This is a genomic window from Pseudomonas sp. HP_01 (assembly GCF_055284355.1).
The window spans coordinates 1-57,671 of the sequence record NZ_JBTOPV010000001.1 but is presented as its reverse complement, the minus strand read 5'-3'; the positions used below and the strand labels follow the sequence as shown (position 1 = coordinate 57,671).

The 57,671-nt window shown below is 61.6% G+C and carries 46 protein-coding genes and 5 pseudogenes (1 of these 51 running past the window's edge); 11 read left to right on the top strand and 40 right to left on the bottom strand.

The annotated features are described in order from the left end of the window. The 5 genes and pseudogenes from ACYAR8_RS00255 to ACYAR8_RS00235 form a co-directional block, all read right to left on the bottom strand. Positions 1–900: the 5' portion of an MFS transporter gene (locus ACYAR8_RS00255; RefSeq protein ID WP_281248149.1), read on the bottom strand. Its footprint begins 210 nt before the window's first position; 900 of the gene's 1,110 nt are visible here — the first part of the coding sequence; it begins with the start codon at positions 898–900; its stop codon lies beyond the left edge, outside the window. Positions 901–1,221: 321 nt separating this feature from the next. Further along, a complete protein-coding gene (locus tag ACYAR8_RS00250) occupies positions 1,222–2,127 on the bottom strand; it encodes a LysR family transcriptional regulator (RefSeq protein WP_074883844.1) in 906 nt (301 codons plus the stop codon). Positions 2,128–2,353: 226 nt separating this feature from the next. Next, positions 2,354–2,446: pseudogene (locus ACYAR8_RS00245) on the bottom strand (carboxymuconolactone decarboxylase family protein); the annotation flags it as partial. Next, a complete protein-coding gene (locus tag ACYAR8_RS00240) occupies positions 2,407–2,574 on the bottom strand; it encodes a hypothetical protein (protein ID WP_463578990.1) in 168 nt (55 codons plus the stop codon). The gene ACYAR8_RS00240 and the pseudogene ACYAR8_RS00245, both read right to left, overlap by 40 nt. A gap of 171 nt (positions 2,575–2,745) precedes the next feature. Further along, positions 2,746–3,273, bottom strand: coding sequence for a P-loop nucleotide/nucleoside kinase family protein (locus ACYAR8_RS00235; protein ID WP_074883841.1), 528 nt, complete (start codon positions 3,271–3,273; stop codon positions 2,746–2,748). Positions 3,274–3,427: 154 nt separating this feature from the next. Here ACYAR8_RS00235 and ACYAR8_RS00230 point away from each other — a divergent pair. Beyond that, a pseudogene (locus ACYAR8_RS00230) lies at positions 3,428–3,574 on the top strand (nucleotidyltransferase family protein); the annotation flags it as partial. A 266-nt stretch (positions 3,575–3,840) separates the two neighbouring features. Further along, positions 3,841–4,083: a hypothetical protein gene (locus tag ACYAR8_RS00225; protein WP_074883412.1), complete on the top strand. Its 243-nt coding sequence runs from the start codon at positions 3,841–3,843 to the stop codon at positions 4,081–4,083. 62 nt (positions 4,084–4,145) lie between these two features. On the opposite strand, the pseudogene ACYAR8_RS00220 reads toward ACYAR8_RS00225, so the two are convergent. Then, positions 4,146–4,301: pseudogene (locus tag ACYAR8_RS00220) on the bottom strand (Rid family hydrolase); the annotation flags it as partial. On the opposite strand from ACYAR8_RS00220, the gene ACYAR8_RS00215 reads away from it, so the two are divergent. After that, positions 4,238–5,041, top strand: coding sequence for a LysR substrate-binding domain-containing protein (locus ACYAR8_RS00215; protein WP_463578700.1), 804 nt, complete (start codon positions 4,238–4,240; stop codon positions 5,039–5,041). The pseudogene ACYAR8_RS00220 and the gene ACYAR8_RS00215 sit on opposite strands and share 64 nt — an antisense overlap. Positions 5,042–5,576: 535 nt before the next feature. Here the strand turns inward: ACYAR8_RS00215 and ACYAR8_RS00210 are convergent. From ACYAR8_RS00210 to gspE, 12 genes are all read right to left on the bottom strand, one after another. Beyond that, positions 5,577–7,949 (bottom strand): membrane-bound PQQ-dependent dehydrogenase, glucose/quinate/shikimate family, encoded by a 2,373-nt coding sequence (locus ACYAR8_RS00210; protein ID WP_463578699.1) that lies wholly within the window; start codon positions 7,947–7,949, stop codon positions 5,577–5,579. Between the two features lie 149 nt (positions 7,950–8,098). Then, positions 8,099–10,453, bottom strand: a complete 2,355-nt coding sequence (gene gspD / locus ACYAR8_RS00205) for a type II secretion system secretin GspD (protein ID WP_463578698.1) — start codon at positions 10,451–10,453, stop codon at positions 8,099–8,101. Further along, positions 10,437–10,973, bottom strand: coding sequence for a hypothetical protein (locus ACYAR8_RS00200; protein ID WP_463578697.1), 537 nt, complete (start codon positions 10,971–10,973; stop codon positions 10,437–10,439). The genes gspD and ACYAR8_RS00200 overlap by 17 nt, the downstream gene beginning before the upstream one ends. Then, positions 10,970–11,623, bottom strand: a complete 654-nt coding sequence (gspM, locus tag ACYAR8_RS00195; protein ID WP_463578971.1) for a type II secretion system protein GspM — start codon at positions 11,621–11,623, stop codon at positions 10,970–10,972. Before gspM ends, ACYAR8_RS00200 begins: the two co-directional genes overlap by 4 nt. Then, a complete protein-coding gene (locus ACYAR8_RS00190; protein ID WP_463578696.1) occupies positions 11,613–12,662 on the bottom strand; it encodes a PilN domain-containing protein in 1,050 nt (349 codons plus the stop codon). Before ACYAR8_RS00190 ends, gspM begins: the two co-directional genes overlap by 11 nt. After that, entirely contained in the window at positions 12,659–13,381 is a 723-nt protein-coding gene (locus ACYAR8_RS00185) for a type II secretion system protein GspK (protein WP_108119291.1), read from the bottom strand. Before ACYAR8_RS00185 ends, ACYAR8_RS00190 begins: the two co-directional genes overlap by 4 nt. Then, positions 13,378–14,022: a prepilin-type N-terminal cleavage/methylation domain-containing protein gene (locus ACYAR8_RS00180; RefSeq protein WP_463578695.1), complete on the bottom strand. Its 645-nt coding sequence runs from the start codon at positions 14,020–14,022 to the stop codon at positions 13,378–13,380. Before ACYAR8_RS00180 ends, ACYAR8_RS00185 begins: the two co-directional genes overlap by 4 nt. Then, the gene (locus ACYAR8_RS00175; protein ID WP_463578694.1) at positions 14,019–14,399 is read right to left on the bottom strand and encodes a PulJ/GspJ family protein; all 381 of its coding nucleotides are present in this window, start codon (positions 14,397–14,399) and stop codon (positions 14,019–14,021) included. The genes ACYAR8_RS00180 and ACYAR8_RS00175 overlap by 4 nt, the downstream gene beginning before the upstream one ends. Further along, entirely contained in the window at positions 14,396–14,845 is a 450-nt protein-coding gene (locus ACYAR8_RS00170) for a prepilin-type N-terminal cleavage/methylation domain-containing protein (protein WP_463578693.1), read from the bottom strand. Before ACYAR8_RS00170 ends, ACYAR8_RS00175 begins: the two co-directional genes overlap by 4 nt. Before the next feature lie 9 nt (positions 14,846–14,854). After that, on the bottom strand, positions 14,855–15,283 hold the full coding sequence (gene gspG / locus ACYAR8_RS00165) for a type II secretion system major pseudopilin GspG (RefSeq protein WP_463578692.1): 429 nt from the start codon (positions 15,281–15,283) through the stop codon (positions 14,855–14,857). A gap of 33 nt (positions 15,284–15,316) precedes the next feature. Then, complete coding sequence (gspF, locus tag ACYAR8_RS00160; protein ID WP_463578691.1) at positions 15,317–16,531, bottom strand: type II secretion system inner membrane protein GspF; 1,215 nt, start codon at positions 16,529–16,531, stop codon at positions 15,317–15,319. Between the two features lies 1 nt (position 16,532). Then, positions 16,533–18,251 (bottom strand): type II secretion system ATPase GspE, encoded by a 1,719-nt coding sequence (gspE, locus tag ACYAR8_RS00155; protein ID WP_463578690.1) that lies wholly within the window; start codon positions 18,249–18,251, stop codon positions 16,533–16,535. A 615-nt stretch (positions 18,252–18,866) separates the two neighbouring features. On the opposite strand from gspE, the gene ACYAR8_RS00150 reads away from it, so the two are divergent. Continuing rightward, complete coding sequence (locus ACYAR8_RS00150) at positions 18,867–19,106, top strand: hypothetical protein (protein WP_074883835.1); 240 nt, start codon at positions 18,867–18,869, stop codon at positions 19,104–19,106. Between the two features lie 71 nt (positions 19,107–19,177). Beyond that, positions 19,178–21,847: a beta-glucosidase gene (locus ACYAR8_RS00145; protein WP_425438835.1), complete on the top strand. Its 2,670-nt coding sequence runs from the start codon at positions 19,178–19,180 to the stop codon at positions 21,845–21,847. A gap of 16 nt (positions 21,848–21,863) precedes the next feature. Here the strand turns inward: ACYAR8_RS00145 and ACYAR8_RS00140 are convergent, their stop codons facing one another. From ACYAR8_RS00140 to ACYAR8_RS00125, 4 genes are all read right to left on the bottom strand, one after another. Continuing rightward, a complete protein-coding gene (locus ACYAR8_RS00140; protein WP_463578689.1) occupies positions 21,864–22,514 on the bottom strand; it encodes a TetR/AcrR family transcriptional regulator in 651 nt (216 codons plus the stop codon). A 55-nt stretch (positions 22,515–22,569) separates the two neighbouring features. After that, complete coding sequence (locus tag ACYAR8_RS00135) at positions 22,570–23,925, bottom strand: MATE family efflux transporter (RefSeq protein WP_463578688.1); 1,356 nt, start codon at positions 23,923–23,925, stop codon at positions 22,570–22,572. A gap of 79 nt (positions 23,926–24,004) precedes the next feature. Next, positions 24,005–26,602 carry a bifunctional diguanylate cyclase/phosphodiesterase gene (locus ACYAR8_RS00130; protein ID WP_463578687.1) on the bottom strand — a complete coding sequence of 866 codons (2,598 nt, stop codon included), beginning with the start codon at positions 26,600–26,602 and terminating at the stop codon, positions 24,005–24,007. Positions 26,603–26,635: 33 nt separating this feature from the next. Further along, positions 26,636–27,643: a DNA-binding protein gene (locus ACYAR8_RS00125; protein ID WP_463578686.1), complete on the bottom strand. Its 1,008-nt coding sequence runs from the start codon at positions 27,641–27,643 to the stop codon at positions 26,636–26,638. Between the two features lie 180 nt (positions 27,644–27,823). Here ACYAR8_RS00125 and ACYAR8_RS00120 point away from each other — a divergent pair, with 180 nt between their 5' ends. The 3 genes from ACYAR8_RS00120 (at position 27,824) to ACYAR8_RS00110 (ending at position 30,489) form a co-directional block, all read left to right on the top strand. Then, positions 27,824–28,789 (top strand): tyrosine-type recombinase/integrase, encoded by a 966-nt coding sequence (locus ACYAR8_RS00120; RefSeq protein WP_074883337.1) that lies wholly within the window; start codon positions 27,824–27,826, stop codon positions 28,787–28,789. A gap of 203 nt (positions 28,790–28,992) precedes the next feature. Next, positions 28,993–29,361, top strand: coding sequence for a histone-like nucleoid-structuring protein, MvaT/MvaU family (locus ACYAR8_RS00115; protein WP_074883334.1), 369 nt, complete (start codon positions 28,993–28,995; stop codon positions 29,359–29,361). Between the two features lie 237 nt (positions 29,362–29,598). Further along, positions 29,599–30,489 (top strand): alpha/beta fold hydrolase, encoded by an 891-nt coding sequence (locus tag ACYAR8_RS00110; RefSeq protein WP_463578685.1) that lies wholly within the window; start codon positions 29,599–29,601, stop codon positions 30,487–30,489. A 26-nt stretch (positions 30,490–30,515) separates the two neighbouring features. Here the strand turns inward: ACYAR8_RS00110 and ACYAR8_RS00105 are convergent, their stop codons facing one another. From ACYAR8_RS00105 to ACYAR8_RS00055, 11 genes and pseudogenes are all read right to left on the bottom strand, one after another. Continuing rightward, the gene (locus ACYAR8_RS00105; protein WP_158273348.1) at positions 30,516–30,689 is read right to left on the bottom strand and encodes a hypothetical protein; all 174 of its coding nucleotides are present in this window, start codon (positions 30,687–30,689) and stop codon (positions 30,516–30,518) included. Between the two features lie 108 nt (positions 30,690–30,797). After that, positions 30,798–31,127, bottom strand: a complete 330-nt coding sequence (locus ACYAR8_RS00100; RefSeq protein WP_139214416.1) for a hypothetical protein — start codon at positions 31,125–31,127, stop codon at positions 30,798–30,800. 87 nt (positions 31,128–31,214) lie between these two features. Beyond that, on the bottom strand, positions 31,215–31,580 hold the full coding sequence (locus ACYAR8_RS00095) for a response regulator transcription factor (RefSeq protein WP_074883829.1): 366 nt from the start codon (positions 31,578–31,580) through the stop codon (positions 31,215–31,217). Between the two features lie 92 nt (positions 31,581–31,672). Beyond that, positions 31,673–33,061 (bottom strand): ATPase domain-containing protein, encoded by a 1,389-nt coding sequence (locus tag ACYAR8_RS00090; protein WP_463578684.1) that lies wholly within the window; start codon positions 33,059–33,061, stop codon positions 31,673–31,675. A gap of 271 nt (positions 33,062–33,332) precedes the next feature. Next, the gene (locus ACYAR8_RS00085) at positions 33,333–33,539 is read right to left on the bottom strand and encodes a hypothetical protein (protein WP_463578683.1); all 207 of its coding nucleotides are present in this window, start codon (positions 33,537–33,539) and stop codon (positions 33,333–33,335) included. Between the two features lie 78 nt (positions 33,540–33,617). Continuing rightward, entirely contained in the window at positions 33,618–34,502 is an 885-nt protein-coding gene (locus ACYAR8_RS00080) for a manganese catalase family protein (protein WP_074883321.1), read from the bottom strand. A 355-nt stretch (positions 34,503–34,857) separates the two neighbouring features. Then, positions 34,858–35,121, bottom strand: a complete 264-nt coding sequence (locus tag ACYAR8_RS00075) for a PAAR domain-containing protein (protein ID WP_463578682.1) — start codon at positions 35,119–35,121, stop codon at positions 34,858–34,860. 211 nt (positions 35,122–35,332) lie between these two features. Then, positions 35,333–35,914, bottom strand: coding sequence for a DUF2931 family protein (locus tag ACYAR8_RS00070; protein WP_463578681.1), 582 nt, complete (start codon positions 35,912–35,914; stop codon positions 35,333–35,335). A 118-nt stretch (positions 35,915–36,032) separates the two neighbouring features. Then, the gene (locus ACYAR8_RS00065) at positions 36,033–36,662 is read right to left on the bottom strand and encodes a DUF2931 family protein (RefSeq protein ID WP_342742079.1); all 630 of its coding nucleotides are present in this window, start codon (positions 36,660–36,662) and stop codon (positions 36,033–36,035) included. Between the two features lie 5 nt (positions 36,663–36,667). Beyond that, positions 36,668–37,501: pseudogene (locus ACYAR8_RS00060) on the bottom strand (phospholipase effector Tle1 domain-containing protein); the annotation flags it as partial. Positions 37,502–38,404: 903 nt separating this feature from the next. Further along, positions 38,405–40,693 (bottom strand): annotated as a pseudogene (locus ACYAR8_RS00055) (type VI secretion system Vgr family protein); the annotation flags it as partial. A 249-nt stretch (positions 40,694–40,942) separates the two neighbouring features. Between ACYAR8_RS00055 and ACYAR8_RS00050 the strand changes: the two are divergent. Then, the gene (locus tag ACYAR8_RS00050) at positions 40,943–42,085 is read left to right on the top strand and encodes a MalY/PatB family protein (protein WP_463578680.1); all 1,143 of its coding nucleotides are present in this window, start codon (positions 40,943–40,945) and stop codon (positions 42,083–42,085) included. A 171-nt stretch (positions 42,086–42,256) separates the two neighbouring features. On the opposite strand, the gene ACYAR8_RS00045 is transcribed toward ACYAR8_RS00050, so the two are convergent. The 6 genes from ACYAR8_RS00045 to ACYAR8_RS00020 all read right to left on the bottom strand — a co-directional run bounded on the left by ACYAR8_RS00045 (position 42,257) and on the right by ACYAR8_RS00020 (position 54,512). Further along, positions 42,257–43,441 carry an acetyltransferase domain-containing protein gene (locus ACYAR8_RS00045; RefSeq protein ID WP_463578679.1) on the bottom strand — a complete coding sequence of 395 codons (1,185 nt, stop codon included), beginning with the start codon at positions 43,439–43,441 and terminating at the stop codon, positions 42,257–42,259. 192 nt (positions 43,442–43,633) lie between these two features. Next, entirely contained in the window at positions 43,634–45,361 is a 1,728-nt protein-coding gene (gene ggt / locus ACYAR8_RS00040) for a gamma-glutamyltransferase (protein ID WP_463578678.1), read from the bottom strand. 459 nt (positions 45,362–45,820) lie between these two features. Beyond that, entirely contained in the window at positions 45,821–46,504 is a 684-nt protein-coding gene (locus ACYAR8_RS00035) for a TIGR04211 family SH3 domain-containing protein (RefSeq protein WP_074883305.1), read from the bottom strand. A gap of 382 nt (positions 46,505–46,886) precedes the next feature. Then, complete coding sequence (gene glgB / locus ACYAR8_RS00030; protein WP_463578677.1) at positions 46,887–49,136, bottom strand: 1,4-alpha-glucan branching protein GlgB; 2,250 nt, start codon at positions 49,134–49,136, stop codon at positions 46,887–46,889. Between the two features lie 2 nt (positions 49,137–49,138). Beyond that, the gene (gene treS, locus ACYAR8_RS00025; RefSeq protein ID WP_463578676.1) at positions 49,139–52,459 is read right to left on the bottom strand and encodes a maltose alpha-D-glucosyltransferase; all 3,321 of its coding nucleotides are present in this window, start codon (positions 52,457–52,459) and stop codon (positions 49,139–49,141) included. A 16-nt stretch (positions 52,460–52,475) separates the two neighbouring features. Next, entirely contained in the window at positions 52,476–54,512 is a 2,037-nt protein-coding gene (locus ACYAR8_RS00020; RefSeq protein ID WP_463578675.1) for an alpha-1,4-glucan--maltose-1-phosphate maltosyltransferase, read from the bottom strand. A 340-nt stretch (positions 54,513–54,852) separates the two neighbouring features. On the opposite strand from ACYAR8_RS00020, the gene ACYAR8_RS00015 reads away from it, so the two are divergent. Further along, entirely contained in the window at positions 54,853–55,029 is a 177-nt protein-coding gene (locus tag ACYAR8_RS00015; RefSeq protein WP_175514129.1) for a hypothetical protein, read from the top strand. A gap of 234 nt (positions 55,030–55,263) precedes the next feature. Here the strand turns inward: ACYAR8_RS00015 and ACYAR8_RS00010 are convergent, their stop codons facing one another. Further along, the gene (locus ACYAR8_RS00010) at positions 55,264–55,809 is read right to left on the bottom strand and encodes an MgtC/SapB family protein (protein ID WP_463578674.1); all 546 of its coding nucleotides are present in this window, start codon (positions 55,807–55,809) and stop codon (positions 55,264–55,266) included. A gap of 234 nt (positions 55,810–56,043) precedes the next feature. On the opposite strand from ACYAR8_RS00010, the gene mapR reads away from it, so the two are divergent. Beyond that, positions 56,044–57,483, top strand: coding sequence for a GntR family transcriptional regulator MpaR (mapR, locus tag ACYAR8_RS00005; RefSeq protein ID WP_074883291.1), 1,440 nt, complete (start codon positions 56,044–56,046; stop codon positions 57,481–57,483). Positions 57,484–57,671 lie beyond the last annotated feature (188 nt).

Here is a 57,671-nt window from a genome sequence, read left to right as displayed (position 1 = left end):
CCACGCCACCGGAATGGCCGCGTTCAGCCCGCCCCAGCAAATCATCGCCACGGCGACGCCTGGCTTGAGGTGGCCGAACAGCAGCATCAACAGCGTCACCGTTGCCAGCAGCAATGGCAGCCAGCGCAACAGCGCATACATTCGGTCACTCACCAGCGCCGTCCCCGCATAGGTGCCGGCAAAACCTGCGACACCGAGCCCCAGCAAGAACAGCGACAGCTGCGGGGTCGTTGCCTGCGTATAGGTTTCAAGGAAGGGTCGAAAGTAGGTGAAGGCCGAAAACGCGCCGGCGAAGGTCAACATCACCGCCATCATGCCGAACGCCACGTGACGACGACGCAGCAGCGCGAACAATTGACGGACCGAGCCCGCCGACTTGGGCGGCATGGACGGAAGGCTGATCCATTGCCACAGCAGGTTGATCAGCACCAGCGGGACCAGTCCCCAGAACACGCCTCTCCAGCCGATGATGCCGCCCAGGTAACTGCCGATAGGTGCAGCAAATGCCGTGGCGATGGCATTGCCGGTGAAAATGATGCCGAGGGCTCTGGGCACGGTATCGGAAGGAACGAGCCGCATGACGGTCGCCGTGGACAGTGCCCAGAACCCGCCGATGGCAATCCCCAGCACGGCGCGCGCAATCATCAGGACCAGAAAGCTAGGCGCCTCGGCAATCAGGATAAGCGAGGCCAGCATCAGACTGGTCAAGCCGATCAACACGTAGCGACGATCAATGCGCCCGGCGATGACCGACATGAACAGGCTGGTGACGACGGCAAACAGTCCCGAAATCGAAATCGCCTGGCCGGCCATCCCCTGGGTCGCTCCGAGGTCGGAGGCAATCGGTGTCAGCAGGCTGACCGGCATGAATTCGGATGAAATGAGCATGGCCACGCACATGGCCATGGCACCCACGGCGCTCCATACACCTCGATCAGGCCTGGCTATTTCAGGCTCGACTCTTTGTAGCTCAGCAGTACGCATTCATGCCCTCGACACGTGTCCGGCCCGTGCAATCGCCTCACGCCAGGGTGATGTGCGACGAGCGCCGGTTTTGATGGATTGAGTGGCGTCACGGTACAGGCGACGTCAGCCCTCGCCTATCGGGGTGCGTGTGATGCGGTGATGAGCATTGCTCATTAATGACGGGAAGCGGGAGCACCCTGTGGGACAGGCTTTAGCCGGGAAAGCGTCAGACCTCCCGGTTTGAGCCGTTGCGGATCACCCCAGCGGGGCAATGTCCCGGATCATGTCGATCAGGAGGCGCAGGCCCAGCGGTTGCTGGCGATAGCTGGAATAGTAAATGTGGAAACCCGGACTCACACTCGCCCAGTCCTCAAGCACCAACTCAAGGGAACCGCTTTTCACGTAAGGCGCGAGGATCGGTTCAGCCGCGTATATCAGTCCACTGCCCGCGCAGGCCAGTGCAATCGCCATCCGCGTCTCATCGAGAATCACGCCACCGAAGACCGGGACCGCGAGCTGCACGCCTTCTTTTTCGAACTCCCAGTCGTATATCTTGCCGGTGCCGACCTTGAACTTCAGGCAGCGGTGTTGCTTCAGGTCCTCAGGGTGAACGGGGGTGCCCCATTTGCGCAGATAGTCGGGCGTGCCGGCGACCAACCAGCGCACGTCCGGGGACAGACGGTGCGCGATCATCCCTTCGGGCACCGTCGCGCCAAAGCGCATGCCGGCATCGAAGCCGCCCTCCACGACATCGACCATGCTGTTGGAGATCGAAATATCCACTTCGATGTCCGGGTAACGCTCTCCGAACAGCGGTAATACCGGCGCCAGCAGCAACAGCGCGGCATCGCTGAACACATTCAGCCTGATCCTCCCCGTGGGCTCGTCCCGGTAACGGTTGAGCACTTCCATGGCCTGGTCGATGCGGTCGATGGGCTCACGAATCGACGCCAGCAACTCCTGACCGGCAGCGGTCAAGGTGACATTGCGGGTGGTCCGGTTCAGCAAGCGCACGCCAAGCCTGGCTTCCAGCGCCTTGATCGCATGGCTGAGAGCCGACGGGCTGATGCCGACTTCCAATCCCGCACGGCTGAAACTCAAATGCCGGGCGACGGCCAGGAAGTACATGAAATCGGCGAGGTTGGCACGGGTGAGCTGCATCATCTACCTACGCAAGGGCGTCTCGAACGGCGAGGGACGGGTTGATCACGAACACGCGAATTGGGCGGAGTATATCCGGGTTCACCACTGGCCTTAGATGAGCGTAGGTCATGAGTGAGCTGAGGGTGGCTCAGCAGTTAGTGCGGTTATGCCACGTGCCTGGCCCCTATCCGGCCCTGCTGGCAAACACCTTCTTTAACACCGGGACCGCTGAAAACACGTTCGGCTATCCGGCATAGAACGCGAATTGGGTGAGCATTTCCGAGGCCTGAGGTTGGGTCAGGCCGTTATCCATCGCGCGATTGAGGTGAAAGCCCACGGGCTCCCGAGATTCGAGGCTTGCGAGCCGTTGGGGACGAGGGTCATGGAGGGTGCGCTATCCTCCGCCTGAGCGTTGGCGACCATCAGCATCATCGCCAGCGTCGAGAGTGCTGCAACTGCGTTCATGGGCGAGCTCCTGAGTGAATGAGGTTTGGCCTTCAACCTCATTCACGCGGTAGCGATGTACTACAGGGCCCTGTGACAAACAGCAGTGAGCGATGCTCATGAATTCAGGCTGATCACCCCTTTCCCCAATTGCTGACCACGGCGAATGTGTTCAACGCCACGACAGCGCCGTTAGCCCTGGTCAGGGGTGAATAAATCAGACCGTTTCAAGTAGTCGGCAATCGCCGCCAATGCCTGCGCCGGGGAATTGAGCGCGGTGTCTACGGTGAAGGGTTCGGTGTCCCAAGGCTCATAGTCATGGTTCATAACGGATTGCCAAGAGGGAGGCGTCAGCCCCGGGATATCGACCTGCCGGCTCTCCACCCTGCGTCGATGCTCCGTCATGTCGGAACAGATGACCTGAATATTCACCAATGGCGCGCCAGAGCGAGAGGATATGGCGCTCCACGCTCTACGGCTTTCCACCACGGGATTCACACAGTCGACAACCACCGTGCCGCCCAAACCAAGGTTGCCGGCCGCCAACCCGTAGGCGATCAGATAACCCGTGCGGCCCACATCCCGCGCAAAATCCGCCGAATCACGAAGGGCTTGTTCAATCGTATCGATGCGCACATAAACGGCACCCAGCTTCGCGGCCAGACCCTTGGCGATGGTCGTCTTCCCGGTACCGGGCAGACCACTGAAGACGATGAGCATCTGAGACTTCCCCATAGGATGTGCTGTTAAAACAGGCTAATTTACTCCTGTAAGGGATGCCAACGCCGCCGGTGGCGTTCAAGATCAAATAAATAGACCCTTTGAATACAACATGCTGAGTTGAGCCATCCATGCAGATCCGAGCCGTTTTGATACTGGCGAGCTCTGCGCGCCTCACGGGCTGAATGAGCTTGAACAGGGGCTTTTGCGCATGAACTCAGACTTCCCGCAACCCGCGCTGTTTCGCAAAAAGGCGCAGAGCTATCAGGCACGCTGGCCCTGGTTGCGCGTTCTTGAGTGAGAGCCCGGTTGCGGTCTCCAGGAAGGTTTCAAGCACCCCGCGCCAGCGCGCTTAAGTGACGCCAGTGATAAGTAAATCGGCCTGTTTTAAAAAACGTGACGTCAATTTACCGACTGCAAATTTACCCTCTAATCCCTAGAAAACCTAAAACCGTCATATTCCCGACGAAACGCACTTTCACCGCATTGCCTTCTGCCATCACCTCCCCTCAGAATCACGTCACACCCGCTGTCCGCGCCGTGATTTGCCAAAAAGGAATGAGAGCAATGAAGAGCATTTTTGTGGTTGTGATGAGTATGTGTTCCGGTGCGGAAGGATGTCTGGACGAGAACCAGCCGACAGCGTATTCGACCCGCGCAGAATGCATGGAAAGCGTTGCCCTGATGCCGACCCGAAAGGGGATCAAGTACCACTGCTCCTCAGTGCCTCAGGTGCTGATCACCCAGCAGCGACGTACCACCAAGAACCACCTCGTGACCAACTCCGTCGAAGCATCTGTCGGCCCTTGAGCGGCAACGCCGGGCTGCGGATAATCCGCGCCCGGCGCACCTCATTCATACAGCCTGCCGATTCAGCCCGCAGCCACCACCGTGATCTCCACCAGCAAATCCGGCGCTGCCAGACGTGATTCCACGGTGGCCCGTGCGGGCGCGTGCCCTTCCGGTGCCCAGGCGTCCCAGACTTCGTTCATACCCGCGAAATTCGCCGCGATGTCCGACAGCCAGACCTGGCGTCAGGCTGATTCCGACCCAGGAGGGTCAGGCGTTCTTCCAAGAGGTCGAGCGTGCCTACGTCGGGCTGGACAGCCTGAAGCTGTCGGCCAAGAACATCCGCAATCTCGGCACGGGGCGCCTGCGGGTGGCGGCCGTGCCTTCCACCGGGCTGAGCATGATTCCCCGGGTGCTGAAGGCGTTCACCGAGACGCGCCCGGAGCTGACCGTTTCCCTGCACGTGAACTCCTCGCCCACCGTCGAGCAGTGGGTGAAGTCGCAGTTCTGTGATGTGGGGCTTGTGGTGCATCCCGGCGATGTCGACAGTCAGCAGATCGAGCTGCTCAGCGAAGTGGCGGCAGTGTGCGTGCTGCCGGCGTCCCATCCCCTGGCAAGCCGAGCGCAGATCACCTTCACCGATCTGGAGGGAGAGACCTTTGTTTCCCTGTGCCACGGCGATGGCACCCGGGCGCTGGTCGACGGCCTGTTCGAGCAGGCCGGCGTTGAGCGGGTCATGACCGTGGAAGCGCAGTACAGCGCGATTAATTGCGAGATGGTCGCGCTGGGCATGGGCATTACCCTCGCCCACCCGCTGGTGGCCCGGGATTATCGCCACCGCGATATTGTCATCCGACCCTTTGTGCCGCAGATCCTCTTCCCCACCTACGTCATGTGGGCACCGGCCCAGGCGCGGACGAAATTGTCCGAAGAGTTCGTTGATACGCTGAAAGCGTTCTACCGGGACATCGTTTTTTAGGGCTGAAGGCGGCTGCATTGGGGGAACGCCGCTGCTCGGTGATGCGACATATGCAGCATGGTCGGACCGCATACCCATAGTAGGACCGGCTTCAGCCGGGAAAAGGCCAGCGTGAGCGACACATATTCAGCGGTGTGACATCCGACGCTTTCCCGGCTAAAGCCAGTCCTACAGGGCGAACGTATATCCCTAGTAGGACCGGCTTCAGCCGGGAACAGGCCAGCGTGAGCGGCACATATTCAGCGGTGTGACATGCGCCGCCTTCCCGGCTAAAGCCAGTCCTACAGGGTGACCGCATCTCCATAGTGGGACCGGCTTCAGCCGGGAACAGGCCAGCGTGAGCGGCACATATTCAGCGGTGTGACATGCGCCGCCTTCCCGGCTAAAGCCAGTCCTACAGGGTGACCGCATCTCCATAGTGGGACCGGCTTCAGCCGGGAAAAGGCCAGCGTGAGCACCCTCGAATGTGCGGGCTGCCATCACAAAAAAGGCCGTCACGCACCACTGCGTCACGGCCTTTTTACACATCAGCCCATCAATCCAGACGAAACGCGATCACGCTGTCGCCCAGCGTGGTGCCGAGCGAGCCGTGCCCGCCGGCCGAGATGACGACGTACTGCTTGCCGTCGCTGCCCAGGTAGGTCGAAGGCGTCGCCTGGCCGCCCGCCGGCAGCTCCTTCTCCCAGAGCACGTCATCGGTGTTGATGTCGTAGGCGCGGATGAAGTTATCCGCCGTGGCGCCATGGAACACCACGCCGCCCGCCGTCACCAGCGGACCGCCGTGGGCGACCATGCCCATCGGGAAGCCGATCGGGAAGCGGCCCGGCAGGAAAGAGGTCTTGAGGTTTTGGGTGGTGCCGGTGCGGCGCATCCACTCGGTTTTGCCGGTGGTCAGGTCAACGCCGACCATGCGGCCCCACGGCGGCGCAATGCACGGCACGCCCAGCGCCGAAGCGAACTGCTTGATCCGTATGGCGTAGTCGCCGTTGAAGTTCTCGTTCCAGTACGGCGTACCGTCCTGGGTGAACAGCCGTTTCTCGGCGGTTTCCGGCGTGCGCTTGATTAGGTGATAGGTGTAAGCCAGACGCACCGGCGCGGCGATGAGAATCTGCCGGTCCGGATCGACCGCCACCGAGCCCCAGTTAAATACCCCGATGTTCCCCGGGAAGATCAGCGAGCCCTGCTCGGTGCTCGGCGTCCAAGGGTTGGCGTCGTAGCGCAACTTGTTGTACGTCGTGCGACAGGACATCTGATCGAAAGGCGTCAGCCCCCACATCGATTTCTCGCTCAGCGGTTCCGGGATGAAGTTGATCTTCGACACCGGCTGCGTCGGCGCGAAGTGTTCGCCCGGCACGCCGCCCTGGGTCGATACATTGACCTGAACGACCGGAATGATCGGCTCGCCAGTCAGCCGGTTCAGCACAAAGATGTTGCCCACTTTGGTTGGCAACAGCAGCGCCGGTTGCTGGCTGCCCTCCTTGCCCACGTCCATCAAGGTCGGCTGCGACGGGTTATCCCGGTCCCAGAGGTCGTTGTTCGAGGACTGGAATTTCCATTTGAACGCGCCAGTGTTCAGGTCCAGCGCCACCAGCGTGTCACGGAATTTTTCCGTGTTGCTGTTCGGGTCGCGGTTGATGCCCAGCTCGTCTGGCGAGGCGTTGCCGAACGGCACAAACACCAGGCCGTTTTTCATGTCGGCGCTCAGGGTGCCCCACGCCACGGGTGTGTCCTGCGGGTAGGTCTGGTCGGCGGCGATGGGCTGGGTCATCTCAGGATTGGCCGGGTCGAAATTCCACACCAGTGCGCCGGTCACGGCGTTGTAGGCGCGGATCACACCCGAGGGGTTGCCGTCGTTGTAGCCGTTGTCCATCACTGAACCGCCAACGATGACCAAGTCACCGGCGATCAGCGGCGCAGCCGTCTGCATCAACGCGTGGGGACGAATCTCGCCCATGTTGGCGCTCAGATCGACCACGCCTTTGTTACCGAAATCGCTGCACAGCGTGCCGGTGTCAGCGTCGAGGGCCACCAGTTTTGCGTCTGCGGTGGCGGTGATAATGCGCTTGGCGCATTGGCTCGGTGAGGCATCGGCCGCAGCCGTTGCGGCCGGCGCGTAATAGCTGACGCCACGACAGGTCTGGTGCTGCTGCAGGTAAGAGCGGTTCTTCTCCGGCACCCACTTCCAGTCCGGCTTGCCGGTTTCAGGGTTCAGGGCGTGCACTTCGTTGTGCGCGGTGCAGACGTAAACCCGATTGTTGACCTTCAGCGGCGTGGCTTCAAAGGTGTACTCGCCGGCGTCTTTCGCGGCGTCGCGCAGATCGCCGGTGTGGTATTCCCATGCCACCGAGAGCTTCTTCACGTTACCGGCAGTGATCTGGTCAAGGCTGGAGAAACGCTGACCGTTGTTCGTGCCGCCGTAGGCCACCCAGTCATTGCCGGCTTCGCCCGTGCTGCGCGTCGCCAGCGGGGTGTCGATCTTGCCCGCCACCGGGTAAGGGTCGTAGAACATCACCGCCAGCACGATCAGCATCATCACGCCGACGGTGCCACCCAGAAACGGATGGAAGCGGCGGGTATCGCCCGGGTTATGCGCCTTGTACAGCGGGCGCACCACCCAAGGCAGCGCCAGCCACAGACCCAGCAGCGCGAACAGGTCACCGCGCGGAATCCACTGCCATTTGTCGAAGCCGACCTCGTAGACGATCCAGATCAGAATCGCCCACATCAGCAGCGCATACACCGTCAGCGCCGACCGCTTTTTCAGGATCAGCAGCACCGCCGAGGCCAATACGGCGAGGGCGATCATCGAGTACGCCGCCGAGCCGCCGGCGGCCACCAATTGCGCACCCATGTACAGCAGGGCAATGGCGAAAATCGCCATCACCGCCCCAGTCAATCTCAAGATCATCGTTGGTCGTCCGTGTTGGGGCCGGTGATGGCGCCCGTGTGAGGAGTGGGCGAAAGCGGACTGTTCGAGCCGTCCGTTCGCACGCGTCCTGTCCATATTAGCGCCCACACCTCCCACCCCGGAAAACATTGTTACTCGCTCGCGAGCCTCTAGCGCAGGGCTTGTGGCGCGCCGGCGCCGTTCAACAACTGCATCTGCTGACGATAATCGTCGGTGACCTGACGCGCCTGGCTGCTGCTGTTGATGACCCGCGGCGTGATCAGCACCAGCAACTCGGTGCGGTCCCTGGATTTGCTGCGATTGCCGAACAGCCAGCCCAGCCCAGGCACCCGGCCGAGATACGGCACGGCGCTGACGCTCTCGCTGTTGTCCTGCTTGATCAGCCCGCCGAGCAACACGGTCTGTCCGCTTTGCGCCGCGACCTGGGTCGACACCGAGCGCGTCGAAATGCGCGGGTTGCCGTTCACCGTCACCGTGCCGTCGGCGTCGCTGACCTGCTGCTGAATGTCCATATACACCAGCCCGCCCGGATTAATGCGCGGCACGACATTGAGGATCACGCCGGTCTGCAGGTACTCGACGCTGCTGAGGGTGGTGTTCGAGACACCGGTGTTGACCGTCGTCTGACTGATGGGGATGTTGTCGCCGACCTGAATCTGCGCGTTTTCGTTGTTCATCACCACCAGCGACGGCGCCGACAGCACCTGGGTGCGGCCGTTGGTTTCCAGGGCATGAATGGCCACTTGCAGGTTGGTGCTGACGAAGGAGTAGAACAGCGAATCTGTCGCGCCCAGACCCGCCCCGCCGCCACCCAGCGCACCTTGACTGCCGGCAGTGTTGGCGACGGTGGTGCTGGTGGAATTGCCGGCCAGGCGTCCGAGGTACCACTGAACCCCCTGATCCAGCTCGCCGGTCAGCTTGACTTCGAGAATCCGCGTTTCGATCTGCACTTGCAGCGGCGCGTTGTCCAGACGTTTGATCGCTGCTTCGATCTCCTTCCACTGCGCCGGGCGCGTGCGCACCAGCAGCTGGTTGCTGCTTTTCTGCGCCGAGATGCGGGTGGTCGAATCAAGGCCTCTCTGCCCATTACCCGAGGCAGAAGTAGCCGATGATGTGCTGTCGTCGGAACCGCCGTCACTGCTGGCGTCCGCGTCTTGTTCCTGCTCGTCGTCCGAAGCTGCCGCGCTTTGAAGCCCGCTTTGGGACATGCCGCCCTGGCCGCTGCTGTTCAAGCCCATGCCGGAACCTGTCCCCGTGCCGGAGCCGAGACCATTGGATATGCCACCGGACGTACCGCCTGTCAGCGACGACATCGAGCGCGTGCGCAATCCTGGCGCAACCTTCGCAGCACTCTCCTCTTGTACCGCGCCCGTGCCGTAGATCTGCTTGAGGTATTTCGCCAGATCCGTGGCCTTCATGTTGCGCACGTCGTACACGTACAGCTGCGGCTCGTTGCCGCCGCCTTCGTCAATGGTGCGAATCCACGTGCCCACCTCGTTCAGGTATTCGGGTTGGGAAGAAAACGCCACCACCGAGTTGGTCCGCTCGATGGGCAGGAACCGCACCATCCCGGCCAACGGCATGCCACTGTCCGGTCCGAACAGCTTCTGCAGCTCCGGCATCAGCTCGCTGACCGAGGCCCGTTGCAAACCGAACACGCCCACCGACATGCCCTTGAGCCAGTCGACGTCAAAGGTGTCGATGGTCTGCTGATAGTTCGCCAGCTCTTCAGTGGTGCCCGCCAGGCTCAGCACATTGCGGGCCGGGTCCACCAGCAGGAACGCGTTCTCCCGGGCAAACGGCTTGAGCAGTTTCTGCATTTCCGTGGCGGAGATGTAGCGCAGCGGGAACAGCCGCGCCGACAACCCGGCAGACGGTTGGGCCACGGCCATCTCCGGCACCAGCTTGCCGGCAATTGCCTGGCTGGCCGGGAGGATGACGTAGCGATTGCCCTGACGAATCATCGCGTTGTCGGTCCATGACAGCAGTGTCTCCAGAATCGACAGTGCCTGCTGCTGGTTGACTGGCCGGGACGTGGAGAAACTCACCTCGCCCTTCACCCCTTGGGCAATGGTGTAGCTCTCGTGAAGCATGTCGCCGAGGATGCTGTTGACCACCGCTTCGATGGGCTGGTTGGCGAAATTGAAGACGATGTCGCCTTCCGGCGCCCGGGGCGTTGCGGCTGTCGGCGCCGGTGTTTTCACGAAGCGCTGGGTGCCCCGGATGATCTGCCGGGTGCCGGTAGTCGCCGTCGAGCTGTCCGCGGCACTGGCTTGTGCCTGGACCGGCAGTTGCTCGCTACGCGGGTCGACCGGCCGCCGCTGGGTGCCGGTTCCATCCAGCGCCTCGCGCAGCATGCCGTTGTCCGGCTCAAGGGTCGTCGGCGCGGTGGTGCAGCCGCTCAAGGCGACGGCGGCGGCCAGGCACAGCAAGGGCGAACGCAGCGTGGCGACGGGTTTCGTGCTAGAGGCACGGCGCAGGTAAGGATTACGGGGCAGGTTCATGGAGGTCTTCACGGGAAAAGGAAAGCGGTGGTGGGGTCGACAGCGCAGGCAATCGCAGACGCCGGACAGTCAGGGTTTCGGTGCGGTCGCCGAGGCCAAACGTGGCACTCGTCGGGCTGATGGCGCGCAGGGTCCAGCCGTTGGGCAACGGCCCGTTGAGGCGGACTTTCAGCGCCGGGCCGGTGGCCGGTTTGATGAATGCCAGCTGCACCGTGCCGTCGAGCAGCACACCGGTCAGGGTCAACCCGCTGAGACTCGACGCTGCCTGCTGAGCTGCTTGTTGCAGGTCCGGACGGCGGTCGACGCTGAACAGCGGGGTCTGCCAGGCGCTGGCCAGGCTGGGCAATTCCACGCGCGGTAATGTCGGCGTTCTTGCCACGACGGCCGGGCGATGATTCGGTTCGGCAGGCAGCCAGTCCGCCGACTGCCAGGTGCCGGTGAGCACCAGGGCGATCAGCGCCAGCAGTACGAGGGCGACGGCCATCAGCACGCGCTCGAGTGTGAGCGGGAAGCGCGTCATGGGGCGGCCTGCGCGGGGTCGGTTTGATCGGTAGATGCCTTGACGGCAACCGGCTGCAGATAGCCGCGAATCAGCAGTTGCACAGTCAGTCGTCCTGCCCCGCCTTTGCCCGGCGCATTGCTCGCGCGACGCACGCTCATGTGATCGATGAACAGCAACGGTCGCTGATATTCCAGCCCGTGCAACACCGCCATCAACGGCTCGATGGCGCACTCCAGGGTGACGCTGACCTTGACCTGGCGGAACGGCTCGCTGCCATCCTGCTCCGGGGTGATCGGCATGCGTTGAGTGAGCGTGCAACCTGGGCCTTTCGCGCCTTGGGCCGTGATGACGTCCGCGACGTGCTGCATGAGATCGGCGGCAACCGCACTCGGGTCTTCGCCGGTCAACAGGCTCGCGCTGCTGGCCGGGTCCTGCTCGGCGCTTGCCAGCGCTGCGCTCAGACTTTCGCGCTGTTGCACAAGGCCAGCGTAGCGCTGTTGTTGAGACCTGAGCTGCTCGACCTCTTCACCCATGTCCCGCAGCGGGCCGGCGAACCAGCTGTCGAAGAGCAGCCAGTAGCCTGCGCTGATCACCAGGGCGAGGACGATCAATGCCGCGCCGCGACGTTCACGGGGTGTCAGGGCTCGTGTTGTCAGCTCACGGGGCATTCGGCGCATCGGCGACCTCCCGATGCAAGCGTGCGTGCAGGGAAAAGCGCTCTTTGCCGCTGTCGGCGTCGGGCTGGATGACGCCCTGAAACTGCGGATTTTCCAGGCTGGGGCAGTCTTTCAAGTGGTTGATCAGGGCACTGGCGCGCACGCTCTGCCCGGAAAACGACACGTCGTCAGCGTCGATTTCCAGTTGCTCCAGCCAGGTGTCGTCGGGCAGGCAGGCGGTCAGTTGACTCATCAGCGCAGCCATGGTCGGGCGCGCTGCCTTGTGACGGGTCAGGTAGTCGGCGGCGCCGAGGGTGTTGGTCAGTTGCTGACGCAGGTGTTGAACCTGCGCCACCTCGCCTCTCTGCGATTGCACCGTGACGCGCATGCCTTCCAGCCGTTGCTGACGATCGTGTAGCCACAGGCCCATCAACGTGACGAGCAACACGGCGCATGACCCGACCAGCACACGACGCCGGTCCACGGCACCACGCGGGCTCACCGGACGCGCGGATTCGGGCAGCAGATCGATCCCCAACGGCGTGCCGTCCGCTGCGCAGACGTCCACCCGTTGCGGCGTCAGGCCCTGGGCGGCGCACTCAGCCAGAATCGCGTGCATGCGCTCGCGGAGGATGGCGATCAGGGTGATCTGCAACCTGCCCGCGCTGCGTCCGCCCTGGCGCACGACATAAAGCAATTGATCGCGGGGATACGGGGTGTACTTGTCCAGTTCATAGCCGACCACAGCGGTCAGATCCCGCGCGGCTGCGGTCGGCAAGTGCAGGCGATGAATCATCACCAGAGTGGTCGGCAGCATCAGCACCTGGCGGGCGCCGGCCTGCACTACGGGGCCGGACATCGTGATCGGCCAGCGGTGGGTCTGCACGGTTATCGGGGTGCTGAAGCGGTGACGCAAACGCGCCGGTACGCAACCGTGCAATTCCGCCAGCCAGAGCTGCCAGAACCGTTGCGCCGCGCTGCCCTGCCAGCGCCGTTCAACGTTAGCCAGGTACGCCTGAAGCGGCGCAGGGACTGATAGGAGTGAATTCATTCTTGCCAACGCAGCACCCGATACGGCTGAGCGTTACCCTCCGATGGGGACAGTAGAACGGTGGTCTGAAGCCGGGCGATGACGCCACCCCGCAGTTGTGCCTGGCTGTCGATGCTCAGCACGCTGCCAGGGTCGGTGCCCGTGGCTGTCTGTTGCGGCAGGTTCAAGGCGCTGCGCAGCAACGGCGAGGCGAATGCAGCGTCCGGCCGCGACAGCCCGCTCCACAGCGTCACTTCCGGCGCCATGCGCTGGTACAGGCGCTGGGTCATGCCTGGCACCTGGCGCAGCTCTTCGATGACCCGCAACGGCGCAGCGCTGCCATTACGACGGGCCTGCAGGGCTTGGCCCAGGCGCGTCGCCTCGTCGCGATCGGCGCCGCAGGCCTGGGCGACGCGGGTGATGTCCTCATTGCTGGCCGCATTCAGATCAAGCTTGCCGCGTTCGCTGGTGACGCTGACCACCATTCGCGCGTCGTCGAATGCCAGCGGGACCGCGCGGCCGTCGGCGATCCAGCGCGGTCTGTGATCAGTGTCCTGCAATGCCTGCAGCGCCAGATTCATGCCGGCCTGGGCCGCCAGCAGCGCCTGGGTATGCTGCCGCTGCCATGACGCCTGGCGAGTTTCCAACTGCACCCAGCCGGCCAGACCGCCAAGCAACAGGCTCAGCGTCGCCACTGCCCACAGCACCAACAACAGCGCCACGCCGCGCTGCCGATTCATTCCGCGCCTCCCGCAGCTGGCGCAGTACCGGAAGCCCCGCCGGACAGATCAAGGCGCAGGGCGATGACTTCGCCGGGCCAGTTCACCGGGCCGTTCATCTGCACCTCGACGCGCACGACGCGGGGCAAACGGTTGGGCCACGGCCACTCAGTCAGCCAGCCGGTCGCCTCACCTTTTGGGGTCACGCCGCGATAGCTCAGCGACAAGCCATCCACGCCGTGAAGCAGCACCTGAGGCTCACCCCACGCGCGCAATACGTTGTCCTGGACTTGGGCGAAAGCGATCTGCAAACGCCGGTCCGTTGTCGGGCCGGAGACTTCCAGAGTGTGCAGCTGAATGCCGCCGCCCAGGTTGCCCGGCAAGGTCGCGGCAAACTGCATGCGTTGCGCCGAACCTACGAAGAGCCCGGCACCGGAGTGGTCGTTTTCCGCCAGATCCAGCGGCAGCGCCTGACTGATGGCCTGGCGCAAAAAGCCTTGGGCGGCCCGTCGTTCATCCAGGCGTGAGGTGTAGTGATCGGCCTTGACCACCGCGCGGTTGGCGCCCACCAGCGCGCCGCCGATCAGGGTCAGCAGCACCGCCAACAGGCTCAGCACGATCATGATTTCCAGCAGGGTGAAGCCGCGTTGTTGATTGTTCACTGGGCGCCCGCCTTCGCTGGATTCACCAGCCGCAGCGTGCTGAAGTGTGCCTCACGCCGCCCTTCGCTGACCGTCAGCTCCACCCGCAACAAGCGTGGCTGGCCAGCGTTGGCAGGCAACGCCGAGACGCCCATGGCCCAACGGATGCCGCCGTCTGTCACGCCGCTGCTCTGCCCCGGCTGCAACACGCCGACGGCCTGATCATCGAGCACCGAACGCGCCGCCTGGCTGAGCCGGTCCGCGCGATCGACCTGCTGCAACGAGCGCGTGCTTTGCCCGAACCCCATCAGCAGCACGCCACTGCACAGGGCCATGACCACCAGCGCGGCGAGCATTTCCAGCAGCGTGAAACCGGACTGACCGATGCGGGCACTCATGGCAAGGCGCGGCTCTTGACGCTGCCGGTCAGCCAGCCAACATCAATGCGCCAACGCCGATCGCCCTGGAACACCAGCAGATTGCCGCCGCTGGAACTGCCATCCGGGTAGAACGCGAACGCTGCGCCCCCGCCCTCCCCTAGATCCGCGGCCGTGTTCAGCTGCACGCCGACCTCGGCGGGCCATTGTTGCGGCCGTTTGCCGGGGGTCTTGAAGGTGCGGCGGTCGAGATCGAATGAGGTCTCGCGAGTCTGGCCGCTGATGATCGCCGCGCTGCGGGTCGTGCGCAGGGCCTGAACCATTTGCCCAAGCAACTGGCGATCCGCGGCCTGCTGCAAACCCTTGTGCAAGCCGAACCCGACCACGCCGATGCCGATGCTCATCAAGACGATGACCACCAGCATCTCCAGCAGGGTAAAACCACGGCTTGGCCCAGGCGCGTTCATGCTCGCCGGTTACTCCCAGTTGCCCAGGTCAGCGTTGTAGCCTTCGCCGCCGGGCTGGCCGTCCTGGCCGTAAAAAATCAGGTCGAACGCGCCGTGCTCACCAGGGGAACGGAAGCCGAAGGCGTGACCGAAGGGGTCCTTGAGGTCCGACGGCTTGGCGTACGGCCCGGCCCAGCCTGAAGCGTTGGCCGGTTTTTCCACCAGTTGCTGCAAGGCTTTCGGCGGCGAACCCAGGTCCAGGCCATAGCTTTCTATCTTCATGCTCAGGCTCGCCAGTTGCGCCTTGCCGGCACCGTATTTGCCCTTGTCGACGTTGCCGCCGACCTGGCGCACGACGATGGTCGCCACGATGCCCAGCAGCACGATGACCGCGAGCATCTCCAGCAGGGTGAAGCCGCGCTGGCGGCGGGTTGCAGCGGTATACGGAGTACGACGCATCGGTCTGGTTCTCTGATTGAAAGGGTTCGGGCTTCAGATATTGCTGGTCAAGCTCATCAGCGGCAGCATGATGGCCAGCATGATCACCGCCACCAGCACCGCCATGACCACGGTCAGGGTCGGCACCAGCGCGGCGAGCATGCGGTCGATGCCGCGTTTGGCCTCGACATCGAACACGTCGGCCACCTTCAGCAACATGGTGTCCAGTTCGCCGGCCTGTTCGCCGACCTCGATCATTTGCAGGGCCAGGTCCGGCAGCAGCGGCTGCTCGCCGAACGCACTGGCGAGTGTGCCGCCGCCTTTGACCGACTCACTGGCCTGCTCGACCTGCTGCTGCAGCGCCCGATTGCTGCAAACCTGTCGGGCAATGACCAGCGCCTGCAACAACGCCACGCCATTGCTCAGCAACGTGCCCAGGGTCCGCGCCAGCCGGGCCGCTTCGATGCGCTGCAGCAACGGGCCAATCACGCGCATGCGCAACAGGCGCCGGTCACGTCGCAAGCGGCGTTGGGGATCGCGGGAGCGCAGCGCGATGATCCAGACCAGCGCAATGCTGCCGGCCAGCAGCATCAGCCCGTAGTCGCTGAGAAACTGCCCAAGCCAGAGAATCGCCTGGGTGATGAAGGGAATCGGCACGCCGAGGTCGCGGAAGATCGGCACGAATTGCGGCACCACATAAGCGAGCAGCAACGCCAGGGAGCCGAGCACGCCGACCACCAGAAACGCCGGGTAGATCAGCGCGTTGATCACCTCGCCGCGCAGCAGCTGGCTGCGCTCCAGGTATTCGCTGAGCTGGCGCAGGGTGTTTTCCAGCGCGCCGCCGGCTTCGCCCGCGCGGACCATGCTGATGAACAGCGGGGAGAACTGCCGGCCCTCTTCTTCGAGCGCCACGGACAGCGGCTTGCCGGCCTTGACCTGTTCGCGGATGCGCTCGATCAGCGCGCGGGTCTGAATCTGATTGCGGGACTGGCCGGGTTGGCGCAGCAGAATGGTCAGCGAGCGTTCCAGGGGCTGGCCGGCGCCGAGCAGGGTCGCCAGCTGCTGGGTGAAGCTCATCAGCGCAGCGCCGCTCAACGTGCCGCGGCCCAAAGCCTGACGCAGGCCCCCCAGGCTCGAAGGCTCGATCTGCAAGACCATCAAACCGCGCTTGTGCAGCAGGGCGATGGCCGCGTCGCGATCGGCGGCGTCCAGCAGGCCGTTTTGTTCAGTGCCCTGTCCATCCAGCGCGCGGTATTTGAACGGGGTCATGTCATTCGCCTCGGGTCACGCGCAGGACTTCTTCGAGAGAGGTAATCCCCGCCACCGCCTGCCGCAAACCCTCTTCATGCAAGGTGCGCAATCCGGCACGGCGCGCTGCGTGCTCCAGCGTCGAGGCATCGGCCCGGCTCATCAGCAGGCTGCGCAGTTCCTCGTTCATCACCAGCAGTTCAGTGATTGCACTGCGGCCCCGATAACCGCCGCCGGGCGCATCGGTGCGCGGGCGGTAGAGAAGAATCGGGCGCTCGTCGGTGAAGCGCTCCAGGTCGTGTTCGTCGATCAGCGCCTGGGGTGCTTCGAAGGCTTCGCGGGTGAGCGGATCCAGACGGCGCACCAGGCGCTGGGCGAGAATGCCGTTGACCGTCGAGGCAATCAGGTAGCTCTCGACGCCCATGTCCAGCAAGCGCGTGATACTCGCCGCCGCGCTGTTGGTGTGCAGCGTCGACAGCACGAGGTGGCCGGTCAGTGACGACTGAATAGCGATGCGGCAGGTTTCCAGATCGCGCATCTCGCCGATCATGATTACGTCCGGATCCTGCCGGACGATGGAGCGCAACGCCCCGGCGAAGTCCAGGCCGATGGCTGGCTTGACCTGAATCTGGTTGATCCCTTCGAGCTGGTATTCCACCGGGTCTTCGACGGTGATGATCTTGCGTTCGGCGGTGTTGAGCCGCGACAGCGCGGTGTACAGCGTGGTGGTCTTGCCCGAACCGGTCGGCCCGGTCACCAGCAGAATGCCGTGGGGCCGTTCGAGCACCGCCAGAAAGGCATCCAGCCGCTCGCCGTCGAACCCGAGGCTGGGGAAATCGAAGTTGATGGTCTGCCGGTCGAGCAGGCGCATCACCACCGACTCGCCAAAGCTGGTAGGCACCGTGCTCACCCGCAGATCCAGCTCCTTGCCCTGAATCCGCAGCATGATCCGGCCATCCTGGGGCAAGCGCCGTTCCGCGATGTCGAGGCGCGCCATGATTTTCAGGCGGGAGATCACGGCAGCCGACGAGCTGGACGGCGGCGCTTCGGCTTCGTGGAGTACGCCGTCGATGCGATAACGCACTTTCAGCTGGCTCTCGAACGGCTCAATGTGGATGTCCGAAGCGCGCTGCTCGACGGCCCGCTGCAGGATCAGGTTGACCAGCCGGATTACCGGCGCTTCCGAGGCCAGGTCTTTCAAGTGTTCGATGTCTTCGGGCGAGCCGTTGTGGTCGTCGAGGGATTCAATCAGCGTACCAATGGCGCTACGGCCCTGGCCGTAATAGCGCTCGATCAGCGTGTCGACGTCATTGCGCGAACCGATCGACAGCCATACGGGCACCTGACAGCAATAGGCGATGGCTTCAAACGCATAGGGCTCGCAGGGGTTGGCCGACACCACGTGCAGACCGTCTTCACGCCACGCCAGGGGCACGACCTGGAAATGCCGCATGAAGCGCTCGGTCAAGGCCGGCAACGGATCGAGCATGTCGGCCGCTGCGTCGAGTGTCAGAAGCGGCGTCTGCAGCAGCGCTGCCCAGGCCCGGGCCATCTCGGTTTCCGAGACCAGCCCCAGGCGGGTCAGCAAGGCCAGCAGCCCGGCGCCTTCGGACTCGGCCATCAAGCGCCGCGCCCGCTCCAGATCGAGCGTCTTCAGCCCGGCGTTCGTCGACAGCCAGGCGCAGACCTGCTCGGCGTCCGGAATCTTCAGTTGTCTGGCGTCGAGCGGGCTGAGCGGCATGGTGGCTACAGGTCTGGATGGATAACGGCGTGTGGAGTTGATTAACTAATAACGGAGCCTGACTGTTTAATAGCGCCCACGCGTTATAAGCCGTGGGCAATTAATCCCACGACTGTCGTGCAGGTGACGTTTAACCTTAGTGCATCTAACGGCTTATTAGCGAACCACGGAATGCTATTAACCGCCAAAGCTGGCGAGTGTGCGTCGACAACTAAGGCGGCTATGCAGTCGTCTGATTGGTCGAGGATTCCTCAGCGCGGAGAGAGCTTACCAGCAAGCTAAACCTAATAGCAATTAGGTTTTCGACATCGCAATTAAAATAGATGAAAACTCATTTTCATGGGCCTAGTCCGCCGTTCATTGCGGTGTTATCGGTGAATTATTGCGTTAAACAGCATCTAGCCGCTCACCCATCAGTACCAACCACCGCTACAAGGCCGCGCTACACGTGCCTTTTCGATCACCGCTCGTCTAATTAAAAAATAATCTTGCAAACGCTGAACTAATCAGTAGATTCCCCGGACTTAACGTTCGTCCTGTTCCCCTCTGGGCGGGTTTGCGCGTTCATTTAATTTCCACACCCCATCAATCGAGAAACAATCGATGAATAGACCCATGCTGTCTGTTTGCAGCGTCGTGCTTTTCGGCGCCTGCAGTTTTGCTGCTGTTGCGGCGGACTCTACGTCCAGTCAAAACGCAACTTCTGCAGAAACCGTTCGCGCCCAGGTTGAAAAACAGCGCGACCAGCTTTCTGGCGTCGACAAGGTAGCCGTGCCGACCACCAAGACCTCCTCTGCGGTGCTTGATGCTCCCGTCGACACCGGTGATGCGCCGGTACTGGTGCAAAAGCCATGACCGACCGCCACGACATCACGAACTGCCACCTGCCCACGAGGACGTTGCCCTTGTCAGCTTTCAAACAGACCATGGCGTTGAGCCTGCTGGCCATCAGCGTCGCCCAGGCCACCCTCGTTCACGCCGCCACGCCGATGACCGGCAACGAGGTTGAAGCCCGCGTTGGCGCGGTGCTCGACAACATGAACATCTCGGAAAAGATCAACTTCACCCGGGTTGACGACGGCCACATGATTCCTCGCCTGCCCAAGTGGGGCATGGAAGGCACCATCGCCTACGACTCGTCGATGGGTGTGCACGTCAACAACGCCACGTTCGGCGCGCAATACCCGGCGCAGTCTGCCCTGGCCGCGACCTGGAGCATCAACCGCGCCAAGGAATTCGGTCTGGCGATCGGTTACGAAACGCGGATCTCCGGCGGTCAGCAAATGCTCTCCCCGGGCGTCAACCTGTACCGCACACCGTTTGGCGGTCGCTCCGCCGAATACGTCAGTGGCGAGGACCCGTTCCTCGGCGCAGTCATGGGCCCGGCCATCGCCAACGGCATCCAGGCCCAGGGCATTCAGGCAGCGGGCAAGCATTTCCTGGCCAACGAGCAGGAAGCCAACCGTCACTACGTCAACATCAAGGCCGACGAGCGCACCTTGCGTGAGCTGTATCTGCCGGGTTTCGAATCGCTGGTGAAGAACGCCAACGTCGCCTCGATCATGTGTGGCTACAACAAGATCAACGGCGATTACGCCTGTGAAAACCATCATTTCCTGACCGAAGTGCTCAAGGGTGAATGGGGCTATCAAGGCAACGTTATGAGCGACTTCAACTCGGTGCAGGATGCGTTCAAAGGCGCCTGGGCCGGTACTGACATCGACATGCCGTCAGGCCTGCAATTCACCGAAGCCAAGCTGCTGCCTTACCTCTGGAGCGGTCAGCTGACCCAGAACGTCATCGACGACAAGGTCAAGCGCAACCTGCGCGCGCTGGTGAGCTACGGCTTCGACAAGCAACTGAACAAGGCGCAAACCCTTGATCACCCTGAATACGGCCAACGCGCAGCGCTGAACATGGCGCGGGAATCCATTGTCCTGCTGCGCAACGAGAAGACCTCGGCGGGCAAGCCCCTGCTGCCGCTGGCACGCGATGCGAAGATTGCTGTGATTGGCGACTTGGCCCTGCAGCCGCCGACTTCGCCATTCGGCACGCCTAACTCGCCGCCGAACACCTACGTCACCGAACTCAGCGGTCTGCAGCAGCTGGCTTCGAACGGCGCGAACGTCGAATACCTGAGAGAGATGAGCCTCAATCCCAAGGCGTCCGTCTGGTATCAGCCGAGCACCGGGCAGAACGGCATCAGCAACACGGGTGTGAAGGCCGAGTACTTCTCCAACACCGAGCTGGCCGGTTCTCCTGCCACGACCCGCGTCGAACCGGGCGTCAATCTGAGCTGGACCACCAACACCAACACCACCGATAGCGGCGTCACTGCGGTGTCTGGCTTCAACACCACGCCAGGCGCGTTCTCCGCACGCTTCACTTCGAAAATCAAGCCAACCATTTCCGGTGAGCAGGTCTTCAAAGTGCGTGCCGACGGTGCGTTCAAGTTGTGGGTCAACGACGAGCTGGTGCTGGAAAACGACGGCACCGAGAAGTCCTTCGACCTGATCAACGCACTGGTCACTTCCGGCAAAACCGCGAAGTTGCAAGCCGGAAAGGAATACACGGTCAAGCTGGAATACCGTCGCCTGCAAGGCAACTTCACTCCAGTACTGGGCGGCATGGCAGGCGTTCAGATGAGCTGGGCGTCCTTGCGTCCGCCGAAGGATCTCTCGAAGTACGATGCCGTGGTCATCGCCGCCGGTACCAATTTCGAGTACGAAGGCGAGTCCAACGACCACGACTACGCACTGCCCGAGTATCAGTCCGACCTGATCACCTACGCCACCAAGGCCAACCCCAACACCGTGGTGGTCTTGCACAGCGGCGGCGCGCTGGACATGCAGCCGTGGGCGAACAAGGTAGGCGCCAGCCTGCACGCCTGGTTCCCGGGTCAGCAAGGCGGTCAAGCCCTGGCCGAGATTCTCTACGGCAAGGTCAACCCGTCGGGCAAATTGCCGATCACCATCGACAAGAAGATCGAGGACAACCCGAGCTACCCGTCGTACTCCGATCCCAAGCAGTACCTGGGTGACAACGCGCTGACCGAAATGAACTACAGCGAAGGCATCTACCTGGGCTATCGCGGTTATGACAAGAAGCACGCCAAGCCGCTGTATCCGTTCGGCTATGGCCTGTCCTACACCACGTTCGACTACAGCGACCTGAAGCTGTCGACCAACGTGATGGCGCCGGGCAGCACGGTTGACGTGAAATTCACCGTCACCAACAGCGGCTCCCAGGCCGGTTTCGAGGTCGCGCAGCTGTACGTTCACCCTGCAAACCCTGCGGTTGACCGTCCTGAGAAGGAGTTGAAGGGCTTCACCAAGGTTTACCTGCAACCGGGCGAAAGCAAGACGGTGAGCATTCCGATCGATTCGCGCTCCCTGGCGTACTACGTCGAGAAGACCGACAGCTGGGATGTGGACGCCGGCAAGTTCAAGATCCTCGTAGGGCCTGATTCCGAAGACCTGCCGCTGGATCGCACCTTGATCACGCTCTTCCCGGAACACCTGACCACGCGCGACAGCAACCCGCTGCCGTCTCCACTGCGCAAAGCAGTACAGGTCAGCGCCGCACAGACCTACTAAGCCGCAGGATTCAAGCTCAGGGACGAGCTTGAATATCCGCCTTCAGCCGCTGTAGATAAACATCGAATACCGCCATCACATCGACTTCATCGGGTGCCCGCAGCCACTGGATCTGCAAGCCATCCATCACCGAAAAGATCTCCTGAGCCAACGCGCTCGTCTGAATGTCCTCACGAATCTCCTTCGCCTCAATCAGCGCTTTCAGGTGGCCCTGGGCGTGATGATGGGTGATGTGAAAGCGCTCCTTGTACCAATTGAACGCCGGATGCAGATTCGAAAGACTCTCGGTGTTCAGCACCATCGCCGCCTGGCACTCCGCAGCACTCTCCACACTGAAGCTCATGCTTTGCTTCAGAAAACGCACGAACCCCTCCAGCGTCATCTCCATGGTCAGTTCGCTGAACCGCGACACCACCCGCTGATCCCGGCGCTCCAGCAGCGCATTGAGCAGCGCTTCCTTGTTCGGAAAGTGATGCAGCAGGCCGACGGTAGTGATGCCGGCGAGCTGCGCGACATCTTTCATCGAGGCACTGGAGTAACCATTGCGGGCGAAGATCACTGTTGCCGCATCAAGCAAGGCGGCACGACGCATTTCACCTTTCGGCGCACGACGCCGTTTTGGCGAGGCCGCCTCGGGCGAGTCATTCCCTGATTCGTCGTCTGTCATAAAACCTTGTCTCGTTGATTCGGATAAAGCCTGACCGAGCGCGGCAATGGCCTGCTCACGCCACTGCCCGGGCGTCGCCCCGGCGCTGAAAAAACCGCCGGGCCGTGAGGGAAGCGATTGTAATCGAAGTCACGGCAATCAATGCGTTACCCGTAAGCATGGCCGGGAACGCACCGGCCGCACCGAACAGGTGAATCCCGCCCAGCACGAACGGCACGGTCCCCAGCGTTGCCCGCAGCCAGGCGAACAGCGCCACCAGCCAGGGTCGGCCCAGGGTCACAAACATCGCGATGGCGACAAAATCCAGCCCGATCAGTGCCCACAGCCCGCCGCCGACGTGGCAGAACGCAAGAAAGATCGCCCGCCCGGTGCCTTCAAGCTCGTAAGTGTCGGCCAGCGACGTGGCCACCAGCAGCAGCACGGCCCACACCAGCAGCCCATAAACGATCACCAGTTTGCGGCTGAACACGATGGCTGAGGCGACGCGGGCGTGGCGATGGGCTCCGATGTTCTGCCCCAGCACCGGCGCGAGGGCGCTGGGCAGGGAAAAGAACACGCAGTAGGCAAACTGCATCACGCGGTCCATCACCGCCATGGCCGCCAGCGCCGACGTGCCATAGGCGCCGATCGACGAGACCAGATAGGTCAGGCCCACCGGCGTCGCCAAGTTGCCGACCATGGCGGGCAAACCGACCTGCATGACCTTGCGTGCGTGCAGGCGCAGCAGTCGCCAACGGATGGAGAAAGGCATCGCCAGCCGCACCCGCAGCCAGTAAATGCCCAGACCCAGGGACACCAGCGCCGACAGCGCATAGGAAATCCCCGCGCCCTCAAGCCCTAGGCCAAAAGCGAAGATGAACAGCGGATCGGCCAGCGCCAGGGTCGCCGCACCTGAAAGTACGACCCACAGGGCGCGGCGGCTGTCGCCGGCGGTTCTCAGGATCTGCGCCGCCATCTGCATGGCCGATTGCAGCACGCTGAACGGCAGGGTGAGCCAGATGAAAATTCGCGCGGCTTCGTAGGTGCTGGCGTCCGCGCCGAGCGAATGGGTGAGCGGTACTAGCAGCGCAAGTTGCAACGCCGCCGCCGCACCCGATGCGACCATCACCATTAACATCAGGTGCGTGACCAGACGGGATGACGCCTTCGAGGCGCGGTGGCCGATCCGCTCGGACAGCACCGTTGCGGCGGCAATGATCAGCCCGCTGGAGACGGCGCTGTTGAGGAAGATCAGCACCTTCGCCACCCCGGTCGCGGCGAGCAGTAACGGATCATGGAGCATCGAGACGTAGATCAGCGTGAAGATGTCCACAAGAAACACCGCGAGCAGGCTCAACGCGCTGGTGCTCGACATCACCAATACGTGCCGGGCCACCGAGCCTTCGGTGAAAACAGCGCGCGGGTGATTCATGAACACTCCAGATATAAACAGTGGCCGGGTGCGGCAGCAGGTGTGATGGAAAAAGCGCTGCCGGGACAGCGCGCGCACTTTATACGTTTGTGCCCACCGCCGCCGTATTTCTCGCCGCCAACAGCGCGTGAAAGTCCGGGGTGGTCAGCGGAAGACTCAAGAAATAGCCCTGACCCTCATCGCACTGCACTGACTTGAGCAATTGCAGATGCTCGGCGGTTTCAATGCCCTCAGCCGTGACCGTGAGTGACAGCGCCCGCCCCAGACCGACGATGGCCTGGACGATGGAGCGGTCGCCTTCGCTTTCGGTGAGGCGGGTCAGGAAGCTGCGGTCGATCTTCAGCCCGTCGAAGGGGAAGGTGCGCAAGTAGCTCAACGACGAATAGCCGGTGCCGAAGTCGTCCATGGCGATGCGCACCCCCAACTGCTTCAGGGTCTGCATGACATCGAGTGCCCCCACGGCGTCTTCAATCATCACGCCTTCGGTGATTTCCAGTTCGACCCGCGACGGCTCGATCCCCGTGGCCGTGAGGGCGAACTGAATGCGCGCCGGCAGGTTGCCGCGCTTGAATTCAGCAGGCGACAGGTTGATGGAAATGAACAGGTGTTTCGGCCAGCGCACGGCTTCACTGCACGCCTGGGCCATAACCCAGTCGCTGAGGGGAATGATCAGCCCGCTTTCTTCGGCGATGGGAATGAAGGTGTCCGGCGGAATCAGCCCACGCTGGGGATGCTGCCAACGCACCAGCGCTTCGGCCCCGACCATTGCGCCGTCGGAAATACGAAAACGCGGCTGGAAATGCAAGCGCAGTTCATCGTGTTTGATGGCGTAGCGCAGGTCACTCTCCAGCCGACGGCGTTCGATGATTTTGGCGTTCATGTCCCCTGCGTAAAACCGCCAGGTGCCGCGACCACTGGCCTTGGCTTCGTACAGCGCGATGTCGGCGTACCGCAGCAGCTCGGCGGCCTCGCGCGCATCGGTAGGCGCCATGGCGATACCGATACTGGCGCTGACGAATATTTCCTGGTCGTCGATCAGCACCGGGCGTTCGATGGACTCGATCAGCCTCCGACACAACGCCTCGACTTCGTCCTGGGTCTGGGTGTCGCTGAGGATCAGCACGAATTCGTCGCCGCCCACCCGCGCAACGAGGTCACCATGGCGCACGCAATCGGACAGCCGACTGGACACGTCATTGAGCACACGGTCGCCGGCAGCGTGGCCGAGCAGGTCATTCACCGGCTTGAAGCGGTCCAGGTCGATGCTCAGCATCACCAGTGGCTGGTCGAGGGTTGGCAGCGCTTTGAGTTTGCCATCCAGAAACTCCTGCAACCGGACCCGATTGGGCAGCCCGGTCAGCGCGTCGTGCTGGGAGAGAAACTCGATGCGCCGACGCGCTTCCACTTCTTCGGTCACATCCGTGGCCGTGCCGCGGAATCCGCCGACCACCATCGACCGCGCTGACAGCCGACTGATGCGCTCGCGACCGCAGGTCTCCAGGTAGCGGCACTGAATAGTGATGTCGGGGCGACGGTTGGGGATCGCCAGCCACTGCGACACTTGGCCGAGCTCGGTCTGCAGCAGGTCGTCCATCAAGGCGCCGATCCACTGCGCGCGGTCCAGGCCGGTCACGATCTCGAAGCGGTCGGAAAGGTACGTGAACCGCCCTGCGCTGTCGATTTCCCAGACCCAGTCCGAGCTGGCTTCCACCACATCGCGAAAGCGCGCCTCACTGGTGGCCAATGCGCTTTCGCTTTTCTGCAGGGACGCGTAGCTGTCATCGAGGGAGCGTGCGGCGGCGGTGGCGCGACGCAGGATGGCCCAGGTCATCAGGCACACCAGCAGGGCGGCGAGCCCGATCAGCGGCAGACCAAGGGTCAGCAAACGCAGGCCTGGCTTGGGGGGCGTCCAGTGCAGGGCGCCGGCAGTACCGCCCTCGCCCAGTCGAAAGATCGAGACCTGGTTGAGCTCGTCGGGCGTTGCAACGTGCAGGCCCTCTACCCCGTATTCCTTGCCCAGAACGGCCAGCTTGGCGTCGTCGAGCACGTCGACGAAGATCAGTACCGAAGGCGCCCGGCCATCGGGAATCACGCTTGGATCGGTGCCGGGGGTGATAGCGGCTGCAGCGACCAGCGCGGGGGTGCCGTTCAAGTCGATGAAAGCGGTGAACGGGGTTTCTGTCTCGGCGCCCTCCCGCGCTTTGGCCAGCAATAGCTCCCTGGCCTGGCCCAGCCACGGGTCGGCATCGATCTTTTCCAGTTGCCCTTCAATGACCGAATACACCGTGCGACCGGCGTCATTGATGACGAACAAACCCTGAAACCCGAAATCGCTGTACAGGGTAGGTCCGATGTTCTGGCGGACGAAGGCCCACTCCGTGTCCACCTGCAAATGCAGGTAGCGGTAGGCATCGCCCCAGAACGCATAGTCCCTGACCGTGACGGACAGCGATTTTTGAAGAGATCGCATCGCCTTCTCGGTGTAGAACGCGCTTTCGATCTCCTCGTTGTGATCGAGGTCATGGGCGAGGAACGCCAACAAGTAAGCGGCCAGCAGAAACACGCCTGCCAGCAGGAACACGAACTTGAACAACGAACCCCGCGCCAGCTCCACGGTCGAGGGGCTCGCGGGGAGGATGGCTGGCGTCGCGGGTGGTGTAGTGGTTTGTTTTGGCATGGCTTTCTGCAGAACTGAAGACCGGTGGGTCGCTTACGTCTGTATCGGCGGCGCCGCGGCAATAATGAGCTGCACCTGAGCGCGCAGGCTGTCGTTGTCCTCGCTCAACACAGTCACACGCTGATTGGCCTGCGCCAATTGCTCGCTGGCCAGTGCCAGCGCTGTCGCCAGGGTTTTACTTTCCGCTTTTATAGCCGTCAGTTGCTCTTGAAGCTGCTCACGGGCGCCGTCGGCTTTGGCGGTGGTCATCTGCGCGTTGCGAAGTTCTGTGGCCAGGCGCTGCGTCTGGTCTTGCTGATCGGCCAATGACCGGGCCTGCTGACGCATCTCGCCGAGCAGGCGCTCGTTGTCGCGGTTCAGGCGCGTGGATTCATCCTGCTTGACGACCAGCGTCTCCTGAAGTTTTCGCTGCTCGACCTGGATCTGCTGAAGCTGGGCGTCGTGGCGCCGCTGATCCTGCTCGCGCTGCTCCTTGATGGCCTCGCGGTAATGCTCCAGCGCGGCGCGGGCGTGCACATGCTTTTCTTCGAGGGACTGAATTTGCACGTCCTTGTCCTGCACGCGCCGCTCAAGGTCCTGGCACTGCTGGCTCAGACCGGCGTTGCGCGTCAGTTCCGACTGCCAGGAGGAGTGCGTGGTGTGCAGCTGGGCGCCCTGCTGAGTCAACGCGGCGTGCTGCGATTCGCACTGCTGGCGGGCTGACTTCAGCTCCGACTCAAGGGTTTCCAGTCGAGCTTCCCAAGACTCCCGCTGGCGCTCGAAGTCTTCCTGTGCCTGGGCAACGACCTCCGCGCCCTCCTCCGTCAAGCGATCAAGCAGACTTTCAACCAACGCCTTGAGCTCGTCGCCCATGCGCTCCCGCGAGGACGCCTGCGCCGGCGCCTGGGCGTCCAGCTCTTTTAGATAGCGGGCAATGGTGGTCTTCGAACCCGTGTTGCCCAGTTCCACACGCACCGCATCGATGCTGGGGTAAGCGCCCTTGCTCAACAGCGCCTGTCGTGCCCTGTCTACCACCGCCTTGTTGATGCCTCCGCGTGCCATGTCGCCTCCTACGATTTCGTACTGTGTTACGTAACACGTTATTACGGGGCACGTTATCATCTAAAACCCTGTATGGAAATGTTTCTTCCAGCAAACGATAATAGTGCTTTATCGCTTTTCAGACGCTCATTTCACGACTTGCGTCAGTAAAGCGCCCGTGTCACGCCCATCGAGGGATGTATGGAAAAGGCAGATCGATACCTGTCAGCAGGCACCCGCGCCAATACGCGCCGGAGCTATCGGGCCGCGATCGAGCATTTCGAAGTGGTCTGGGGCGGCTACCTGCCCACGACGGGCGATGGCATCGTGCGCTACCTCGCCGAGTACGCCGACAAACACGCCATCAGTACGCTGAAGCAGCGCCTGGCGGCGCTCGCCCAGTGGCACGTCACCCAAGGGTTTCCGGACCCGACCAAAACGCCCACCGTGCGGCAACTGCTCAAGGGCATTCGCGTTGTCCATCCGGCACAGGCCAAACAGGCGGCGCCGCTGCTGTTGCGTCATCTTGAGCAAGCGGTGGCGTGGCTGGAGAACGAGGCCGATGGCGCCTGGCAGCGGGGCGACCACAAGACTTTGATGCGGCACCGACGCTCTATCGCGCTGGTGCTGATCGGCTTCTGGCGAGGGTTTCGTGGCGACGAGCTGGCCAGGCTGGACATTGGCAACACCCAGGCGCAGGCGGGCGAAGGCATCAGCTTCTATCTGCCTTACACCAAAGGCGACCGCCAGCATGAGGGCACGACGTTTCGCACCCCGGCACTGAAGACGCTGTGCCCGGTCAACGCCTACATCAACTGGATCACCGTGGCCGGCCTGACCCAGGGGCCGGTATTTCGGCGGATTGACCGCTGGGGCAATCTGTCCCTGGAAGCCATCAATTCCCACAGCCTGGTGCCGATGTTGCGGCGCATCTTTAAAGACGCCGGTTTGCCTGATGACCTCTACAGCAGTCACTCAATGCGCCGGGGATTTGCAACTTGGGCGTCCGGCAACGGCTGGGATATTAAAAGCCTGATGAATTACGTCGGCTGGAAAGACATTAAATCGGCCCTGCGTTATGTAGACCCGACCACCTCGTTTGGCGGGCTGGCATTGAAGCCCGCGTTGAACCCGGCCATGCAGCCTGCAGCGCTCGAGAAAACCTGACCGCCGTGCAAGTTTTAAAGCGGCAGCGGCGGATGAACTGTCTGCCTTGCAGTCAAGGCAGAAAAGTTTGCTGTAAGTACTGGCATCCATGCACCCACTCGCACTACAGTGTCCACGGTTACACCAGTAATCACCGTGCGCTCCAATGTTCGCCAGTGCTAACGCCGCACGTCAGTATCAACAAACCGAAACATGGAGTTCCAATGTCTAAACTTGCTGAATACCGCCAACTCGAACGTCACCTTGCCGACCAGCTCGCTGCCCTCGAGGCCATGAAAGGCGATAAAGGCCTGGAACAGGAAATCGAATTCGAAGGCAAATTGCGTACGCTGCTCGGCGAATACAATAAGAGCCTTAAAGATATTATTTCGATTCTGGATCACCCTACCGGATCCAAACAGGGCAAGAACACCAGCGCCCCCGAGAAGACCACTCGCAAAGCCCGCGCTGTCAAAGTCTACAAAAACCCGCACACCGGTGAAGTCGTAGAAACCAAAGGCGGCAATCACAAAACCTTGAAAGAATGGAAAGCCGAACACGGTTCCGACACCGTCGAATCCTGGGTTTCCTGATCGGCCTGTCAACGGGGACGTCTTATTGATCAGCGCCCCGTTGCCGATCTCCCGATGCACGCGCCCGCGGCGCTGCATCGGTGATTTGACCGCTGCCTGTATCGCGCTCGCGATCGTTGCTCCCTCTCTGGTTTGCAACTGCCCGCCCCATACTTCAATCGTTTAAAAGCACTACCGCCACACTTCAGCCCGGTATTTCTCAGGGCTTCGCTTCTACTTGTCTGTCGGAGTCATCCCGTGAAGAACATAGTTGCCGGCGTGCTGAATGTTTCGTACCGCGACATAGGCCCGGACGGGGGCCCGGTGGTCGTATTGCTGCACGGATTTCCCTATGACATCCACGCCTACGACGAGGTGTCGGCGCGCCTGGTCCAGGCCGGCTGGCGCTGCATCGTGCCTTACCTGAGGGGATACGGCCCTACCCGTTTTCTCGATTCAGCCACGCCTCGCTCCGGCGAACAGGCAGCACTGGGCGCCGACCTGCTGGCACTGCTGGATGCATTGCATATCCCGCAAGCCACTCTCGCCGGTTACGACTGGGGCGGACGCGCCGCCTGTGTGGTGGCTGCGCTGTGGCCGGAACGCGTGGCGGGGCTGGTCAGTTGCGACCCCGGCTACAACATTCAGGACATCGCTGCTGCAGAAACACCGGCGTCACCCGAAACGGAGCGGCGACTGTGGTACCAGTATTACCTTCACGGTGAGCGCGGACGCGCGGGCCTTGCCGCCAATCGAGTTGAGTTTTGCCGTTTGCTGTGGAAGCTCTGGTCGCCGACATGGTCATTCGCAGACGCCACGTTCGCTGATACAGCGCAGGCATTCGAGAACCCGGACTTCGTCGATGTGGTGGTGCACTCTTACCGCCATCGCTTCGGGCTGGTGGCGGGCGACCCCCGCTACGCCTTTATCCAGCAGAAACTCGCGCAGCAGCCAATGATCAGTGTGCCCACGGTGATTCTGGCCGGAGCAGACGACGGCGTGGCTTCAACACGCGACAGCAGCGCGGCGATACGTGGATTTGCAGGGACAGTGCGGCGACAGGTAATCGAGGGAGTGGGCCACAATGTGCCCCAGGAAGCACCGACAGAATTTGTCGATGCGATAACAAGCCTGCTGAAGAACCAGTAAGTACAGGTAAGCCGGCCACTGATTATTCAGGAATGCTCGGCATCGCTCAGTTCAACGGCCGACTTGGCCGCTTCAACTTCATCTTCGAAATACAACACGGCGCCCTCTTCGTTCTTGACACGGAACACGGCGGTGACACCCGACTGCCGATGTTCGAGGGGGATATCTTCACCTTCCAGTCTGACGACGGCCACGGCCATTTGCTTCTCCTTGGGATAACACTGACAGCACTGGGCCCGCTCACGCGGCCACTCACTAGAGTTGCTAATCAGCTTCGAAATTCAAGCACACCGATATGTTCCGGGGCATTAAGCGTACAAACGGGGCTCGGTGCGGATACGTGGAGAGCTGAACATCTGCGAACTTTGTGCACTCACGGGAAGCGGGCGGTATTCAAGATCGATGAGGCGAACCCCATTGATATTGGGCTGCCCACAAGGCATTGCACCGAAGGCGGAGGCCAGGACAATCTGCCTGGGATCGAACAATACGATGGTCTCCGCGCTGACGGCGTCCATATAAAGCGAGTAGGGACAAGGGGCGTCGGGACACATTTGATGACGAAGTTCGTTCAGTGCACGCAGGCGGCTATACACCACGGTGCCTTCACCCAAAGATTTGCTGTACCAGGTATTCATCGCACTGCCCGACTCGTAAGCGTTATCAGTATCGACCCGGGGCTGAATCGATTCGTTCAACGACAATGACGGTCGAACTGGAAAACCTTACAGCCGGGCTTGAAACAGAGCGTGAATTTTGCCGATGACCTGGTCGATATCGAAGGGCTTATCAATCACCTCATCAAAAAGGTCCGGCCGCTCGGCCCCCATGTAGGCCTGGGCGCCACTCATGAGCATGATCGGCGTCGACATGTGCTTCTCGCGGGACTTGATTGTCTCTGCGAGTTCCAGACCGGTCATGCCGGGCATCATGAAATCAGTGATGATCAGGTCGGGGCGCTCGCGATCGAGAATCTCCAGCGCCTTGCGCCCGCTGCCAGCCACCACTGTCTGAAAACCCTCATCCTCCAGCGCGAAACTGAGAATATCGGCAATCAGGTATTCGTCATCGATGATCAGAATCGTCGGCATCAGATGGCCACTTCCCACGATGTCGCGAGGGCCGTGCACCTGATCCAGCAACTCACTCGTTCTGGCCGCCCCCACGTTGCGAATCGCATATATCAGACCTTTTGCATGGTGATTCCAGCGTTGCTCATCACGACTTCAAGTGGCGAGGGATCGTACGCATTGTCTCTGATCTTAAGAATCGAAACCTGACGTTGAAGTTCAGTCCGATGCTGAACGAACTGGACGAGCAGCAGGTTATCAACCACACCGGAGACATCCGGGGCCGGGACGCTCGGTTGATCGTCGAACAACCGATGCGCTTCCCAGGATGCCATCACCGTCACTCCACGGGCGCGAAGCTCGCCGAGCAAGGTGTCGAGGACGTCCGGTACCCGACTCTGATCGGCAGTCGCGCGGCTCAGGGCGTTGAGACTGTCAATGAACACACGTTTGATCTGCAGCCGCTCTACCCGGTCGAGCAAGTCGTAACAGACACGATCAATCAGACCTGCCGAGGCCGGTGTCCAGACGGTGTGCAGCGCGCCCGCCGCTTCGAGCGCTGCGAAATCCTTGCCGAGGGAACGCGCTTTGGCCCTCGCCCGTTGCGGCGACTCATGAAAGCCGAAGTACAGCCCGGGCTCTTGCGCAGAGCAGCCGCTTAAAAACTGGATGCCAAGCGAAGTCTTGCCGGCGCCTGAAGGGCCCATGATCAGGGTCACCGAGGAACGGACCAGACCGCCACCGATGTGGGCGTCCAGCCCGTCGATGCCGCTGCTCAGGATTGTGTAGGGGTGTTCGGGCATGGCACCGGTTCGGGTCAGCATGCATTCCAGGCGCGGATAAATGGAAATGCCCTGGTCGTTGATCTCGAATTCGTGGGCGCCGGGTATGGCGCCGCTGCCCCGGGTCTTGCGCATCTTGATCCGGCGCACCGCGCGCGAACCGACCATGTCTTCGCCCATTTCGATCACGCCATCGACCATGGTGTGCTCAGGACTGCCATCGTCGAGTTGCGAGCTGGTGAGGAATAGCACCGTGCAACCGGCGAATGCGGCATGACCCTGCAGTTCGGCAATGAACTGTTTGGTGTCCAGCGGCGTTTCCGCCCTGGAGCGCGCGTTGAGCAGGCCGTCCAGAATCAGCATGCTGGAGCGTTGTCGGGTAATCTCGCGGCGCAGCAACTTGACCACTTCGTGCAGACCGTCGTTCTCAAGGGTGTCGAAGGCACTGACGAACTGGATGCTCTGGCCCACGGCACCGCGATCAAAAAAGCTCAGGGTCGACAGGAAATGAAACAACCGGTCGTGGGGCTCGGCGAGCAGCGTTGCGAACAGCACGCGGCCGTTCTGCCGGACATGATTGAACCCTAGCTGGTTGGCGAGGATCGTCTTGCCCGACCCTGGCCGTCCTTGAATGATGTATGAGGCGCCCGCAACAAGGCCTCCTTTTAGCAGCGCGTCGAAGCCCTTGATCCCGCTTTCAAGGCGTTTTAGCTGATTCAAATCCGCTCCCTCTCCTGATAGGCATCAGGCCTGAAAATACGCATTGCGCACGCGCGAAGGCCAATACAGTGGCGGGTAATCACAGTTCCGTCCAGCGCCTCGCAACGTTTCGGATTACGGGTGATGTGGCCGCTTTGGCGGGATCCAATTCCGCGCCCTCGGCAGAGACAAAAAAGCCCGCTTTCGCGGGCAAAATCGATGGGCTAGTAGCGGGATGAAACGGGCTAGCCAGCGGATATTTTCAGGCAATCGTCCACAGAAGCTCCACGCCCTAGTGGAGTCTCTCAACTCCTTTTACCGATTTGGGCAGCAGTCCGGCTTTGAATTGCTGAACAAACAAGGCCATTCTGAAACCGCGACCGAGCGTCGCTGCTTCTGCTTCGAAACGCGTCACACAAGAAGAGAAGTCCAGCTGAGCGTTGTCGTTGAACAACTCGCTGTCTTCATCGAGCGTCGAATCTTCCAATAACGTGTTCATTAGAAACCTCCCTGCTGTACGGGGCAGTGATCAGTTCGTCGGCAGGGCCGGCCAAATGCCGGCCCTGCTCTTATCGGTTTACTCGGCTTTGCCCTGAGCCATGCCCGACCCGAGGTCGGCACCGGTCATGGGGTCGGCTGTCAGATCAGACTTCAACCGCTCTTTCATCATGGTCAACGTGACCGACTCGTCCTCGCTCAACGTGACCGAAGCGGTTCCGTCGCCCCCGTCTACTGCCGGCTTTGGATTCTCGACGTATTCGAAGTCGTCGTCGTTATTCCATGGCCCACGCACATTAGGCTCGCCGTTTGACATGCTGAAGTACGTCCGGGAGAACTCTGGCATGCCTGGCAACTTGCCTTGGGGGAAGTTCGGCTGAATCGAGTGGAGCGCTTTTTCGAAGGAAATCTGGTGCGCGATTTCACGGGTCATCAGGAAGCCCAACGCGTCCTTGATGCCTGGATCGGTGGTCACGTTCATCAGGCGCTCATAGACGATCTTGGCCCGCGCTTCGGCAGCGATGTTGGAACGGAAGTCCGCTGTCGGTTCACCAATGGTGTCGATGTAAGCCGCCGTCCATGGAACGCCGGCCGAGTTGACCAGCGGAGCACCACCGCCGTACAGCAGACTGGTGATGTGGGAATCATTGCCGGCGCCGTTGATGTCACGGTACAGCTCGCCTTCGGCTTGCACGCCTTCGGCCAGTTTGCCTTTGGCGCCTTTGTTGAGCATCACAATGATCGAGCCGATGATTTCCAGGTGGCTCAGCTCCTCGGTGGCGATGTCCAGCAACAGATCCTTGCGACCTGGATCTTCTTCCGCCAATGCTTGGGTGAAGTAGCGAGTGGCTGCGGCCAGCTCACCCTGAGCGCCGCCAAACTGCTCCAGAAGCAGATTGGCCAGACCCGGATTAGGCTCGGCAACGCGAACTGTGTATTGAAGACGTTTATTGTGCAGGAACATAGTGTTACCCCCTTCTCAGGCTAATGTGATATCAGGGTTTATTAACGACAAGTTCAGCTTTTCTATTGCGGCGATCGGTCAACTCAGCAGAACGCACAGATATAAGGAGAGATCGCTGGAGATGGAATTCAGGGAAGCGAACTTGGAACCGACCAATGGTTTACCGCTGGAAGTTTAGTTAGATAGGCGAGCGTACCGACGGGTGGTCTGTTGTTTCACAAACAGCCGAACGGATTAAATTTCTCGACCATAGGGTATCTAAACGAAGCGTTTTCGGGACCAAGATCGACGGCATTGCGCCGTCGATTGGCGCCGAGATGTTTCGCAGGTCGTCAGCGGGCCGGCGCAAGTGTGATCAGCTTATGACGGCGGCCTTCGGCCCGCTGGCAATAAGGGCTGCGCCACAGGCGGTCTTCATGCCGTTCAACGCAACCGGCACTCCGTCCACAGCGTATGTGCTGCTGCCTTCGACGATGGGGAAAACACCTTTGCATAAAGGGCAGCTGACGTTGTGCCCCACCCCCGCGATGGGCTTGCCGTTGAGGTCGGTCTGCGGAAAAGCCTGAAGCACGACGCCGCCGTGGGTGGTGAGGTCGCCTAGGCGGATAATGTCTTTCATAGTGGTGAAAACTCTCGGTCAGTTTGATTGATTATTTATATATTTACGGTGATTGGTTATAAGAAACTCAGCACTGCTAATTATTTCCAAGTACTCCTGACTGCAACCGCTTGCTGGCGAACGCGTTGTACCAGCCAACGCGATCCTGGGGCGTCAGGCGGCACGGACGATTTAAATCGCAAGCGGCACCCCTGGAACGTTGACAACCGAATTACCAACTTCCATAAGGAATGCTGTGTTGGTCTATCCAGGCCAGTGCCGCTGGATTTGGTGCTCGGTAAAACAAGCCTTTTCCGTCCTGGTTGGGTCCGAGGGGCTCGACTTCGACTTGGTAGCGGCCAACTTCTTTGAAGCCCAGGCACGATCCGCCTAACCACACTTTTACAATTCCCCCTGGCGCCATTCCAAGGGTAATTGCGGCGCGATAGTCCTCCTCCTTTTTGCGTGTCCATAAGCAAAATGCTTGCTCTGGCTTGATCATCTGGTCGCGCACCCATTGCGGTATCTGAATACTAAGCTTGTAGGCTTGCGGCTCGACCAGAGATTGCCAGCGCAGAAAGATTCGCTCAGGAAAATCGACGTTGTTGATGGGTTTCGACTTGCCCGCGCCATTTCCCCAGCCCTCTGACTGACCGGTGTAACTCGCGACTCCACCATGCACACGAAAAAAAGCCAGACCTCGCTCATCGATCACATCAACCGTCTCCACCCACACCTCCTCTGCTTGCGCCCACACGGCATGGGTCTCAACTCTTTGACCGGTTGGAACGCTGGCTTTAAAGGGCTGCGTCATCCACAAATTTTCTCGTGCTCGTGGGAGATAGCCCCCGCCCACATCGGAATGAGCGGCGCACTGGATTCTGAGACGTTCATTTGTGCGGTGGCGCGATGGGTGCGAGGCCGCAGCAGCATTACCAACTGCCATAGGGAATGCCGTGCTGTTCTACGTAAGCTTTGTTCTCCGGTTCGAGCGGGATGTACTTGCCCCTGCTTGCGCCACGGTAGGGGCCGAGCGGTTCGATTTTAGCTTGGTAACGACCGACTTCCTTGAAACCCAGACATGGCCCACCGGCCCAAACTTTCACGATACCTCCCGGAGCCATTCCCAACGTAATCGCGAAACGGTAGTCGTCTATCCATTCTTTTGAGCCACGGCAGTAGACGCGCTCTGGCCTAACCATCTCATCGCGTACCCACTGCGGTATTCGGATGCTGATTTTGTAAGCCTGAGGCTCCACGAGTGACTGCCAGCGCAGAAGTAGTTGGTCTGGTAAGTCGACGTTGTTGATGGGTTTGCCACCAGATGTGCCCTTGTGCCAGCCCTCGGGCTTACGTGTGTAACCGGCGACTCCAGCATGCACGTTGAAGAAAACATATCCCCGCTGATCAAGCACATCGACGCTTTCCACCCACACTTCCATGTGTTTGGGCGCGGCGAAGCCGATGTACCATGCCGGATAAGGCAGCTTGACAGGTGGGGGTACTGAGCCACCCGTGGCACAGGCACTCAGGCTGAGTAGCAATCCGACTGCAAAACCCATGCGCCTCATTCCGGATAACCTTCTTGCGGACGGTTGAGGTGCACGTTTCTACGATTCAGCGGCGCCGGTTTGCTAAGTAAGAAGGGACCTTCAGGGGTCCAGTGCGCGGATATGTGGATGTAACGCGCTCGTAGCAATGCCTCTTGCGCAGGTTCCAAGCTTACGAGCCGGTCCGTCATTACCTGCTGCAAGATTCGCTTAGCGATAGGCATAAGCTCCTCTGGCACTGCGAGTTCAGGCCGCGCTTCCAGACCCTTGAAGGGAACGGCGTGACGTATCCCAAGTTCACGCATGACACGCAGTGCAATCAGGCTAAGTTCGCCATGCACCGGGCGTTCAAGGAGTACGGTTATCCAGTAGTGCTCCATGGCCGACGCAGCTTTGCCGCGAGGGTTGGTTGCTGCAGGCCAGGCTTTCACCGCAATGTAGCCATCGCGGGCCACGCCTGATTCGCGCAATACCTTGGCGTGCGCCTCTGCACGGGCCCATGCGGCATGGGATTCAACCTTTTGACCGGTCGGAACGCTGGCCTTGCAGGGCTGCGTCATCCACAACTTTTCTCGTGCTCGTGGCAGATAGCCCCCGCCGACATCGGAGTGGGCGCCCGGCAGTCCGATCTGGAGGTGCGTGTGGTGGACGTTATTAAGAGAAAAGTCGGCTCGATATTCGTCGAGCGCCTGAAGCTGAATGACCTGCCGCGCGCAGTCGGGTGGCAGATAGAGATTGACGCCACGATTTACGTCGTCGCCAGGACTGAAGTCCCCATGTGCAGGGTCTGAGATGGCTGCAACGGTATCGAACAGGCCGATCAAGTTGATGGATACGTCCGTCGATGCGTCGAAGCTCTGTTGCAGACCATGACTTCTGGCGGTGAGGATTTCTCTAAATACGCCGCACTGGGGTTTGAGAAACTCATTTGCGCAGTGACGCGCGGCCGCTGCACCGCGACTGAAGCCGAAGATATCGATCTCGATCTTTTTAATCGAAATGCCGGGGTTGGTTTGTTCAAAAAAGCGTAGCTGTGTTTTTACTAAGGCTGGCGCCTGCTTCACCCGCGCTACTACCCCCGTCTCACCCTGGCCAAGACCCTGCCCAATGACCGTTGCATCCTTGCCACCGCTGCGAGTACCGATACCTTCTACGTACGCCTTGATATATGCGGTTTTGGCTTCAGCCGAAATACCATCCACCGCGTTGTCCGGATACAGCTGAAACAAATAAGCCACATTGCTAGGCGCATTCCCGTAACTGTTATTCGGCGCGCTGTTAAACGCACTCCCGTCAAACTCCCCAAACCCATATTGCTTGCACGTCGCGGCGATGCTCTCCAGCTCTTCACGGCTGAAGCTGTCCAGATCCGATTGTCGGCACTGCGCGGTCGCCGCCGCATTACTTTGATTATTCCCCGTCCCGTCAAAGAACAACCCGATGCGCAGCGTGATGCCTTCGTTGATTTCCTCTTCCTCTTCTTCCTCCTCCAGTTCAGGTGTGGGACGCGGCTTCAGTCTTTCTTCGGACTGCGGAAAGTCGATCGCCACATGTCCGGGCAGCATCGTGTGGACGGGCATGGTCTTGCCGTCCTTGTCGGTCACGCCGTTGAACACTTCGCCGTTCTGCGTGGTGATCCGGTAACGGACAAAGCGCGCGGCGGCCTGTTGCGCGTCGACCAGGGTGTACCCCGCCCCATAGCCATAAGGTATTGGCGTCACCGGAGTCGTAAGCGTGGTGGCACCTGCCTTCAGCACATAAGCGGCCCGGTGATAGATATTCCCCGGCGCACCCAGCTCGATTTCGCCATCCTTGATACGGATGAATGCGCCGCCGCAGCTGAGGACGAGTTCCTTCGGGGCGCTGATTTCGATCCGGCCGGCCAGGCTTTCGATCTTGATGTCGTCTTGTGCGAGCGCATGCAGTGCGGCACTTTGGGCGTGAAGCTGAACGTCGCCCTGAACCGCTTTAACTTGCAAACCCTTGGTGACGGCGCACAGGCTGATCGCACCTTCGGCGGTACCGGTGATGTTGCTTCCGGCGCTGAGGTCGGTTGAGCGTGACGAGGTGATGGCGACGCTCTCGCGACCGGAGGACACGCAGATGGCCTCGGGGCTGACCATGCCGATGCCGGCCGGTGCGTGCAGCAGAACACCGGGCTCGGTGAGATTGGTGAGCGCATCGTTCAGTTGCGTTTGGCCGCTCCTATCGGCGGGAATGGCGCCCGCACCTTTTGCGGCCTGGGCCATGGTACGGGCCAGGGACAGCGCGGTTTCGAGCTGGTCGATTGCAGCGTCCATGTCGAGCTGCTGACCGTGCGCCTGGGTCTGTTCACCCGCACTGATGAACAGCCCGCTTCCCGCCCGAATCGCGCCCCAGCCGTCGGTGCGCAATTCAAACCCTTCGCCGCGCTTATCCTTCTCGTTGTCGACCAGATGCCCAAGGTTCAGCTGGCTCTTACCGCTGTGCTCGGTGCTGAGTTTGATGTGTTCTTTGCCGCGATCATCTTCCATGCGCAGCTTGTTATTGGCCGGGGTGCGCAGGACGTTGCGTTTGTAATCGCTGCGCGTGAGGGTGACGTGATCGGGGTGTCGGCTGTCGTGAAGGGCGTGGGCGATGTAGGGCCGATCCGGGTCACCTTGCTCGAAGGCAATTGCCACTTCGGTGCCGCAGATCAGTGGCAGGTGCAGGCCATGGGTGTCGCCCGCATAAGGTCGGGCAAGGCGCAACCAAAGGCTTTCCTGACCCAGCTTCCAGCTGTCGCGGTCAAACAGAAAGCTGACCTTGTAGCGGCCTCCGCTGTCGATGTGGCTGTAGGGATCGTTGGCCAGCGAGCTGGTGACACGGGCCGGAACAGTGCCGGCTATCGCAGGCTTGGCCAGCAAAGGCGGCCGAAAACACACGCTCTCCGAATACGGAATTGCCTCAAAGCTCAGCTCGAAACTGCGGTCCCGCGCCGCACTCAGCTGCAATCGGGTGATCACCGCCCCGGGATCAAACGCTTGCGGCGCACCACCCGAAACCTGCAGCACCTGCGCCAGTCCCAACGAAGCGCCGCTGCTGATACCGCTCAGGCGCGTCTGATCATTCAGATACCGCTCATGCCGCAGTCGACCATAGAAAAACCCGCTTTCCCCCAGCAGATCTTCATCCTGATCCAGCTTGTCGCCCAATACGCGATACGGCTCCGCATAGCGATACGCCTCGCCATAAGTTGTGGTGTCCCCCCGAGTCTGATCTACATCCCCGTCCAGCCATGCGTTCGCATCCCGATGGTGATAAGCCCGAAAGTGAACGCTCTTCTCCACTACCTCATGACTGACCTGCAGCCCCCAAACCCCATCCTGGCCGCTGCTGCCCAACCCCGACTGGGGCCGGTAGGGCAGACTGATCCGAGGGCGAACGTAATGCCGCTGATCATCATGAAACTCGACGACCGCAATCCCCAGTCGCTCATCATTACTAAAGCGATACCAGATCCCTACCTCCGCCAGCAGCCGCGAAATAAACGCCAGATCACTCTCGCCGTACTGCATCACCTGCTCGCGCTTGGGATACTCCCGCACCAGTGAGAACAGAAAATCCTGTCCTTCGAAATCGTGGCGCGTCCGCAGAATGCTCTCGACAATCTGCGGCACCGACTGATGCTGATAGATCCGAAATTGACGCCCCCGATCCAGCAATGCCAGTCGCGGTTCCAGTGTCACTTCATAGCGCGCCTCATCAGCGGAACCGGACAGCCGCTTGAACCCGGTAATCACCCCATGCAGCGTTCGCAACGGTTTAACTGAAGGCACGGGCAACCCAGGAATCGCAATCGGAAACGTGTGGGCCGCCGCATTCAGGCTGAACTGAGCGGTCTTGCCCAGCATCCGCTCGGCGCCGATGTCCTGCTCGACCGAAGTAAATTCCACGCGATAAAGAAACGGCCGGCTCAGCTGTTCTTCACCTTCAAAGGCTAAAACGTCGAGGGCGATAGGCAGGCTGTGAACAACCAGTTTATGGCGACTGTGATCAAAGAAAGGCGGCAATACGGTGAGCATGAATGAGCGTCCGTGTCAGAAGAAACGCCCCCGACCGGTCTGCAGAAAACCGGATCAACTCGTCCATGAGAGAGGGCTGAGGCGAGCGAAGATGAGGCATTTCAAAGTGTGACTCCAGACGAGGAGACACGAAGGAGACGGTTCCAGCGGCATTTGCGGATTAATCCTACAAACAGAAAACCGACAGCAAACCCAGCCACGCTTTCTCTGGCACAATCCCCTTTTTTTTCGAGCAGGACAGGCCAGGACATGGATCTGAACAACGTTTTTCAGCGTTTGAACACCGGCAGCAAAAAGTGGAGCCAGTACCCCGAAGACGTGCTGCCGATGTGGGTGGCGGACATGGATTTTCCGGTGGCCGCGCCCATTGTGCAGGCGCTGAAGAACCGTCTGGAACATCCGCTGCTGGGCTATTCCGTGCCCCAGCAGGCGTTGCGGGAAACGCTGGTCAAGCACCTCGCCGAGCGCTACGGCTGGCAGATCGAAGCGCAGGACCTGGTCTTTCTGCCGGGGGTGGAGCCCGGCGTGAACATGGCGCTCCATGCACTGGTCTCGCCGTCTAGCGCGGTGCTGGTGCAGACGCCCAATTACTCGCCGCTTCTGCACGCACCGGCCAACTGGCAACTGCCGCGTGTCGATCTGCCCTTCCATGCCAACGCCCAAGGTGCATACCCCACCGACATCGCGGCGCTGGAACGCGCCCTGCCCGACTGCGGCGCGCTATTGCTGAGCAACCCCCACAACCCGCTGGGCAAAGTCTTTGAGCGTGAGGAATTGCTGGCCATCGGTGAGGCCTGTGTGCGGCGCGATGCGCTGATCATTTCCGATGAAATTCACGCTGACCTGCTGTTCGACGGCCGACAGCACACGCCGATCGCGTCCCTGAGCCCGGAGATCGCGGCGCGCAGCGTGACGCTGATGTCAGCGAGCAAAGCCTGGAACATTGCCGGCCTGAAAACCGCGTTCGCCGTGGTGCAGAACGCCGAGCTGCGCCAGCGTTTCAATGCCGGGCGGCTGGGGCTGGTGGACAGCGTCAACGCCTTGGGCCTGGAGGCCACCGAAGTGGCCTATCGTGAAGGTGGCGCTTGGCTGGAACAGGTCGTGGCGTATCTGCAGGACAATCGCGATTACCTGGCCGAGACCATCAAAAGCCGTTTCCCGGGGATCACGATGCACCTGCCCCAGAGCACCTATCTGGCGTGGCTGGATTGCTCCGGCCTGGGGCTGGACAGCCCGCAGCAGTTCTTCCTCGAACACGCGAAAGTCGCGCTCAGCGACGGCCTGGAATTCGGCGACGACTGCGGCCAGTTCGTGCGCCTGAACTTCGGCTGCCCACGGCCGATGCTGGAAGAAGGCCTGGCGCGCATGGAACGCAGCCTGCGTGACATTTGACACCTTCCCGGCTAAAGCCGGTCCCACCCGTCAGCGTCGCAGCAGGTCTCTCTGGGTGCATATACACACTTAGTAGGACCGGCTTCAGCCGGGAAGAGGCCCGCGCCTGCATCGTGAGTTTTGCAGCGTGACACATGAAGTCCTGCGCAGACCGCGTTGGAATGGCCGTACTCAGAAGTACTTGAGCCAGGCAATGTCCCGGCGACGCGCCTTGAGCGCGGCGAACCAGTTCACCGCCGGCCATAGCACGACGGTGAGCACCGCGGCGCAACCCCACAGGCCCAGTACCGAAGTGAACCCAAAGTACTGGCCTTGGGTGGTGCCCCAGATCGCAACTGCGCCGAGGTAAAGCAACTTCAGCACATACAGGTGCAGCAGATAGAAAAACATCGGCGCCGCGCCAAAGGTCACCAGCGGTCGCAGCCATGCCCGCCCCTGTTGCCGCTCAAGCCAGGCCAGCACCAGTAGACCGACGCCCAGGGTCAAGCTGATGAACAGCAACGACGGCGGGTACTTGGTGACGTTGAGGACGCTCATCAGCGTCTGCGCTGTGGTGTCACCTTCCACCCACGGCTTCTCGCCATAGCCGTTGATCCCGCGCAGGGCAAGAAACAGCGTCAGTGCGCCAAACCCCCAGGCAATCAGGTTGATCTCGCGCTTTTCTGCATTCGCGTCGCGGCCAAACCACGGCCCGGCGGCGTAGCCGACGGCAATCACGCCGATCCACGGCAGCAGGGGGTACGAGGTGCGCAAGCGCAGGCTGTCGCCGACCTCGATCCAGCCGCGGTCATGGAGAATCGCCCACGGAATGTGCATCGCCGAGCCCGCGGCAAAGTGCACGTCATCCAGCAGGTTATGCCCGGCGATGATCGCCAGTCCCAGCGCCGCCAGGACCCCACGCGGCAATACCACCATCGCTGACAGCGCGATCATGCTCAAGCCAATCGCCCAGATGACCTGTAAATAGATCACCGTCGGCGGGAACTGGAACGTCCAGGCGAAGTTCACCAGCGTCAGTTCAAGCGCGATCAATACCAGCCCGCGCTTGAACAGAAATCCCGCCACCGCGCCCTTGCCCGCATGACGTTCGCCATACAGCCAGGCCGAAAGCCCGGTAAGAAACACGAACAGCGGCGCGCATAAATGCGCGAGGGTGCGGCTGATGAACAGATCGACGCTGGTGTGGGCAACGTCCATCGGATCGCTGACCTGATGGTGCAGAAAGAAGGTCTCGCGCACGTGATCCAGCAGCATGAACACGATGATCAGGCCACGCAGGGCATCGATCGATTGCAGGCGGCCGGGATGGGCGATAGACGTGGCGGGAGATTGCAAGGGGACAGACAGGGTTTGCATACGCGGTGGACTCTCGAAGCGCGATAACCGACAGGCCTGCGGACGGCCTGTAAAAACGAGTTATAACATAACACTTCAAAGCCTCCTGCGCGCAACCAAAATCGCGCGCAGGGTCTTGGTTGGGGAGAACCGGCGCACCCGTCACCGGACAGGAACACCCTGCCCCATCCGGTGAATCGTTTCCCGTCTGGGTTAATAGCCCAGCGACAACCCCGTGCTGCGACGTGGATCGTTGGCACCGTAGAAACGGTTATTACCCACTGGCTTGCCACCCAGGGACGGCGCGCCGACGAGGATCGCGGCCAGGTGGTTGGCGTCTTGGGGACCTGCAAACTTATGGCCCCAGCTTTCGAGGATCTTCTGGGTGTCAGGGCTGACGGCGAAGGCTTCCAGGTTGGTGGTTTCCGGCATCCACTGTTGGTGGAAACGAGGCGCATCGACCGCTTCCTGGATGTTCATGCCGTAGTCGATGACGTTGAGCATGGTCAGCAGGGTGGCAGTAATGATCCGGCTGCCGCCCGGGGTACCCACCACCATCACCGTCTTGCCGTCCTTGGTAACGATGGTCGGGCTCATCGATGACAGCGGCGACTTGCCCGGCGCGATGGCGTTGGCTTCGCCCTGAATCAGGCCGTACATGTTCGGCACGCCCACCTTGGAGGTGAAGTCGTCCATCTCGTCATTGAGGATTACACCGGTACTGCTCGCCATCACGCCTGCACCGAACCAGTCGTTGAGGGTGTAGGTGACAGACACCGCGTTGCCCCATTTGTCGACGATGGAATAGTGCGTGGTGTTGTTGCCTTCGTGGGGCGCAACGCCGGGTTTGATGTTCTGGGAGATCCCGGCCTTCTGCGGTTCGATGGCGGCGCGCAGCTTGGCGGCGTAGTCGCGGTCGAGCAGATGGCTGATCGGATTCTTGACGAAGTCCGGGTCACCCAGGTAGCTGTTGCGGTCGACGTAGGCATGACGCATGGCCTCGATCTGATAATGCAGGCCCTGGGCGGAGTGATAGCCCAGCTCCTGCATCGGATAGCCTTCGAGGATGTTCATGATCTCGCAGATGACCACGCCACCGGAGCTCGGAGGCGGCGCCGACACGACGTGGTAGCCGCGGTAATCACACTCGATCGGCGCCAGTTCGCGGGTCGCGTATTTGTCCAGATCGGCCTGGGTGATGATGCCCTTCCCCGCCTGGCTGGAATCGACGATCGCCTTGGCCACCCAGCCCTTGTAGAAACCGTCGCTGCCTTTTGCGGAGATTTCCTTGAGGGTTTTGGCGAGGTCTTTCTGCACAAGGGTGTCGCCAACCTGCAGTGGCTGGCCCTTGTTCAGGAATATCGTGCCCAGGTCCTTGGCGTCGGCCTTGAATTCGTCGGTGGCGGTGCCGAGCAGGTCGACATCGCCTTGCTCCAGGGCGAAGCCGTTTTCAGCGAGCTTGATCGCCGGCGCAATGACTTCCGCGCGCTTTTTGGTGCCGTATTTGCTGAGCGCCATTTCCATCCCGGACACGGTGCCGGGGACGCCGACGGCCAGGTGCCCCTTGGAACTCAGGTCCGGTACGACATTGCCGTCCTTGTCCAGGTACATGTTGGCGGTCGCCGCCAGCGGGGCTTTTTCGCGGAAGTCGAGGAAGGTCTTGCGCCCGTCGGCCAACTGGATGGTCATGAAACCGCCCCCGCCCAGGTTGCCGGCAGCCGGATAGACCACGGCCAGCGCGTAGCCCACGGCAACGGCCGCATCCACCGCGTTACCGCCGGACTTGAGCACGTCCACGCCGACGTGGGTGGCCAGGTGCTGGGCGGTCACGACCATGCCGTTTTCAGCGGCGGCCGGCGCCACGGAAGCGGCGTGAGCGCAGGACAGACCAAGGATAAGCGCCGTCGCAACGAGCGACTGGGCAAAGGGTTCGAACTTCATGGGCGGAATTCTCTTTTTCTTGTGATGGGGAAAACGGTGGGCAGAAGGTGCCCGCACTAAAATAGCGCATGCGGGGAAAGTTGCCAGTGATTGCCGGGAATCCCGGTCAGATGAACACCGGGCCCAAGGTGCGTTTCCCCGAGATTTAGCAGTGCAGATATCGGCTTGCCGGCGAATGCGGTGGGTCATCCTGCGCTGCGTCATCTGGAAGATCGCGTTCGCGGGCGGGCGGGGGGGTTTGGTGGGGGGGGGGGGGGGGTGTGGCGCCCGGGCGCCCGCGAAGGCGGTGTGCCATTTTGCACACCTTGATCTGAAAGAATGCATTCGCCAGCAAGCCGGCTCCTACAGTGGGCGCGGTGTTTCAGGCGACAACATACTGAATGCAACTTCGTCTTCGCGGGCAAGCGCGCTCCAACTGTAGAAGCCTGTTTAGCCCGCAACTGGCACAGGCGGCTCGGTTCAGAACCACCGGTCGTTGCGCTTGCGGCCCTTGGTCAGGGACGGGAGGATCAGGCCCAGCAGCAGGCCAGCGCCGGCGATGCTGCCGCCGTAGACCATGTAGCGCATCAGCACCTGATTGTTCTCGTCACCCAGTTTCGCCTGGGTCGTGCGCAAGTCCGACTGGGCGCTGGCTAGCTGTGCGTTCAAGTCCTTGGTCCGCGCTTCGAGCTCGTCGACCAGCTTCTTGCGCGACTCCAGGGTTTCCTGCATGCCCTGAACCTTGGTCTTCCAGTCATCGTCGATGGTCTTCAGCTGCGCGCTGAGGTCCGCGGCTTTCTGCGTCAATTGCGGCAAGCGCTCGGCCTGGCCTGGCACTTCCTGCAGGTCAGCGGTGGGAATCCACACGTTGTCGCCGGCGCTGCCGCGCACCTGGCTGTAATCGCCCTGGGTGTTGATCAGCTCCACTTTCTGCCCGGACTTCAGGGTGCCGACGATGCGGTAGCCGTCGGTGGGGCCACTGCGCACGTAGGTGCTGAGGGTGTCGCTGACCCAGCGATCCTTGCTCGTGGTTTCGGCCAGTGCCAAGGGGCTGGCAAAGCCTGCGGTCAACAAGGTGGTCAGCACGCCGGCGTTGAGCAAACGGCGTCGAACGCCCGACACGGTGGAAAAGCGAAGGGAAGCATCGGAGGGAGAAATAGGCATGGTTAATCTTCGACAAATTGAAAAGAAGGCCGGTGGGCGGGCCGCATGCAAGGGAATCACGCCTGGTCGGACAGCACGAACAACGCACTGCAACTGCTGGAAAAGGCATCTGGCGCGGGCGAAATTCAGCCGGACGCCCAAAGTCGTGACCCGGGCGTACTGCGCGCGCAGTGGTCAACAGACCATTGAAAAGATGTCAGGTTCAGTAGCGAGGGATGACATTCGTCCGGGAAACGCCCCACAACGCGTGTCGGAATGGCTGAAACGACAGTGGGAGCGAGTCTGCTGGCGAATGCCCCGACCCGCCGACAGAGCCGCCGGGTAAAGACGATTCGCGAGCAAGCTCGCTCCCACAAGGTTCACAACAGTCTGGCGGGGGGAATCACCCCTCCTGTTGCAGTTGCTCCACCGTCGGTTTGAGGATCACCACGCCCAACGGCGGCAGGTTCAAGGACAGCGAGAACGCCTGGCCATGACTCTTGAGGTCGTCGGTGCGCACACCGCCGCCGTTACCGAAGTTGGAACCGGCGTAGATATCGGCGTCGCTGTTGAACAGCTCGGCCCAGTTGCCGCTGAACGGAACGCCCACGCGATAGGCCTCACGCGGCACCGGCGTCAGGTTGGCGACCACCAGCAATGGTTCGCCCTCCTTGCTCCAGCGCAGGTAGGCGTAGACGCTGTTGCCGGCGTCGTCACCGATGACCCACTGGAAACCCTGGGGCTGACAGTCCTGCTCGTGCAGCGCCTTTTCAGTGCGATACAACCGGTTGAGGTCGCTGACCAGCGTGTGCACGCCCTTGTGGTCGGCGTACTGGAGGAAATGCCAGTCCAGCTCGGTGTCGTGGTTCCACTCTCGCCATTGACCGAACTCGCAGCCCATGAACAGCAGCTTCTTGCCCGGGTGCGTCCACATGAACGACAGGTAAGCGCGCAGGTTGGCAAATTTCTGCCAGCGGTCGCCGGGCATCTTGTCGATCAGCGAGTGCTTGCCGTGGACCACTTCGTCGTGGGAAATCGGCAGCACGAAGCGCTCGGACCATGCGTAAACCAGGCCGAAGCTGAGCTGAGAATGGTGATGCTGGCGATGGATCGGGTCCTGCTCGACGTACTTGAGCGTGTCGTGCATCCAGCCCATGTTCCACTTGTAGGAGAAGCCCAGGCCGCCCTGTTGAGTCGGCTGCGAAACACCCGGCCACGAGGTCGATTCCTCGGCGATGACCAGCGCGCCCGGCGCTTCGATCGCCACTACGTCATTGAGGTGACGCAGGAAGTCGATCGCCTCCAGGTTTTCGCGGCCGCCGTAACGGTTCGGCACCCACTCCCCGGCGTTGCGGGAATAGTCGCGATACAGCATTGAGGCCACCGCATCCACGCGCAACGCATCGACGTGGAAGTGCTTCAGCCAATGCAAGCCGGACGCGATCATGAAACCGTGGACTTCGGTACGGCCAAGGTTGTAGATCAGCGTGTTCCAGTCCTGATGGAAGCCCTCATGGGGATTGGCGTATTCGTACAGCGCAGTGCCGTCGAATTGGGCCAGACCGTGTGCATCCGTCGGAAAGTGCGCAGGCACCCAGTCAAGAATCACACCGATGTCGTTGCGGTGACAGGCATCGACGAATGCGGCGAAGTCTTCCGGCTTGCCATAACGGGCACTCGGTGCGAACTGCGACAGCACCTGATAACCCCACGAACCGCCGAAAGGGTGTTCCATGATCGGCATCAGCTCGATGTGGGTGAAGCCCATATCCTTGATGTAAGGGATCAGGTTATCGGCCAGCTCGCGCCAGTTGTACGGGCGATCGGGCTCGTCATCGCCGCCGTGATGCCACTTCCACGAGCCTGCGTGCAGCTCATAGATCGACAGCGGCTGGTGGATGTCGTGCTTGTCGCCACGGGACTGCATCCAGTCACTGTCCTGCCAGTCAAAGTCCAGCGGCGCAGCGACTTTCGACGCCGTAGCCGGCGGCAGTTGGGTGGCCAGGGCCATAGGGTCGGCTTTCAGCGGCAGAACGCCGTGCTGGCCGAGGATCTCGTACTTGTACGCCTCTCCCGGGCCAATACGCGGAATGAAGATTTCCCACACGCCCGTCGGGTGACGCAGGCGCATTGGATGACGACGGCCGTCCCAGCTGTTGAAATCGCCCACCACCGAGACACGGCGGGCATTCGGAGCCCACACGGAGAAACGTACGCCATCGACACCGTCGACGTTCTTCACCTGTGCGCCCAACGCGCTGCTCAGGTCACGATGGTTGCCCTCGGCGAACAGGTACAAATCCATCTCGCCGAGCTGCTCGCCGAAGCTGAACGGGTCTTCGGTGATTTGCTCGCCGGTGGCCCAGGAGATCTTCAGCAGGTAGGGCTCGCGCACCGCAAAGTGGCCGGCAAAGAACCCCGGCTTGTCGGTCATGCTCAGCTCGCCCAAGTCACGTTCGCCATCGCGAGCAAGCACGCGCACGGCCAGTGCATTGGGCAGATAGGCGCGGATTACCTGGCCTTCAGCGCCATCGCTGTGGGGGCCGAGCATCGAGAACGGGTCGCGGTGCTCCGCGCGGATCAGCGCATCCAGGTCGACGGCGCTGGGCAATATTGCGTGGTTGCCGTTACCGAATTGGTCAGAGGCACTCATTTTCATTCTCCATCAGACAGGTCTAGAAGCCCGCGCAAGCCTTGAAGCGGAACCGACAACCATGTCGGGCGATTCTCGGCCTCGTAGGCCACTTCATAAGCGGCTTTTTCCAGGGTGAACAGCGCCAGCGCGGCCGCCTCACCTTTGGCATCTTTCCAGTCGTGACCCACTTCGACGGTGGCCTTGCGGTAGCCGTCGAGGAAGGCTTCCCGCGCCTGCAGCAAATACGTCTCGGCCACTTGCTGGCGTGCCGTTTCAGCCTGCACCGAGGTGTCGGCACTTTGCGCGTTGCGCATGGCCATCGCCGCAGCGTAGTCGAAGGAGCGCAGCACGCCGCTGACATCTTTGAACGGGCTGTACTTGGCGCGACGTTCCTGCAGCGGACGTGCCGGCTCGCCCTCGAAGTCGATCAGGTAGGCATCGCCCTTGACCACCAGCATCTGCCCGAGGTGCAAGTCGCCGTGCACGCGCATTCTCAAGCCGCCGACCGACTGCTTCGCCAGGGTTTTGACCTGAGCCAGCAACGCTTTGCGTTTGCCCAGCAGTTCAGTGATGAGCTGCTGGTCCTGGGCTTCCAGGGAGTCACGGTGCTGTTCAAGCAGCTGCAAGGCGCGCTCGATCTGCGCCGAAACGCTCTTCGCCGAGGCCTCGCTGTCCTTGACACTGGTGACTTCGGTTTTGAAGTCCGGGTTATCCGTTGGCGCGCCGAGGATCACGTGCATCTCGCCCAGACGCTGGCCCAGCAGGCCGGCGAAGTCTTTCAGTTCGATCAGCGCGTTGGCTTGCTGCTCCAGCGACGATTGACCGTGGGCCATGTGATCGCGCACGGCGCGTTCGAGATTGTTCTGCGTCCATTCCCACGCATCGCCCTGATTGCTCAGGTAACCCTGAGCGATCATCAGCAGGTTTTTCTCGCCCTGCCCGTCGACGCGCACGACCGCGCCCAACAGCGGCGAGATGTGCGGGTAGCCGGCTTCGGTGAGGTACGCACCCATTTCCAGTTCCGGGTGGGTACCTGCCGCCACACGGCGAATCATCTTCAGCACCAGCTTTTTGCCGACCACCACCGAACTGTTGGACTGTTCGGCCGAGAGATAACGCACTTCGGCGTCTTCGTTCAGACCCAGCGGCGCCAATTGCGAGGTGCTCTGGAATTGCAGCTCACCGTCCGGCGTCGCCAGCACGGTGTTGTCCTGCATGCCTTTGATGACGTTGCGAATGAACGGCTCAAGGGTGAACGCATCAGTGATCAAGCCGACCTGACGTCCACGCCGCACGCGGGACAGGGCCAACTGTTGGGGCAAGGCGCTGCTGATGTCGTCTTCCGGCAACAGGCCAAACGGCAACTGGTAGCGCACCGTTTCGCCACCAGAGGTGACTTCGATTTCGCTCAGCAACGCCGGCCGCACCGTGGAGCCGAAGCGCACGGCGTAGGCGATGTGAATGCTGTCGATGGCCGTGCCTTTACCCGCGAACCAGCGACGTTTCGGCAGGTAGACGGACAGCGACTGCTGCTCCATGGTCTGGCGCAGGGGTTCTTCGAGCAATTCTTCCAGGCGCTGCTTGAGCACCAGAGTCGGGAAGTCCGGCATGCTCTGAGCCGGTTCAACGTGCCAGCTGGGCATTTGATTCTCCGCGGCCAGCAAGAACCAGTAGAAGCCATAGGGTGGCAACGTCAGCAGGTAATTGAGCTGGCCAATAGGTGGAAAGGCGCTGCCGCCGAGCATTTCGACCGGCACTGTCCCGGCGTATGGCGCCAGTTCGAGTTCGGCGGCCTGGGAGGCGGCCGAGACGTTGGCGACGCAGAGGATGATTTCGGTCTTGCCGTCCGGCCCGGTGTATTCGCGGGTGTAGGCCAGGATGCGGCGATTGCTCGGCGAGAGCATTTTCAGGGTGCCGCGGCCGAAGGCTTTCTGCTGCCGGCGCACGGCGAGCATGCGCCGGGTCCAGTTCAGCAGCGAGTGCGGATCGTGATCCTGCGCCTCGACGTTGACCGACTGGTAACCGTACAGCGGGTCCATGATCGGCGGTAGCACCAGGCTTGCCGGGTTGGCGCGGGAAAAGCCGCCGTTACGATCGATCGACCACTGCATCGGCGTGCGCACACCGTCGCGGTCACCGAGGTAAATGTTGTCGCCCATGCCGATTTCGTCGCCGTAATACAGGGTCGGCGTGCCAGGCATGGACAGCAGCATGCTGTTCAGCAGCTCGACGCGCCGGCGGTCACGTTCCAGCAACGGCGCGAGACGACGACGAATGCCCAGGTTGATCCGCGCGCGGCGGTCCGAGGCGTAGTAGTTCCACAGGTAATCACGCTCACGGTCGGTGACCATTTCCAGCGTCAGTTCATCGTGGTTGCGCAGGAAGATCGCCCACTGGCAGTTCTCCGGAATTTCCGGAGTCTGGCGCAGGATGTCGGTGATCGGGAAACGGTCTTCCTGAGCCACCGCCATGTACATGCGCGGCATCAGCGGGAAGTGGAACGCCATGTGGCATTCGTCGCCGTCCTTGCCCTTGCGGTCACCGAAGTACAGCTGGGTGTCTTCCGGCCATTGGTTCGCCTCGGCCAGCAACATGCGGTCGGGGTAGTTGGCGTCGATCTCGGCGCGGATCTGCTTGAGGACCTGGTGGGTCTCCGGCAGGTTTTCGTTGTTGGTACCGTCACGCTCGATCAGGTACGGAATCGCGTCCAGACGCAAGCCGTCGATGCCCATGTCCAGCCAGTAGCGCATGACCTCGATCACCGCTTTCATCACCTGCGGATTATCGAAGTTCAAGTCCGGCTGGTGGGAATAGAAACGGTGCCAAAAGTACTGCTCGGCGACCGGGTCCCAGGTCCAGTTGGACTTCTCGGTGTCGAGAAAGATGATCCGGGTGCCGTCGTATTTCTGCGGGTCATCGGACCAGACGTAGAACTCCCGCGCCTTGGAACCCTTCTTGGCATGCCGCGCGCGCTGAAACCACGCGTGCTGGTCCGAGGTGTGGTTGATGACCAGCTCGGTGATCACCCGCAAGCCGCGGTTGTGCGCCTCGGCGATAAACTTCTTGGCATCGGCCATGGTGCCGTAATCGCTGTGCACACCCCGGTATTCGGAGATGTCATAGCCATCATCGCGGCGCGGCGACGGGTAAAACGGCAGCAGCCAGATGGTGTTGACGCCCAGCGCGGCAATGTAGTCGAGCTTGGCGATCAGGCCGGGGAAGTCACCGATACCATCGTCGTTGGAATCGAAAAACGATTTCACGTGGACCTGGTAAATCACCGCATCCTTGTACCAGAGCGGGTCTTCGATAAAGGCAGCGTTGCGGGGTTTCTTTGCCATGACCACATCCTTTGAATTATTGGTTTGTGGCCTTGATGCGCCAGATGCCGAACGGCTGGTAGGACGGGTCCAGACGCATGAACTGGGTCTTGCCGTACCAGGTCCAGGAATGCCCGGTCATCAGGTCTTCGCCCAACGTAGCGGCGTCGTCCGGCAGGCCCATTTCCCACAGCGGCAGTTCGAAGTGCGCTTCCTGCGCGTTGCGCGGATCAAGGTTCACAGCAACCAGAATGAAGTTGCTGCCGTCCGCCGTGCGCTTGCCGAAGTACAGGATGTTGTCGTTGTACGCGGTGTAGACCTTCAGGCCCAGATGGGTCTGCAGCGCCGGGTTCTGGCGACGGATGCGGTTGAGCTGGGCGATCTCGGCAATGATGTTGCCGGGTGCGGTGAAGTCACGAGGACGAATCTCGTACTTCTCCGAATCCAAATATTCCTCTTTGCCCGGCACCGGCGCGGCTTCACACAGCTCGAAGCCCGAATACATGCCCCACAAACCCGACCCCATGGTCGCCAGCGCCGCGCGGATCAGAAAGCCCGGGCGACCCGAATCGTGCAGGAACGGCGGGTTGATGTCCGGCGTGTTGACAAAGAAGTTCGGCCGGTAGCACTCGCGCCACGGCGACTCGTTGAGCTGGGTGAAATACTCGCTCAACTCCGCCTTGGTGTTGCGCCAGGTGAAGTAGGTGTAGCTCTGGGAATAACCGACCTTGCCCAGGCGCGCCATCATTGCCGGCTTTGTGAAAGCTTCAGCGAGGAACATGACTTCCGGGTGCTTGCTGCGCACGTCGGCGATCATCCACTGCCAGAACGGCAGCGGCTTGGTGTGAGGGTTGTCGACGCGGAAGATCTTCACGCCCTCGTTCACCCAGCCGAGGATCACGTCACGCAGCTCGGTCCACAGGCCTGGAATCGCGTCCGGCGCATAAAAATCGACGTTGACGATGTCCTGGTATTTCTTCGGCGGGTTTTCCGCGTAACGGATGGTGCCGTCCGGACGCCACGAGAACCAGCCCGGGTGCTCCTTGAGCCACAGGTGGTCCTGGGAGCACTGAATGGCGAAATCCAGGGCGATTTCCAGGCCATGCTCGGCTGCAGCGGCCACCAGCTCGCGGAAGTCTTCACGGGTGCCCAATTGCGGGTGAATGGCGTCATGCCCGCCTTCAGCGCTGCCGATGGCGTAGGGGCTGCCGACGTCATCCGGCCCTGCGGTGAGGGAGTTGTTAGGCCCTTTGCGGTGGGCGCGGCCGATCGGGTGGATCGGCGGGAAATACAGCACGTCGAAGCCCATGTCGCGGATCATCGGCAGGCGCGTGTGAACGTCCTTGAAGGTACCGTGGCGCTTTTTGTCATCGGTGATGGAGCGTGGAAACAGCTCGTACCAGCTGGCGAACTGGGCCAGTTCACGCTCGACGTCCAGCGGGAATTCCAGGCTGCGGCTGAGGAACGCGTGGTTGTCCGCCTTGGCCATGACGGTGGCGGTTTCGCTGTTCAACAACAGTGCGACTTTGGCCTCGTTGTCCGCAGCCTCGCCGAAGCGCTTGATCAGGCTGTCGAGCTGGCCGCGCAATTCGAGGATGCTGCGCTCGGCGGCGTGCACCAGGTGCAGGCGCCCTTCTTCCAGCTCCAGATCGATGGTCACGCCGGCGGCGTACTTCTTTTCCAGCTCGTAGCGGTAGCTGCCGAACTGATCGATCCAGGCTTCAAGCCGGTAGATATAGCGGGTGAAGGTCGGCGGGGTGAATTCGCCAATCCAGCTGTCGTTGCCCAGCTCGCGCATGGGCACGGACTGCCATTCTTCCTGGTCGACGGCGCGATAAACGATGCGCACCGCCATCTTGTCGTGGCCGTCCGCGTAGATTTTGCTGGTGACCGTGACCGGCTGACCGACAACGGCCTTGGCGGCCAGCTGACCGTTATCGATCACCGGTTGGGTGTCCTCGATCACGATGCGCGGCAACTGCAGGGCTTGGGTCAGGGGTATAGGGTGGATAGAGTGGAGAACATCGTTGGCCAGGGAATCCGGGCCGTACGGCTGATCAGCAGTATCATTCATCGAGCATCACTCCTCACGCCCAGGGACGCCCGCTGTGGGGCGCCCATTGCTTCAGCGTCTTTGTCCATAACATAAGAGAGAGCCACGGGATCAACTCATCCGGACGTGGCAGCATAGGTTCCGAACGCCAGCCTCGGGCAAAAGTTCAAACAGCTTGCGTGACGTTTGACCAAGTCACCGCGCGGATAATGGCAGGCCAGGGGCTGCGCCGTAACGCGGTCTCCACGCCGATTGAGTGAATCATTGTCACCGCGATGGGGTCGACATGCTTGCGTGATGGCGGGTGTGATGCAACGTCACCTGGCACGCCCCTCTCGACGAACCCAAGGAAGCGAAGACCATGAGCATTCCCGTTCCCGCAGAAACGCCCGATCCGAACATAGACGATCCTGAATTGCCGGTGCCAAAGCCCGAGGAGCCACCTTCCCCGCTCATGCCGCCGGTGATCGAACCACCCGTGGGTGATCCGCCGAGCGGTGAGCCCCCGGCGATTCTGGATGATAAGTTTCCAGAGTGATTCACTGACCCGACGCGGTGTTGTAGGACCGGCTTTAGCCGGGCAGCTTAGAGACAGCATGCCGGGATGTTGAGGGTGCGCCAACTGGCCTCTTCCCGGCTAAAGCCGGTCCCACTCACAAATGCTTCGCGTCAGTGGGATCGACACCAGAATCACTAACCCAACGCTGGCTCTTGGTGGAACCGGCTCCAGGCGGGAAAGCGTCAGCCGTCGCCCCCTCAAATGACCGCTGGTTCAAGGCTCCTGGGCGTCGCCACCGGTGCTCCGGGCCGGATCCTTTGCCCGTTCTTCTGCCGATTCAAAGCGTCTGACAATCCGTGGCATCAGGCTGAAGATGCCCAGGGCCAGCACTGTACTCAGCACCGCCGTCATCTCCCTGCCCATCCCCGCCGCAATGCCAATGGCCGCGGTCATCCACAATCCCGCCGCGGTGGTAAGGCCCTTCACCTGAGTGGCATTGAGCGCGTCGCCCTTGAGGATGGTCCCCGCGCCGAGAAAGCCGATCCCCGCCACAATGCCCTGCACCACCCGGCTGAGTGCTGCGTCGTCGGCACCGGCCATGCGCGGGACCAGCACAAACAGCGCAGCGCCCATGCACACCAGCATGTGCGTTCGAACCCCGGCTGCCTTGCCCTTGTGCTCCCGCTCGAAACCCAGAATCCCGCCCAGCAGCGCCGCGATAACCAGGCGTATGGTCACTCGGGTGATCTGCCCGGCATCGGTGATATCAGAGAACTCGGCCTGCAGCGTCTCCACGACTTCTTCCCACCAGGCATTCATCAGCGCATTCCCCTCATTGTGCGTAAGTGCGGTATGGACCGCAGCAGCGGCCGAGAGTGCAGGAGGCCCACATCGAGACTCAGCGGTTGATCCGGTTGTTGTGCGCGAATCTGCATCTGTACTAATCCGCAGGCAGCGGGCATATTCCGCCCCTGCCCCCGGCCCAACCTCCTTTCCCGCCGGCCGGCACTGCATGGCTGCTGCGCCACAGAAGCCACTCAGCACGAGCCCATCATGAAGCGTTATGAAAAGTTTGCCGATGACATTGCCGAGCTGATTCGCACCGGGGTGCTGGCTGCGGGTCAGCGCGTGCCGTCGGTGCGCTACGCCAGCCAGACCCATGGGATCAGTCCGTCGACGGTGTTCCAGGCCTACTACTTGCTGGAACGTCGAGGCCTGATCCGGGCGCGGCCGCGTTCCGGCTATTTCGTCAACGACAGCGTCCGCCTGCAAGGCCTGAGTGACGACGTCACAGAGCAGGATGTGCGTCCCGCGCCGGCGCTGAGCGAATCCACCGAAGTCGACGTCAGCGAGCTGGTGTTCTCGGTGCTGGAATCCATCAAGGACCCGAACACCGTGCCGTTCGGCTCCGCCTTCCCCAGCGCCGGGCTGTTCCCCTTGCAGCGCCTGGCCCGCTCCCTGGCCAGTGCCACCCGCGACATGGACCCGCGCATGGTGGTCAGCGACCTGTCGCCCGGCAATCCGGCCCTGCGCCGGCAGATCGCGCTGCGCTACATGGTCGCCGGGCAGATGTTGCCCATGGACGAACTGCTGATCACCAACGGCGCCCTTGAGGCCTTGAATCTGTGCCTGCAAGCAGTGACCGAGCCCGGTGATCTGGTGGCCATCGAGGCGCCGGCGTTCTACGCCTGCCTGCAAGTGCTCGAGCGGCTGAAGCTCAAGGCGGTGGAAATCCCGGTGCACCCGCAACAGGGCATTGATCTGGCAGTGCTTGAGCAGGCGCTCGAGCGATACCCGATCAAGGCCTGCTGGAGCATGACCAGCTTTCAGAATCCCACCGGCGCAACCGTGCCTGAGGCGCGCAAACGGGCGCTGGTGGAGTTGCTGCGCGAGCACGAGGTGCCGCTGATCGAGGATGACGTGTACGCCGAGTTGTATTACGGCCAGCACGCGCCGAAACCGGCAAAGGCGTTCGACACTGAAGGTCTGGTCCTGCATTGCGGCTCGTTCGCCAAGAGCCTGGCGCCCGGGTATCGGGTGGGCTGGGTCGCTGCCGGGCGTTATGCGCAGAAAGTCGAGCGGCTGAAAATCATGACTTCGCTGTGCGCCTCGATGCCGGCACAGGCCGCCATCGCCGATTACTTGCAGCACGGCGGTTATGACCGGCACCTGCGCAAGTTGCGCCACAGCCTGGAAGACCAGCAGCGGGCCATGCTTGGCGCCATCGCCCGGTACTTCCCCGCGCAGACCCGTGTCAGCCAGCCCACTGGCGGATACTTCCTGTGGGTTGAGCTACCGGCACAGATCGACTCGCTGAAGGTATTCCAGGCCGCCCTCGCCCAGGGCATCAGCATCGCCCCCGGCCCGATGTTCTCGCCAACGCGGCGCTTCCAGCCCTTCATCCGCCTGAACTACGGCAGCCCGTGGGGCGAAACCCCTGAACGGGCGATGGAGACCCTGGGGAAGATCATTCGCTCGATGATGGCGGGTTAGGACATCGCTATCAGGATCGCGACAGGTTCAGGGCAGGAACGTGGTGGCGCCGCGATGATGGTTTTTGATTCTGGCCGAAGGCCGTAGGAGCGGGGGGGGGGGGGGGGGGGGGGGGGCGGGGGGGGGCGCGGGGGGGGGGGGGGGGGGGGGGGGTGGGGGGCGGGGGGGCGCACCCCCGCGCGGCAGCG

Coding starts and splice junctions, on each gene's coding strand:
- ACYAR8_RS00185 (WP_108119291.1), bottom strand. CDS start 13,381: ATGAATCGGCAGCGCGGCGTGGCGCTGTTGTTGGTGCTGTGGGCAGTG.
- ACYAR8_RS00200 (WP_463578697.1), bottom strand. CDS start 10,973: ATGACGCGCTTCCCGCTCACACTCGAGCGCGTGCTGATGGCCGTCGCC.
- ACYAR8_RS00175 (WP_463578694.1), bottom strand. CDS start 14,399: ATGAGTGCCCGCATCGGTCAGTCCGGTTTCACGCTGCTGGAAATGCTC.
- gspD (WP_463578698.1), bottom strand. CDS start 10,453: ATGAACCTGCCCCGTAATCCTTACCTGCGCCGTGCCTCTAGCACGAAA.
- ACYAR8_RS00250 (WP_074883844.1), bottom strand. CDS start 2,127: ATGCAGCTCACCCGTGCCAACCTCGCCGATTTCATGTACTTCCTGGCC.
- ACYAR8_RS00020 (WP_463578675.1), bottom strand. CDS start 54,512: ATGAATGATACTGCTGATCAGCCGTACGGCCCGGATTCCCTGGCCAAC.
- ACYAR8_RS00100 (WP_139214416.1), bottom strand. CDS start 31,127: ATGAATACCTGGTACAGCAAATCTTTGGGTGAAGGCACCGTGGTGTAT.
- ACYAR8_RS00085 (WP_463578683.1), bottom strand. CDS start 33,539: ATGAACACGTTATTGGAAGATTCGACGCTCGATGAAGACAGCGAGTTG.
- ACYAR8_RS00015 (WP_175514129.1), top strand. CDS start 54,853: ATGAGCATTCCCGTTCCCGCAGAAACGCCCGATCCGAACATAGACGAT.
- ACYAR8_RS00140 (WP_463578689.1), bottom strand. CDS start 22,514: ATGACAGACGACGAATCAGGGAATGACTCGCCCGAGGCGGCCTCGCCA.
- ACYAR8_RS00115 (WP_074883334.1), top strand. CDS start 28,993: ATGTCTAAACTTGCTGAATACCGCCAACTCGAACGTCACCTTGCCGAC.
- ACYAR8_RS00150 (WP_074883835.1), top strand. CDS start 18,867: ATGCTGTCTGTTTGCAGCGTCGTGCTTTTCGGCGCCTGCAGTTTTGCT.
- ACYAR8_RS00045 (WP_463578679.1), bottom strand. CDS start 43,441: ATGCAAACCCTGTCTGTCCCCTTGCAATCTCCCGCCACGTCTATCGCC.
- ACYAR8_RS00095 (WP_074883829.1), bottom strand. CDS start 31,580: ATGCCGACGATTCTGATCATCGATGACGAATACCTGATTGCCGATATT.
- ACYAR8_RS00235 (WP_074883841.1), bottom strand. CDS start 3,273: ATGCTCATCGTCTTCAGTGGTCTGCCCGGTACCGGGAAGACGACCATC.
- ACYAR8_RS00135 (WP_463578688.1), bottom strand. CDS start 23,925: ATGAATCACCCGCGCGCTGTTTTCACCGAAGGCTCGGTGGCCCGGCAC.
- ACYAR8_RS00050 (WP_463578680.1), top strand. CDS start 40,943: ATGGATCTGAACAACGTTTTTCAGCGTTTGAACACCGGCAGCAAAAAG.
- ACYAR8_RS00120 (WP_074883337.1), top strand. CDS start 27,824: ATGGAAAAGGCAGATCGATACCTGTCAGCAGGCACCCGCGCCAATACG.
- gspE (WP_463578690.1), bottom strand. CDS start 18,251: ATGCCGCTCAGCCCGCTCGACGCCAGACAACTGAAGATTCCGGACGCC.
- ACYAR8_RS00080 (WP_074883321.1), bottom strand. CDS start 34,502: ATGTTCCTGCACAATAAACGTCTTCAATACACAGTTCGCGTTGCCGAG.
- gspF (WP_463578691.1), bottom strand. CDS start 16,531: ATGACCCCGTTCAAATACCGCGCGCTGGATGGACAGGGCACTGAACAA.
- mapR (WP_074883291.1), top strand. CDS start 56,044: ATGAAGCGTTATGAAAAGTTTGCCGATGACATTGCCGAGCTGATTCGC.
- ACYAR8_RS00210 (WP_463578699.1), bottom strand. CDS start 7,949: ATGATCTTGAGATTGACTGGGGCGGTGATGGCGATTTTCGCCATTGCC.
- ACYAR8_RS00240 (WP_463578990.1), bottom strand. CDS start 2,574: ATGAACGCAGTTGCAGCACTCTCGACGCTGGCGATGATGCTGATGGTC.
- ACYAR8_RS00075 (WP_463578682.1), bottom strand. CDS start 35,121: ATGAAAGACATTATCCGCCTAGGCGACCTCACCACCCACGGCGGCGTC.
- gspG (WP_463578692.1), bottom strand. CDS start 15,283: ATGCGTCGTACTCCGTATACCGCTGCAACCCGCCGCCAGCGCGGCTTC.
- treS (WP_463578676.1), bottom strand. CDS start 52,459: ATGGCAAAGAAACCCCGCAACGCTGCCTTTATCGAAGACCCGCTCTGG.
- ACYAR8_RS00105 (WP_158273348.1), bottom strand. CDS start 30,689: ATGGCCGTGGCCGTCGTCAGACTGGAAGGTGAAGATATCCCCCTCGAA.
- ACYAR8_RS00130 (WP_463578687.1), bottom strand. CDS start 26,602: ATGCCAAAACAAACCACTACACCACCCGCGACGCCAGCCATCCTCCCC.
- ACYAR8_RS00035 (WP_074883305.1), bottom strand. CDS start 46,504: ATGCCTATTTCTCCCTCCGATGCTTCCCTTCGCTTTTCCACCGTGTCG.
- gspM (WP_463578971.1), bottom strand. CDS start 11,623: ATGCCCCGTGAGCTGACAACACGAGCCCTGACACCCCGTGAACGTCGC.
- ggt (WP_463578678.1), bottom strand. CDS start 45,361: ATGAAGTTCGAACCCTTTGCCCAGTCGCTCGTTGCGACGGCGCTTATC.
- ACYAR8_RS00225 (WP_074883412.1), top strand. CDS start 3,841: ATGAAGAGCATTTTTGTGGTTGTGATGAGTATGTGTTCCGGTGCGGAA.
- ACYAR8_RS00010 (WP_463578674.1), bottom strand. CDS start 55,809: ATGAATGCCTGGTGGGAAGAAGTCGTGGAGACGCTGCAGGCCGAGTTC.
- ACYAR8_RS00145 (WP_425438835.1), top strand. CDS start 19,178: ATGGCGTTGAGCCTGCTGGCCATCAGCGTCGCCCAGGCCACCCTCGTT.
- ACYAR8_RS00065 (WP_342742079.1), bottom strand. CDS start 36,662: ATGGGTTTTGCAGTCGGATTGCTACTCAGCCTGAGTGCCTGTGCCACG.
- ACYAR8_RS00170 (WP_463578693.1), bottom strand. CDS start 14,845: ATGAACGCGCCTGGGCCAAGCCGTGGTTTTACCCTGCTGGAGATGCTG.
- ACYAR8_RS00070 (WP_463578681.1), bottom strand. CDS start 35,914: ATGACGCAGCCCTTTAAAGCCAGCGTTCCAACCGGTCAAAGAGTTGAG.
- ACYAR8_RS00190 (WP_463578696.1), bottom strand. CDS start 12,662: ATGAATTCACTCCTATCAGTCCCTGCGCCGCTTCAGGCGTACCTGGCT.
- glgB (WP_463578677.1), bottom strand. CDS start 49,136: ATGAGTGCCTCTGACCAATTCGGTAACGGCAACCACGCAATATTGCCC.
- ACYAR8_RS00125 (WP_463578686.1), bottom strand. CDS start 27,643: ATGGCACGCGGAGGCATCAACAAGGCGGTGGTAGACAGGGCACGACAG.